The organism is Ferrovibrio sp. (assembly GCF_002796975.1).
In the GTDB taxonomy this organism is placed as follows: domain Bacteria; phylum Pseudomonadota; class Alphaproteobacteria; order Ferrovibrionales; family Ferrovibrionaceae; genus Ferrovibrio.
Genome location: NZ_PEKV01000014.1, coordinates 1 through 55,445, shown reverse-complemented (window position 1 = coordinate 55,445; position 55,445 = coordinate 1). Strand labels below are relative to the sequence as shown.

The window sequence follows — 55,445 nt, the reverse complement described above, 5'->3', positions numbered from 1 at the left end:
GAACTGAAGCTCTTCGACGGCGCCGGCCATGTGCCGCATGACGAACGGCCGGAAGAATTCGTGATGGCACTGCGCAGCTTCCTCGACCGTTCTGCTGTATGACCCCTCCCGTGTCCCCTCCTGTGTCCCCTCCCGCGCACTGGTCCCTGCCCGACGGCGCCAACGGCGATCCGGCCTTTGCGCGCCTGCATCAGTTCTGGCTCGGCAAATGTAAAAACGGCCTGTTACCGGCGCGCAGCGATATCGACGTGCTGGAGATTCCGCGCGACCTGCTGCGCGACATCGCGCTGCTCGAGGTGGAAGCCCAGCCGGACGGAAAGCGGCGCTACCGCATCCGCCTGTTCGGCAGCGCGCTGGCGGCAATGACCGGGGCCGACGAGACCGGCCGCTATTACGACGAAACCGTGCCCACCGCCGGCTATGCCGTGCTGCAGCAGCATCTCGACCGGGCGGTCAGCGAGGCGCGGCCGATGTTTTTCGCCAGCCCTTCGGCGGCTCCCGGCCGCGGTTTCCTGTATTTCGGCCGTTTCGGCCTGCCGCTCGCCGCCGACGGCCGCAGCGTCGACATGATCCTGGCGCTGGTCCGGCCGCTGCCCAATCCGGACCCCCAACCTGATCTGGAGCTAAGACTGGCCGATCTGGGTTGAGGGCCGGCATCCCCCGGATTGCCCGGGTACCGCCCCGGGCTGGCCCTGCTGATGCCATATTCCGGGTACGTCATAGGTCCCATACAAGGGCAAAAGCCCGACACCCTATTGGTTGGACCAGACAGAGCCCTCGCCATGAACAACCTTGCAGCCCTGATCCTGCTGGGCGCGCTCAGCGCCGCCGGCCCCGCGTCCGCCCTCGAACCCGTCCCCATGCAAACAGGACGGGGCGGATCGCCACCCGGCGACCCCGGTCCGCGCGCCGGCGTGGTGCAGACCCAGGCGCCGGCCTCGCAAAGCCCGACGTCGCAGAGCCCGACGTCGCAGAGCAATGTCACCGCCGACCCGGCGCAGCAGATCGAGCCTGAAGGCGGGCCGCCGGTCGGAGCGCTGTCGCTGTCGCAGATCATTACCCAGATCGAGAGCCGGCCCGACTTTGCATTTATCAAGGACATCGACTGGGACGATGGCCGCTACGAGGTGCAGTACCGCACGCGCGACGGCCGCGACCGCACCCTGAAGGTCGATCCGCGCACCGGCCGTCCGGTCGAGGGCGCGCTGCCCACCGTGCACTGGCCCAAGTCGTAACGCCGGCGTCCAGGCGAACCCGATTTAAGCCAGCGCCGTGCTGCCGGCCTGGCCATCCAGCAGCGACGCGGGTGGCCATTCGCTGCGCAGGAGGGCAAACAGGTCGCAGTCGCGCCATTCGCCGCGCACGTTGAAATTCTGCTGCAGCCGGCCCTCGACGCGGAAGCCGAGCTTCTGCAGCACCGCATGGCTGCGGATATTGTCGATATCGGCCAGCGCCGTGATCCGGTGCAGCCCCAGTTCGGCAAACCCGAAGCGCAGCACCGCCTGCATCGCCTCCGAGGCATAGCCCTTGCCGCGCAAGGTGCCGTCGAAGGAAAAGCCGATATTGCCCTGGCGGTGTTCGGGCGAGGCGATGCTGAGCCGCACCATACCGATGGCGCGCATCATCTGTTTTTCTTCCACGCAGAACAGCCAGTCGCGGCCGGACGGATTTTCGCCCTCGATCACCCGTGCGGCGATGAAACGCTTGACCAGGCCTGAATCGAGCGCCGGCCCGGGCAGGAATTTCCAGAAGTCTTCCTTGACCGCGAACTGCTGGAACGCCGCTTCATCATCCGGCACGAAGGCGCGGAGCAGCAGGCGTTCGGATTTCAGGGTCGGAAAGGCGTCGGGCATTTTCTCTCTAATCCGTCATCCCCGGCCTTGTGCCGGGGATCCACGTCTTTGAACGTCGTAGGCAGTAGGAAGGCGTGGATGGCCGGGACAAGCCCGGCCATGACGGTATAGGTGACGGCGTCTATTTGCCAATACAGAAATCCCGGAAGATCACATCGAGCAGGTCTTCCACATCGATCCGGCCGGTGATGCGGCCGAGCGCGCGCGCCGCCAGCCGTATATCCTCGGCGGCCAGTTCGGCGCTGGTGTTATGCCGCTCCGAGCCGCGCAGGAAACGGTCCAAGGCTGCAATGCAGTCGACCAGCGCCTCGCGGTGCCGCGCCCGGGTGAGCGTCGCGCTGCCGGTTAAACCGATCCGCTCGACGACCTCTTTCTCCAGCATATCCAGCAAGGCATTCATGCCGGTATTGGCGCGCACCGAGACCGGCAGCACGGCGCGGCCGTTGATCTCCCAGCCGGCGGAAATGTTCGCCGCATCGGCCTTGTTGGCCACCACGATGGCGTCCTGGTCGATCAGCGCCTCGGTGTCTTTCGGCACGGATTTCTTGGTCGCATCGAGCACGACGATCTTGAGATCGGCGGACTCGGCCCGCTTCAAAGCGCGCGCCACGCCCTCGCTCTCAATGGCATCGGCGCTTTCGCGCAGACCGGCGGTATCGGCCAGCACGACGGGATAGCCGCCGAGATCGAGATGCACCTCGATCACATCGCGCGTGGTGCCGGGAATCTCCGAGACAATCGCCGCCTCGCGTTTCGCCAGCGCATTGAGCAGCGACGACTTGCCGACGTTGGGTGCGCCGACAATCGCCACCATCAAACCGTCGCGTAATCTCTCGCCGCGCTGACGGTCGTTCAGATGCGCGGCGATCTCCTCGCGCAGGCGCGCGATCTGCGGCTTCACTTCCGCCGCCACGCCCGCGGGCAGGTCTTCATCCGGGAAATCGATATCGGCTTCGAGATGCGCCAGCGCGCGCACCAGCTGGTTGCGCCAGCCCTCGTAAAGCTGCCCGAGCGCGCCCTGCATCTGCCGCAAAGCCTGTTTGCGCTGCGCCTCGGTCTCGGCATTGATCAGGTCGCCGAGGCCTTCCGCTGCCGTCAGATCGAGCTTGCCATGCTCGAACGCACGCCGGCTGAACTCGCCCGGTTCGGCCAGACGCAGGCCCGGCAGTTTCGCCAGCGCCGCGAAGATCGCACCCAGCACGGCACGGCCGCCATGCACCTGCAGTTCGGCCACGTCTTCGCCGGTGAAACTGTGCGGTGCCGGAAACCACAGCACCATGCCCTCGTCGAGCAGCGCGCCGGTCTCGTCGCGCAGCCGGCGCAGCGCGGCGACACGCGGCTCGGGCAGTTTGCCGCCGGTCAGCGCCTCCAGCGCATCGGCGGCCTGCGGGCCACTGAGCCGGATCACCGCCACGCCGGCGCGGCCGGGCGCGGAGGACAGCGCGTAGACGGTCTGGGGTGTCATGATACTCTGTCATGCGCGGGCTTGACCCGCGCATCCCATTTTCCGTGCGAACCCAAATGGGGCCCTCGGGTCAAGCCCGAGGGCGACAAAAGCAGGCGTGTCGCAGAGCAGCCGCTCACTTTTTCTTTTCGCTATGATCCGGGCCGTCTTCGGGCCTGAGCAGCAGACGTTCGACACGGCCGCCATTCTTCACATGCGTCTCCAGGATCTCGTCGATATCGGCGAAGCTGTCGGCGCGGTACCAGATACCTTCGGGATAGATCACGATGGTCGGCCCGAGTTCGCAGCGTTCCAGGCAGCCGGCATTGTTGACCCGCACGCCGTCTTCCAGCCCCATGCCGAGTTCCTTGGCGCGCGCCTTCATGTAATTGCGCAGCTTCTCGGCGCCCTTGCGCGCACAACTGCCGCGCGGATGGTTTTCCGGCCGCTCGTTGGTGCAGACGAAAATATGCGCGCGGTAGAAATCGGACGGATCGCCGAGCCGGGCCGGGGAGCGGACCTGATAACGGATCGCCATGGCGCCCTACTTCTTGCCCGGCGTGCCGCCGCCGCCAGCAGCGCCACCGGGGAACTGGCTGAAGAAGAATTTCTGAATCTGCTCCAGGTTGTTCAGCCCCATCGGTCCCCAGGTTTTCAGCAACACCTCGGGGTCCATGGATTTGAGCGACGCCGTCATGCGCTCCTGCATCTGGGCCATCACGGCCTCCTGCAAAGGTTGCACATCCGGCAGGCCGAGGAAGGTGCGGGCCTCCTCCGGCGTGCAATCGACATTGACAGTGACCTTCATCGCTGCACCATACTGCTGAGTGGAATGCCCGAAATTGAGAAGCAGGACAAATACCTAGCATGACCGGTGCCGCGTTGTCAGGGACCAATCAACCCGATCTTGGCCGCAACAATCTCGACCGGGCCGCCTCGCCCTATCTGCAGCAGCACCGCGACAATCCGGTGCACTGGCAGATCTGGTCGCCCGAGGTGCTGGCCGCGGCCCAGGCCGCCAACAAACCGATCCTGCTCAGCATCGGCTATGCCGCCTGTCACTGGTGCCATGTGATGGCGCATGAAAGTTTTGAGAACCCCACGATTGCCGGCGTGATGAACGACCTGTTCGTCAATATCAAGGTCGACCGCGAGGAACGCCCCGATATCGACACCATCTACATGAACGCCCTGCATGTGCTGGGCGAACAGGGCGGCTGGCCGCTTACCATGTTCCTGACGCCGAAGGGCGAGCCCTTCTGGGGCGGCACATATTTTCCGCCCGAAAGCCGTTACGGCCGGCCGGGCTTCCGCGAAGTGCTGGAAAAGATTCACGAGGCTTACACGCAGAAGCCCGATGCTGTGGCGCAGAACAGCAAGATGCTGGTCGGTGCGCTGCGCAACCTGGCCAGGCCGCAGAGCCGCGACCGCCTGCCGCTCAGCAACGATGTGCTCGACCAGGTGGCGGGGCAGATTCTGGGCCATGTCGATCCCGAACATGGCGGCGTCGGCAGCGCACCCAAGTTTCCGCAGACGGGTTTGTTCGACCTGCTGTGGCGTGCGTATTTACGCACTGCCAATCCCGAGTACTCGATCGCGGTGATCAACACGATCACGCGCATGGCGCAGGGCGGCATCTACGATCATCTCGGCGGCGGCTTCGCGCGCTACTCCACCGACGCCGAATGGCTGGCGCCGCATTTCGAGAAGATGCTGTACGACAATGCCCAGCTGCTCAGTCACATGGCGCTGGTGCAGGCCGAGACCGAGGATGCCGTGCTGCGCCAGCGCATCGAGGAAACCGTCGGCTGGCTGCTGCGCGAGATGATTGCCGAGGGCGGCGCTTTCGCGGCGACGCAGGATGCCGATTCCGAAGGCGAGGAAGGCAAATTCTACGTCTGGGACAGGGACGAGATCGCCGCCGTGCTCGGGCCTTACACCGGCGAATTCTGCGCCGCCTATGACGTCACCGAGGACGGCAACTGGGAACACAAGACCATCCTGCGCCGCTCGCTCGAACCCGGCCTGAAGGACGAGGCCGGCGAAAAGCGCCTGCGCATCGCACGCGAAAAACTGTTCGCCGTGCGCGACAAACGCATCAAGCCGGGCTGGGACGACAAGGTGCTGGCCGACTGGAACGGCCTGATGATCGCAACCCTGGCCGATCTCTCGCTGCAGTATGACCGGGCCGACTGGCTGCAGGCTGCCGAGCGTGCTTACGGCTTCATCGTCTCGACCATGCAGTATGGCGATGGGCGGCTCGGCCACAGCTGGCGCAACGACATCCTGGTCAGCCCCGGCCTGCTCGACGATTACGCCAACATGGCGGCGGCGGCGCTGGCGCTGCACGAAGCCACCGGCAGTCCGGATTACCTCGCGCAGGCGATCCGCTGGCTCGACAGCGTGGAACACGATTACGCCGACACGGTGAACGGCGGCTATTTCCTCACCTCAACGGAAGCCGAGGATCTGGTGGCGCGCACGCGGCATGCCGCCGACAACGCCACGCCGGCCGGCAACGGCACGCTGGTCGGCGTATTCGCGCGGCTGTGGTATCTCACCGGCGACGTGGTTTGGCGCGAGCGTGCGCAGAACCTGCTCGATGCCTTCTCGCCCGAGATCGGTCGGAATTTCTTCCCGATGGGCAGCTTCCTCAACGGCGCCGACCTCTTCCTCAATGCCGTGCAGGTGGCGATCATCGGCCGCAGAGGAGAGCCCGCCACCGATGCGCTGGTGAATGCTGCCTACAAGGTGTCGGTGCCCAACCGCGTGGTGATGGTGTCCGCACCCGATGCGGCCTTGCCCGAAACGCATCCGGCGGCCGGCAAGACGCAGATCGACGGCAAGCCGACGGCTTACGTCTGCCTCGGCCCGACCTGCGGCCTGCCGGTGACGACGCCGGCGGAACTGACGGTGTCGATCAAGGCGACAAGAGCGGTTTAGTAAGTTTCTCTTATGTTTCTACGGATTGATCAGTAGGGTGATCGCATACTATATATAGTACCAATATAGAAACTATACCCACCACAGCTATGAGTAGGGGCTTGCAGCCCGGAGGATTCCAGCCTAACGTTCTAGGTAATGCCCCGCCGAATCGGTGGGGCATTACTGAACGGGCGTAGTTTAACTGGATAAAAAATACCCTGGGTTCTAGTGCTTGGTGGCCACCCGGGGAGTTGCAGGTTCAAGTCCTGTCGACCCGACCATCTTAGTCAAGGCGGCTCTTCGAGCCGCCTTTTCTATTAGCGATATCTTGTGCCATTTCTATGGCATTTGTCAAGATATAGTTATCCCGAAAAAAGCGCTTTTTATAACGGATTTTATTGATACGGTGCGCCTGTAATGGGTCGTAAACCTTTAGCTGAAAAATCCATCCGCCTACCGCTTACAGTCAATGGGCGGACGGAAAAGGTTCTCAATCGCCTAGTGAAAACAGGTGGTTATGGGAACAATAGCACCGACGCCGCTCGTATTATCATTATGGGTCACATCCAAAAACTGGATGAAGCACAAAAGATCGATATTTTCTCCGACACCCAAGAAGACACTACTGGGTGATTTTTAGTGTCGAATTCCTTTACGCCGCCGCCAGTGCCGCCTGCTTCCTGCCCCTGATCAGCAGCGACAGTCCGGCGGCGATCACGGCGGTGACGCCGGCGATCACGAAGGCTTCGAAATAGTTGCCCTGCTGCACGCGCATCCAGCCGGCGAAGAAGGCCGCACTGGCCGCGCCGAGCTGATGCCCCGCCGCGATCCAGCCGAACACCACCGGACCGTCGCGCTCGCCGAAGGCCTCCACCGCCAGCTTCACGGTCGGCGGCACGGTGGCGATCCAGTCGAGGCCGTAGAAGACCGCGAAGACCGACAGGCTGGCCAGCGAGAAATCGGTATAGGGCAGGTAGACCAGCGAGAGCCCGCGCAGGCCGTAATACATGAACAGTAATTTACGCGGATCGTAACGGTCGGTGAGCCAGCCCGACGCCGTGGTGCCGAACAGGTCGAAGAAGCCCATCAGCGCCAGCACGCCGGCCGCCGTGGTGACGGCCAGGCCCATATCGCCGCAGAACGACAGCAGATGCGTGCCGACCAGACCGTTGGTGGTGAAGCCGCAGATCCAGAAGGTGGCGAACAGGAACCAGAAGTCGGCCTTCTTCGAGGCGCGGCCGAGTGCGGCCACGGCGAAGACCAGCGGATTCTGCGCCGGCCCGGCCGGCGGCGGCGCTTCGGTCGCGCCATAGGGAATCAGCCCCATGTCGCTCGGCCGTTCCGGCAGCAGCCACCAGACCAGCGGGATCAGCGCCGCAGCGACCAGCGCCACAGTCCAGGTCACCAGCGGCCAGCTGCCGAGTTCGGCCAGCATGGAGAGCAGCGGGATGAAGATCAGCGTGCCGGTCGCGGTGCTGGCGGTCAGCAGGCCCATGACGAGGCCGCGGTTGGTGGCGAACCAGCGGTTGGTGATGGTGGCGCCCATCACCAGCGCGATGGCGCCGGAGCCTAATCCGGTCAGCACGCCCCAGGTGGCGATCAGGTGCCAGGTCTCGGTCATCAGCGTGGAGAGCATGGTGGCGCCCGACATCAGCGCCAGCGCACAGAGCAGGGTGCGGCGGATGCCGAAACTCTGCATCAGGGCGGCCGCGAACGGCCCGACCAGGCCGTAGAGGAAGATGCCGATCGCGGCGGCCAGCGAAGTGGTGTCGCGGCTCCAGCCGAAGCTCTTTTCCCAGGGCACCAGCAGCACGCTCGGGCTGGAGCGCAGCCCGGCCGCCGCCAGCAGGCAGACGAAAATCACGGCAACGACCAGAAACGCATATTTCTGGCCAAGGAAAGTCGGACGTGCTATGCTCATGTGACTGACCGGTACGTTAAATGATGCGCGAATATGCGTACCGATCGGTAACATTGTCAAGTCTCATTTGGGAACCCGCCGTTGATGGCCCGCAAAAGCCAGGACAGATCCGTGCAGACGCCGTTCGGCAGCACCCCGTCGCTGCCCGTCAATCCGCAGACCGGGCAACCCCGCGCCGCCGACAAAATCCGGCGCACGGCGCGTGAGCTGTTCTATGCCGAGGGCATCCGCGCCGTGGGGGTCGATGAGATCGTCACCAGGGCCGGCGTCACCAAGCCGAGCCTGTATCGCAGCTTCCCCTCCAAGGACGAGCTGGCGGCGGCCTATCTGCGCGACTACGACGCCGAATTCTGGCAGCGTTTCGAAGCCCGGCTCGACAAGGCGGGGCGAGACAATCCGCGCGCCGGCCTGATGGATTTCCTGCAGAACCTCAACGACCGCGCCAGTGCGCCCGACTATCGCGGCTGCGGGCTTTCGAACACGGCCGTCGAATATCCCGACGACGCGCATCCGGCGCGCAAGGTGTCGGAAGACCACAAGCGCAAACTGCGGCTCAAGCTGGCCGAGCTGGCCGCCGATATGGGCGCCGACGATCCGAAGCAGCTCGGCGACAGCCTGATGCTGCTGATCGAGGGCGCGTTTGTGTCCGGACAGATCTTCCATGCCGGTGGCGGGCCGGCGCGCGCGCTGGTCGCGGCCGCCAAACGGCTGATCGACGCCCATCTGAAAACCTAGTCCGCCGACGCGCGCCTCCCCACCCAGGCCTCACCCGGGTCTCTCCCGGGCTGTCAGATTCCGGCAGCAGTCGCGCTCCGGTGGCCGATCAGCACTGGATTACCGGCCCGGCGCGCCCAATCTGGCAGTCTGTGAACCGGCGCAAACCGGAACCACAATCCGGCGCTGGCGTTAACTTTTGCCGGTGCCGCGACGCCCTGTTGCGGCCAGGGTTGGTTTGCGTCGCGTGACGGGGAGAGCCACCAAAATGAGCGGAACAGATCTCTTTGAGGAAATCGGCCCCGAAGACCTCAGCCAGCGCAGCGTCGCGGCAACGGAGAGCGATGTCACCGCCATCTACGACGCCGACGGCCAGCCCGAACCTTTGCGCACCGTCACCCTCGCCATGGCACCGCGCATGACGCAGACGGCCGACAGCCGGTCGGCCCGGGAGGCTTTGCTGGAAGGCTACCGCACCGTGCGGCAGGGCACCGAAAAGCTGGTCGAGCCGCTGACGCCGGAAGACCAGAACCTGCAGTCGATGGACGATGCCTCGCCGGCGAAATGGCATCGCGCCCATACCACCTGGTTCTTCGAGACCTTCCTGCTGCAGCCGCACCAGCCGACCTATTGCGTGTTCGACGAACACTTCAATTACCTGTTCAACTCCTATTACGAGGCGGTCGGCGAGCGCCATCCGCGGCCCGAACGCGGCATCCTGAGCCGTCCGACCGCCGACACCGTCACGCAGTATCGCCGCTATGTCGATGCGGCGATGGAAGAGCTGATCGCGCGCGCCGGGGATGCCGAGCTGACACAGCTGGCGCCGCTGCTGGCCCTGGGCCTGGCGCATGAGCAACAGCACCAGGAACTGATCCTCACCGACATCAAGCATGCCTTCTGGCGCAATCCGGTCTCGCTGGCCTACCAGCCGGCGCAGGGTTTCGCCCGCGACATGCCGCCGCCGCTCGATTTCGTCAGCTTCGCCGGCGGCATCGTCGAGATCGGCCACGACGGCCATGGCTTTGCCTTCGACAATGAAAGCCCGCGCCATCGCGTGCTGCTCAATCCCTATCGCATTGCCTCGCGGCCGATCGCCTGCGGCGAATATCTGCTGTTCATGGAAGACGGCGGCTACAGCCAGCCCGACCTCTGGCTCTCGGATGGCTGGGCCACCGTGCAGCGCGAGGGCTGGCAGGCGCCGCTCTACTGGACGCAAGACGCCAGGAAAGACGGCAGCTGGCAGATCTTCACGCTGAATGGCAAGCGCGCCATCGATCCGGCCGAACCGGTCTGCCATGTCAGCTTCTTCGAGGCGGCGGCTTTCGCGGCCTGGGCCGGCAAGCGGCTGCCGACCGAGGCCGAATGGGAGCATGCAGCCCAAAGCGGCCGCTGCGAGGCGCGCGGCGGTTTCCTAGATCGCGCACATCCGCATCCGCGTCCGGCAGCGACACCGCCGGGCCGGCTGCAGATGTTCGGCGAGGTCTGGGAATGGACCCGCTCGGGCTATGAGCCTTATCCGGGCTTCAAGCCGGCCGCCGGCGCAATCGGCGAATACAACGGCAAATTCATGGTCAGCCAGGTCGTGCTGCGCGGCGGCTCCTGCGTCACGCCGCCCGGCCATGTACGCGCCAGCTATCGCAATTTCTTCCCGCCGGCCGCGCGCTGGCAGTTTTCCGGTATCCGTCTCGCGGAGGATGCATGAACACCGTCGTTTCCCTGCGGCGCGAGGAGCGCCCCAGCCATCGTCCCACCGACTTCAGCCGCGATGTGCAGGCCGGCCTGAGCGCCGCCATCAAGACGCTGCCGGCAAAATATTTCTATGACCGGCATGGCTCGGAACTGTTCGAGCAGATCTGCCGCCTGCCGGAATATTACCCGACCCGGACCGAGAAGAAGATCCTGCGCAACCATGCGCGCGAGATCGCCGCCATCATCGGCCCCGATGTGGAAGTGGTGGAATTCGGCGCCGGCGCCGCCGAGAAGGTGCGGCTGCTGCTTGATGCGCTCGACCGCCCGGCCGGTTATCTGCCGATCGACATTTCCGGCCCGCATCTGTCGGCGGCCGTCGCCCCGCTGCGGCGAAGCTACCCCGATATCGCCATCCGCGTGGTGGCCGGCGACTTCACGCAGCAATTACCTTTACCTGCGCCGCTGCCGCAGGCGCGCGCCCGCGTCGGTTTCTTCCCGGGCTCGACCATCGGCAATTTCACCCCGGATGAAGCGCAGGACTTCCTGCGCAATGCGGCTGCCATGCTGCGCAGCGGAGGAGGCGCCGGGGCCGGCCTGCTGATCGGCGTCGACATGGTGAAGGATCCCGCCATCCTGCACGCCGCCTACAACGATGCCGCCGGCGTGACGGCGGCCTTCAACCTCAACCTGCTGCAGCGGATCAATCGCGACCTGAACGGCGATTTCGATCTCGATGCCTTCGATCACTATGCTTTCTACAACCCGGGACAGCAGCGGATCGAAATGCACCTGGTCAGCCGGGTCGCGCAGACCGCGCAGGTCTGCGACCAGCGCTACGACTTTGCCGCCGGTGAATCGATCCACACCGAGAATTCCTGCAAATACACGCCGGCGCGCTTCCGCATGCTGGCGGAAAAGGCCGGTTTCCGGCCAGCGGCGATGTGGACCGACGAGGACAGCCTGTTCAGCCTGCACTGGCTCGCGCTGCCGCAGGCATGAGCGGCAGGCCTGTAAGCAGCACTTCTGATTCTGGTTTCCGATTCAAAACGTAATCGGAAAGTAATGCGCGGGCGGCGGCGGGACCGACTAGGGTCTCGCCGTGCTCATGACCCCGCCATTCCTCACCTTCTCCGACCTGCCCCGCGTTTTCGATGGCGGCTGGCGCGTCGTCCGCGCCGCCGAACGCGGCAACGACTGGCACCCCCAGGTCCGCGAGCTGATGTATTACTGGATGCGCAAGTGCAATGCCGACGGGCATCTGCCGACGCGCCAGGACATCGACCGTATCGAACTCTCCGAGCTGCTGCCGCATATGTGGATGCTGGATGTCACGCGCAATCCCTGGCGCTTCCGCTACCGCATGGCCGGCAGCGAATTCGCGGCGTCGACCGGCCGCACCATCGGCAACGACTGGTATGACGAATTGCGGCCGCTCGCCTGGGCTGCCAATCGCACCCGCCTGATCACCACCGTGCGCGACGGCATGCCGACCTGGCGCCGCGGCGCCATGCCGGTGGAAGACGATGCCTTCGAGTTCAACGGCTGGAGCGAGGTCGAGAACCTGATGCTGCCGCTGGCCAACGACGGCATCAACGTCGACACCATTCTGGGCATCAGCCTGCCCTATCGTCCCATCGATCTGTGGGAAGCCGCGCCGCTTGCCGCTCAATAGGGGCGCGGCGCAGTAACAACGTCAGTTCTCCGGTTGCCGGGGGTGGCAAACCGAGGCCGGCATCGCATCCTGAGGCAGCTCGATGCGATGCCGGCCCGGTACCAGCCCTTCAAGCTGCGCCGGCCGTCCCCGCTGCCGATGAACCTTCCCCGCGATTGCGTGCCTTCAGGCCGCCGATAAAACTGCTGAACGCCGGGCGCAAAGCCTGGAACAGCGGGTCGTCCTTGCGCTTCAGCATCGCTTCGGAAAACAGCTTCAGCCCGATACCGATGGCAGCAGCCTCGTCGTCTGCGTAATGCCCGCTGGCGCGGATGCGCTGCACGATGCTGATGATCTCGTCATGGTTCACCGCCTCGAACACCAGTTCGGGCTGTTTCTCCATGCCGTCGCGCGGCGTGCCGAGATGTTCGACGGTGACGCGATAACGATGGCCGCGCATATGGTGCCCTTTCCAGGCAATGTCGCTGATGGTGGCAGTTCCCATGAGCCCCCCGAACGTAATTACTGCCCGCGGATGTCTTTCGCGGCCTTCACCAGGATATCGATGATGCGGCGCTGTTCCTCGGGCGAGGCGTCGTCCGCGTCGTGCAGCACGGCGCGCAGGTGCCGGCGCGCTGCCTTCATCGAGGAAGACGGATCGGCGTCGTGCCGTGTGACATCGCCTTCGTCCTCGGCCGGGAGTTCGTCGCCGCTGCGGAAGAAGCGCTTCGCTTTGGCGATGCGTGCGCCGATCTTGGCCAGCTGCGCCATCATGGTGTCGGCATGCACGCGGTGTTCGGCCAGATAATCGCGGCCAGCCGCAGTCAGGCTGTAGAGCTTCTTGCTGCCCTCGGCCGAGACGCTGGCATGGCCGATCTCTTCCAGATAGGTCAGCGCCGGATAGATCACGCCGGGGCTCGGCGCGTAGAAGCCCGAGGTATGCTGCTCCAGCGCCTTGATGATCTCGTAGCCATGGCGCGGGCCCTCTTCCAGCAGCAGCAGGATCAGCAGCTGCAGATCGCCCGCCGAGACCACGCGGCTGGCGCGGAAGCCATGCCCACCCAGGCCGTCTTCGCCGGAGCTGAACAGCGCGGCAGCAAGACGGCCGCGGAAATGCCGGCGCCCGCCATTACGACCTATGCAGCGATGATCGCGCAAGGCTTTGAGAATATGGGGAAATTCCAGATGTTCACTCATGTCTGATACTCACGTCATTACGTCAGACCCGTCGTCTGACATATCGTAAGATATACTTTGCGATACCTGAGTCAAGCGGTTTTCCACAGGGCTGGCCAGTGCGCAGGGGCTTGATGGGATACGGGAAGGCTGGTGCCCGCTGCCGGACTCGAACCGGCACGGCCTTGCGGCCTCGGGATTTTAAGTCCCGTGCGTCTACCAATTCCGCCAAGCGGGCAGGCGGGTTCTGTCTACGCGCCGGGCAGGCGAGGCGTCAATTGTCTGGCGGCACTGCACCACTGGCGGCACGGGCGCAGGCCCGACAAGATGACGCGATGTCCTCCCCCGATTCAGTGATCGCCGCCTTCCGCGACCAGGCCGACTACTGCCGCACGCTCGGCTCGCCATTCACCGGTGCGCTGCTCGATCTCGCCGCCGAACGGCTGAAAGCGAATGCCGCATGGTCGGCGCCGCTGCTGGCCTGGCCCGGCAATCCGCGTGCCGATGCGCTGGCGCTGCGGCTGGCCGGCGCGCTGCATCGCGCCGTGTTCGATGGCGATACGCAGCTTGCTGCCTGTTACACGGCCGAAGAGATTACAGCCGCCGATCTCGATGCCGCGCTCGCGCGTCATGCCGCTTTGCTCGCGCAGTATCTGCAAAGCCCGCCGCAGACCAACGATCCGCAGCGCTCCGCCGTGCTGCTCGGCGGCTTCCTGAAACTGGCGCAGCTCTGTCCGGGCGTGGCGCTGCAGACCTGCGAGATCGGCGCCAGCGCCGGGCTCAATCTCAGCTGGGATGCTTACGCCTATGATTTCGGCAACTGGCAGCATGGCGAACCGCAGACCGCGCCGCTGCTGCTGCGCTGCCGCTGGGGCGGCGCGCAACCGCCGACGCTGCATCCGAAAGTCATTGCGCGCGCCGGCTGCGATGTCAGTCCGCTCGATGCGCGCAGCACCACCGACCGTCAGCGGCTGCTGTCCTATATCTGGGCCGGCCAGCCCGAACGGCTGGCGCGCGTGACTCTTGCGCTCGACCATGCCGCCGGCCGCGACATCACGGTGGCGCGCCGCCATGCCGCCGACTTCGTCGCCGCGCAATTACAGCAACGGCAGAAAGATGCCGCCTTCGTGCTGTATCACTCGATCGTCTGGCAGTATGTCGCAGCCGACGAACAGCAGCGCATCACCGCAGCGATGCAGCAGGCCGGTGCGGTGGCGACGGCACAGAGCCCGGTCGCCTGGCTGCGCTTCGAGCCCGGCCGCGCCAAGGACGGCGCCGACCTGACCCTGACCGTGTGGGACGGCAGCAGCGCAGACGGCCGCGAGGCACGGCTCGGCGCCGGTGACTATCACGGCCGCTGGATGCGCTGGGAAACCGACTGAACGTTCGGTTGACAGGTCTGCTGCTGACGGTTTTGGCCGCAGATTCCGTCGCCGCCCCATCGCTTTTTTACAAACCCAGTCCTATCTTGCGCGCATGGATCCCAAGGTTTTCACCAATATTGCCCGCGCCATCGCCGATGCCTCGCTCAACGGGCATTCGGAAGGCGAAATCCTCAGCAACTTCTGCTCGAACCTGAACGAGGCCGGGATTCCGGTGAAGCGCGCCCTGCTCGGCGCCGATACGCTGCATCCGGTCCTCGCCGGCCGCATCTTCTCCTGGCATGCCGACAAGCAGGAGGTCGAACTGTTCGAATTCGGCCGCTCGGTCACCGAGGAAGGCCAGCGCAAATGGCATTCCAGCCCCTTCTACCATCTGGAAACCAGCGGCGACGACAGTTTCCGCTTCCGCATCGCCGGCCATAACGGCGGCGACTATCCCTTCCCGGTGCTGCCCGAACTGGCCGAGCAGGGTTACACGGATTATCTCGTCACCATGACGCGCTTCGGCGAGCGCGCCGTGATCGGCCAGCTCAATTCGATCTATGCTTCCTGGACGACGATGCATGGCGAGGGCTACAGCGACCAACAGCTCGACACGCTGAATGCGCTGATCCCCTTCGCCGCCGCCGCCGTGCGCTCGGCCAGTGTGCGACGCATCGCCGAGACGGTGGCCGAAACCTATCTCGGCCGCAATGCCGCGCAGCGTGTGTTGAGCGGCACCATCGGCCGCGGCCAGGCCGAGCGCATCACGGCTGCTTTATGGTTTTCCGACCTGCGCGGCTTCACCCGGCTGGTCGATACGGTGTCGCCCGAACTGATCATGCCGCTGCTGAACGATTATGCCGGTGCTGCCGTCTCGGCCATCCATGCCCATGGCGGCGAGGTGCTGAAATTCGTCGGCGACGGTGTGCTCGCCATCTTCCGCGACGACGGCAACCTGCAGAATGCCTGCATGCAGTCGATCAAGGCGCTGAAAAGCTGCCTGCGCGAGTTGCGCGAGGTGCGCAACCGCCGCGCCAATGCCGGGTTGCCGGTGACGGATATGTCCGTCGCCTTGCATGTCGGCGAAGTGCTGTACGGCAATTTCGGCGGCGAGGATCGCCTCGATTTCACCGTGGTCGGTCCCGCCGTGAACGAACTCTCCCGCATCTCCGGCCTGGCGCGTTCGGTCGACCAGCGCGCGATCTACTCGGCGGCGTTCAAACAGGCCGCCGGCGGGCTGAACGAGTATGCCATCTCGCTCGGGCGTTACGCGCTGCGCGGCGTCGAGAATCCGTCGGAGCTGTTCACGCTCGATCCGAGCGTGCTGCGGTAGGCGTTTTTTCATCGTCATCCCGGGCTTGACCCGGGATCCCATTTGTTTTTATCGCGGTGAGAAAATGGGACCCCGGCTCAAGGCCGGGTGACAAATAGAGTTGCATAAAAAAGGCCCGGTTCTGACACCGGGCCTTTTCCTGTTTCAGCTTGCGCCGGTTTTACTCGCCGGCAGGGTCCGGCTGGTGCTGGTGCGGCGTCACTTGCTTGTCCACCCGGCCATGCACGAAGGCGCGCAGCACCACGTAGAACACCGGCGTCAGGAACAGGCCGACCAGGGTCACGCCGATCATGCCGGAGAACACCGCCGTACCGAGCGCGCGGCGCATTTCCGCACCGGCGCCCGAGGAGGTCACCAGCGGCAGCACGCCGAGGATGAAGGCAAAGGCCGTCATCAGGATCGGGCGCAGGCGCAGGCGGCAGGCTTCGATCACGGCATCCGCCGGCGACTTGCCTTCGGCTTCGAGCTGGCGGGCGAATTCCACGATCAGGATCGCGTTCTTCGCTGCCAGGCCGATCAGCACGACAAGGCCGATCTGCACCAGCACGTTGTTGTCGATGCCGGCGACCCAGACGCCGAACAGGGCGAACAGCACGCTCATCGGCACGATCAGCATGATCGCCAGCGGCAGCACCCAGCTTTCATACTGCGCCGCCAGCGCCAGGAAGACGAAAACGACAGCGAGGATGAACACGTAAGTTGCCGTGTTGCCGGTCGAACGTTCCTGCAGCGCGATCTCGGTCCATTCGAAGCTCTGACCCGGCTGCAGCACCTGTTTGGCGAGGCCCTCCATGATGTTGAGCGCCTGGCCGGTCGACACGCCAGGCGCCGTGTTGCCCTGCAGCGGCACGGAGACATAGGTGTTGTAGCGCTGCAGCAGGTCCGGGCCGGCGGTTTCCTTGATTTCAACCAAAGTCCCCAGCGGAACGAGGTCGCCGGTGGCGGACCGCACTTTCAGGCGCGAGATATCCTCCTTGTTCAGGCGATACTGCTGATCGGCCTGGGCGCGCACCTGGAAGATGCGGCCGAAGGCGTTGAAGTCGTTCACATAGGCCGAGCCGAGATTGACCTGCAAAGCCTCGAACACATTCGAGATCGGCACGTTCAGCATCTGCGCCTTCACGCGGTCGATATTCAGGAACACCTGCGGCGACGAGGCCGAGAAGGTGGTGAACACGCCGGTCACGCCCGGAGTCTGCATCGCCATGCCCATCATCTGATAGGCGGCCGCGAGCAGCGGACGCACGTCGTCGCCGGTGCGGTTCTGCAGCTGCATCTTGAAGCCGCCGCCCGAGCCGATGCCGGGCACCGCCGGCGGCGGCACCGCGATGACGAAGGCTTCCTCGATGCCCTGCAGCTTGCCGATCATCTGGGCGATGATCTTGTCCGAGGTCAGGCCCTGCGGCAGGCGCTCGTGGAAGTCGGTGAAGGGCGTGAACATCACCGAGGCGTTGGTCGCGTTGGTGAAGGTGGCGCCGTTGAAGCCCGGAATGGCGACGACATGCGCCACGCCCGGCACGCCTTCCACCAGCTTGGTCGCCTTCTGCGTCACCTCGTCGGTACGGCTCAGACTTGCGCCGTCGGGCAGCTGGATGACGACGATGGCGTAACCGCGGTCGAGCGGCGGGATGAAGCCCGGCGGCACGGTGCGGAACAGGAAGAAGGTGCTGGCGACCAGCAGGCCGTAGACGCCCAGCATCAGCACGCGGCGCGTGACGATGCGGCTGACGCCCCTGGCATAGCCGTTACTCATCTTGTCGAAGCTGCCGTTGAACTTGTCGCCGGCGAATTTCAGCCAGCGAAACGGCGGGAATTTCGACTCCTGGCCATGTTCATGCTTGCGCAGCAGCACGGCGCCCAGCGCGGGCGACAATGTGAGCGAGTTGAAGGCCGAGAGGATCGTCGCCACCGAGATGGTGAGCGCGAACTGCTTGTAGAACTGGCCGGTGATGCCGGGGATGAAGGCGGTCGGGATGAACACCGCCGACAGCACCACGGCAATCGCGATCACCGCCGTGCCGACCTCGTCCATCGTCTCATGCGCCGCATCTCTGGGACTCATGCCCAGTGCGATATTGCGCTCGATGTTTTCCACCACCACGATGGCGTCGTCGACCACGATACCGATGGCCAGCACCAGGCCGAACAGGCTGAGCACATTCAGGTTGAAACCGAAGATCAGCATCACACCGAACGTACCGACCATCGAAACCGGAATGGCGAGGATCGGGATCAGCGACGCACGCCAGTTCTGCAGGAAGACCAGCACGACCAGCGCGACCAGGATGATCGCCTCGATCAGCGTCTTGTACACCTCGTTGACCGATTCCTCGATGAATTCGGTCGGGTTGTAGATGATGGTGTATTCCAGACCTTCAGGGAAATCCTGCTTCAGCTCGTCCATTCGCTTGATGACGGCCGTCGAGGTTTCCAGTGCATTGGTGCCCGGACGCTGGAATACACCCATGGCAATCGCGGTCTTGCCGTCGAGATAGCTGCGGCTGGTGTAATCCTTGGCGCCAAGCTCGACGCGGGCGACGTCGTCCAGATGCACCAGGCGGCCGTCCGGGCTGCTCTTGACGATCACCTCGCGGAACTGGCGCGCATCGGAGAAGCGGCCCTGGGTGGTGACGATGGCCTGCAGGGCCGTGTCGTCCGGCGAGGGCTGCTGGCCCAGCGAACCGCCCGAGACCTGCACGTTCTGCGCCCGCAATGCGCTGACCACATCGGCACCCGACAGGCCGTAGGCGGCCATGCGGTTGGGATCGAGCCAGATGCGGATGGCATATTCGCTGCCGCCGAACACGATCACGTTGCCGACGCCTTCCAGCCGCAGCAGCTGGTCGCGGATGCGCAGGTTCATGTAGTTGGCGATGTAAAGCTGGTCGTAGCGCTCGTCGGGCGACAGCAGATGCACGACCATGAGGAAGTCGCCGGCCTGCTTGCGGGTCTGGATGCCCTGGCGGCGCACTTCTTCCGGCAGNNGTGGAATACGACGACATGTAGAGCAGGTTCTCGATGCCGTTGATTTCCTGCTCGATCGGTGTCGCCACCGTGCGGGCCAGCGTCTCGGCATCGGCGCCGGGATAGCTGGCGGTGACGTTGATCTGCGGCGGCGCGATTTCGGGATATTCCGAAACCGGCAGCTGGAAGAAGGCGATCGCACCGAGAATCACCGTGACGATGGAGATCACGGCGGCAAAGATCGGCCGGTCGACAAAGAAATGTCCGAATTTCATGGCGCCCTCGCGGCGTAAGACTGAATGGGGCTTCGGATTACTTGGCGGGCGGCTGCTGGCCGCCACCGGGCGCGGCCGGCTTCGGCAGCGACATCAGGCCGCCCCAGACCTTGGGCAGCTCGACCGGCATCGGCGTCACCTTGCCGCCGCCCAGCCGCACGCGCTGCAGGCCGTTGATCACCACGGTCTCGTCGCCCTTCAGGCCTTCGCGCACGATGCGGTAGTTGTCGGTGCGCGAGCCGGTGCGGACCGGGCGCTGCTGCACCGCGCCGCCGTCGCCCACCACATAGACATAGCGGCGGTCGAGATCGGTCAGGATGGCTTCGTCGGGCACCATCACGGCCTGGTATTCCGGGCTGCCCGGCACCGCGATGCGACCGAACAGGCCCGGCGTCAGGAACTGGTCCTTGTTGTCGAACACGGCGCGCAGCCGCATCGTGCCGGTGGCGCTGTCGACGCGGTTATCGGTGAAGTCGAGCACGCCCTCATGCGTGAAGGTCTTCTCGTCGGTCAGCATGACCGACACCTTCAGGCCGCGGCCGTTGCTGCCGCCGCTGCTGCTGTTGCCGCCCTTCTTGGCGATACGCTGGTAAGCCAGATACGACCGCTCGTCGATGTCGAAATAGAAATGCACCGGATCGAGCTGCACGATGGTGGTCAGCAGCGTCTCGTTCTCGCGCACCAGGTTGCCTTCGGTGACCAGCTTGCGCGAGATGCGGCCCGAGATCGGCGCGCGCACTTCGGTGAAGCTGAGATTGAGCCGCGCGGTCTCGGCGGCGGCGCGGGCGCCGACAATGCCGGACTGTGCCGACAGGAAAGCCTGCCGCCGCTGGTCCAGAGTGGCCGCCGCGGCGGCGCCGGTCTGGGTCAGTTTCTGGTAGCGCTCGAATTCCAGCTTGGCGAGGTCGAATTCGGTCTGGCGGGTGTTCAGCAAGGCCTGCGCCTGGTTATAGGCGGCCTGGTAGGTGCGGCGGTCGATGGTGAACAGCAGGTCGCCGGCATTCACGGTGGCGCCGTCCTGGAAATGCACGGTCTCCAGATAGCCGCTGGCGCGGGGGCGCACTTCCACGAAGGCGGCGGCATCGAAGCGGCCGGTATATTCGTCCATCTCGACGATGGTACGCAGCACCGGTTTGGCCACCGTGACCGGCGGCGGACCCTGCGGGCCGCCCTGGGCCCAGGCAGTAGGAGCCAGCGAGCCGACACTCATCAGGGCGGCGGCAGCCAGCGCGCCGTTACGGAACTGACGGAAAGACATTGGGAGACCCCCACTTATTTTTTGCATGCGCGAAGAATTATGCGGCTATCGTACGAACGACAAGCGCATCCTGTGTGACCAATGGCACGAAACACTGCCGCAACGGTATCTTAGGGATACTTCGGACGTGCGGGCATGGCCCGTTGGTTTGGCCGGTCTCATACCATCGGGTGTATGAGCACGCAAAAGGAACATTGTTACAGGACAATGCTCTCCTGACAGTACCTGTCAGGATAGGAAGGGTTTCAGGACCACCAGCAGGACGATGCCGATCATCAGCACAGTCGGAACTTCATTCGCGTAGCGGTAAAAACGCTGGCTGCGGGTGTTGCGGTCGTTTTCAAAGTCACGCTGCCAGGCCACCAGCTTGCCATGCACCGCCTGCATCACCAGCACCAGGGTGATCTTGGCCCAGAACCAGGGCTGATCCCAGTGATGGCCGAGCCAGACCATCAGGCCGCCGAAGATCCAGGCCGCCATCATCGCCGGGTTGATGATCGCCTTGAGCAGCCGGCGCTCCATCAGTTTGAAGGTCTCGGATTGGCTGGATCCGGTCTCGGCGTCTGCGTGATAGACGAACAGCCGCGGCAGATACAGCATCCCCGCCATCCAGGCGATGATCGAGACGATGTGAAAAGCCTTCAGCCAGTCGTAGAGCATGGCCACTGTTTAAGCCTGTCGTACCAGACCGGCAAGCCCGGCGATGAACGCGGGCTGCACACCGACGGTGGGAATGCGGATATAGGCGGCGGCGCCGTTATGCTGCGCCAGTTCGGCATATTCGATATCGAGTTCGACCAGCGTTTCGGAATGCTCCGACACAAACGCAATCGGTACGACAACAATCGCGCGTTTCTCCAGTGCGGCGCGCGTGATTTCCGCATCCGTCGCCGGCCCGATCCATTCCAGCGGCCCGACACGGCTCTGGTAGCAGATTCCGCTGTCCAGCTCGGGACGGTCCAGCAGTTTCAGCACGGCAGCAACACTGGCCTCGACCTGCTTCTGATAAGGATCCCCGGCATCGACGATCTTTTTCGGCAGGCCATGCGCAGAGAAGAGAATCCGCACACCCGTTCCTGCTTCTGCGCCTTTCGACTCCGCTTCGGCCAGACGTTCGCGCAGCAATTCGGTCTGCGCCGCGATGAAACCCGGATCGGTTTCATACTGCACGATTTCACTGGTCGGCACGTTCAGGCCCGCCGCTGCAGCCGCACGATGCCAGTCTTTGAATGAAGACGCTGTCGTCGTGGTGGAGAATTGCGGATAGAGCGGCAGCAGCACGATACGCTGCGCACCCCAGTCCTTCACGGCTTTTGCAGTCTGATCCGAAAACGGATGCCAGTAGCGCATGGCGATGAAGACGCGGTAGCCGTCACCCAGTACATCCTCCAGCGCACGCGCCTGCGCTTCCGTCTGCGGCAGGATCGGCGAGCGGCCGCCCATCTTCGCATAGATCTCCTGCGCCACCGGGGCGCGGCGTGTAGAGATCAGTTTCGCCAGCAGCCAGCGGAACGGATGGGGCAGCCGGATGATCGCCGGATCGCTGAACAGGTTGAACAGGAATGGCTGCACGGCCGCGAGGCTGTCCGGTCCACCGAGATTGAAAAGGATGACTGCAGTCTTTTTCATGGTTCTAAGACTTAAGGCCGTAACGATGTCCAGGCGAGGTGTGCCTGCCGATGTTTCGCACTTTTTGAGACAAAAATACGCCGTAATCGTTTCAGAGGATCACCGCATCCGGAAAAATTCCGGGAGAAGGAATACTCCATGTCCGCCATCGCCACTCTCCGCATCGCCACTGCTGCCCTGGCGCTTACCATTGCCGCCGGCAGCCTCGCCACTGCCCTCCCGGCCTGGGCCGATCCGCCAGGCGGCCATAAGGAGAAAGGCAACGGACATGGTCAGAAGGGTGGCAAGGGCCGCGGTGGTTCCAGCGGCGGTGGCGACACCAATATCTCGATCAATTTCAGTTTCAACGACAGCGACCGCATGGTGATCCGCGATTATTATGGCGGCCCGATGCCGCGCGGCTGCCCGCCGGGTCTGGCCAAGAAGGGCAATGGCTGCATGCCGCCGGGCCAGGCGAAGAAATGGATGATGGGCCATCCGCTGCCGCGCGACGTCGTCTTCTACGACCTGCCGCCCGAGTTGAGCATCCGCCTGAGCGCGCCGCCGTCAGGCTATAAGTACGTGCGCGTCGCCGGCGATATCCTGATGATTGCGGCCGGCACCGGCATGGTCGCCGCCGCCATCGAGGATCTGGCACGGATGTAGCGGATCAGGCCGGGGATATCAGGCCAGCGCTTCGGAGCCCTTCACCAGCCGCACCAGTTCCTCGACATGGCGGATCGGCGTTTCCGGCACGATGCCATGACCGAGGTTGAAAATGAAATTGCGGCCCTTGAAGGTGGACATCAGGCGATGCACACCTTCCGCCATCGCCGAGCCACCAACCACGAGCAGACGCGGATCGAGATTGCCCTGCACGACGTGCTTGCTCCACAGATGGTCCTTCGACCAGCCGAGCGGCATCGTGTAATCCAGCCCGAGTGCATCGGCACCGGTGGCCGCAGCATAACCCTCGTACATTGTGCCGGCGCCGCGCGGGAAGGCGATCACCGGCAGGGTCGGGTATTTGGCTTTCAGTGTGGCGATGATCCGTCGCACCGGCTCGATGCAGAAGCGACGGAATTCCTGTTCGGGCAGCACGCCGGCCCAGGTATCGAACAGCTGCACCACCTCGGCGCCGGCCTGCACCTGTTTGTCCAGATAGGCCACCGTGGCCTCGATCAGGATTTCCATCAGCGTGTTGAGGCCGATGGGATTGCCGAAGGCCCAGGTCTTGGCGGCGGGATAGTCCTTCGAGCCCTTGCCCTCCAGCATGTAGGTCGCCACCGTCCAGGGCGCGCCGGCAAAGCCGATCATGGTGCAACTGGGGGGCAGCTCTGCCTTGATGCGTCCGACGGCCTCGTAGACCGGTCCCAGCGTCTTGTGGATGCCATTGGGGTTCAGACGGGTCAGTTCGCCGGCCGTGCGGATCGGATCCAGCACCGGGCCTTCGTTTTCACGGAATTCCAGATGCTGGCCCAGCGCCTGGCAGATCAGCAGGATATCGGCGAACAGGATGGCGGCATCAAAGCCGAAACGCCGGATCGGCTGCAGGGTGACTTCCGCGGCACGTTCCGGGTCGTAGCAAAGCTGCAGGAAGCTGCCGGCCTCGAACCGGGTCTGGCGGTATTCAGGCAGGTACCGACCGGCCTGGCGCATCAGCCAGAGCGGCGGACGTGCACTCGGCAGACCGGCCAGGGTTCGCAGTAACGGTTTGGTCGGCTGCTTTGTCAGTTGCCCCATGAGAGGGGCCGGAGGAACAGGGCTCATGGCCTTATTCCTCTTCTATTTTAATTTAAATTAAAAGAGATAGTGGTTGAGGTTGTGCGGTGAGTGGCGGGGATAACTGGCCATTCAGGGCTGGTCCCGGATTCTGTCCCGAACACATCCTGGCCGGCCGGATCGGACCCGGTCGGGGGATAAGCGCGTCAGAACCACGATGGAAAGCCGCCGGTTCCGCAATGGGAATTGTGGGGATAACGGGGATGGGTAAGCATTATGGCGGAAATGCAGTTCCTCCCCGCTTTCCACAGGGGCGTCACAAAATCGATCCCATTGGGACTGGCCGGTTGCATGGAATCGAGCTTCCGGGCATGAAATTGATCGGATTGGGGAAAACCCCCCGCTTATACCCTTTATCCCCATGATTCACTCGCGCTCCCTGGTGCCCCGCTGATGCCGAAAACCGTCCGGCCGCATATCCATCTGGTCTCCGACGCCACCGGCGAAACGCTGAAATCGGTGGCCAAGGCAGCCCTGGTGCAGTTCCAGAAATCGCAGGAAGAGGTCGAGACCCATACCTGGGCGCTGGTGCGCAAGCCGCTGCAAATGGAGCGCGTGGTCGAGGCCATCGCCGCCATGGGCGGCCTGGTGCTGTTCACCATTGTTGACCAGGAGTTGCGCGAGATCCTGGTCAAGGGCTGCGCCAAGGCCAAACTGCCGATTGTGCCCGTGCTCGATCCGGTGATCATGGCGTTTGGCAAATATCTTGGTGAGAAAGCGATCAACCTGCCCGGCCGCCAGCATGAAATGGATGCGGAATATTTCCACCGCATCGATGCCATGCATTTCACCATCGCGCATGACGATGGCCAGCATCTCGAAGACCTCGACAAGGCCGATATCGTGCTGGTCGGCGTGTCGCGCACCTCCAAGACGCCGACCTCGATCTATCTGGCCAACCGCGGGCTCAAGACGGCGAATGTGCCGATCGTGCCGGGCCTGATCATTCCGCCCGAAATCGAGGCGCTGAAAAATCCACTGGTGGTCGGACTGACGGCTTCGCCCGACCGTCTGGTCTCGATCCGGCGCAGCCGCCTGATCTCGATGAACCAGAATACCGAAACCGCTTATGTCGACGATGAACGCGTGAAGGAAGAACTGATGATCGCACGCAAGCTCTGCGCCAAGCATAACTGGCCGATCATCGATGTGACGCGCCGCTCGATCGAGGAAACCGCCGCGGCGATTCTGAATCTGCACAATCGCCGCGAGGAGCAGCGCAGGCAGCAGGATCTCGGCTTCGACGAGTCGCAGGCATGAGTCTGATCCTTGCTTCCGCCAGCGCCTCGCGTGCGGCCATGCTGCGCGGCGCCGGCCTCGACTTCGATGTCAAACCTGCGCGCGTCGATGAAGAGGAAATCAAGCTGTCGCTGAAAAGCGATGGCGCCAGCCTGCGCGATACCGCCATCGCGGTGGCCGAGTTGAAGGCGCATCGCATCAGTTCGGCAGAGCCGACGGATTTTATCGTCGCGGCGGATTCCATGGTCGCCTGCGATGGCCGCTGGTACGACAAGCCGGCAGACATGAACAGCGCGCGCGAGCATCTGCTGTCCCTGCGCGGCAAGACGCATGAGCTGGTCAGTGCGGTGGTGGTGGCGCGTGGCGGCAGCGTGATCTGGCGTCATGCCGAGAGCGCAAAGCTGACCATGCGCAATTTCAGCGACGGCTTCCTCGATGCCTATCTGGCGCAGGCCGGCGAAGCCGTGCTGTCCTGCGTCGGCTGCTACCAGCTCGAAGGCCTCGGCGCGCAGCTGTTCAGCCGCATCCAGGGCGACCACTTCACCATCCTCGGCCTGCCGCTGCTGCCGCTGCTGGATATCCTGCGCGAGAACAAGGTGCTCCGTTCATGATCCCGGGCGCATGACGGCCTTCGATACCGAAGACGACATCCTGCCGCGCGCCGGCGTGATCGGCTGGCCGGTCGATCATTCGCGCTCGCCGAAACTGCACGGCTTCTGGCTGGCGCAATACGGCCTCAGCGGCCGTTACGACAAACTGCCGGTGCCGCCGGAAGATGTCGGCGCCTTCCTGGAGGCGCTGCCGAAGGAACCCGGCTTTCGTGGCGTGAATGTCACCCTGCCCAACAAGGTGGCCGTGCTGCCCTATCTGGCCGAAATCGACCCGGTGGCGAAGCGGATCGGCGCGGTGAACACCATTGTTGTGCGCGAGGATGGCAGCCTGCATGGCAGCAACACCGATGCCTTCGGTTTCCTCGCCTCGCTGCGGGCCGACGCGCCGAAGATCTGGCGGGCGGCGAACGGCCCGGCCGTGGTGGTTGGCGCCGGCGGCGCCTCGCGGGCGATCATCGTGGCCCTGCTGGATGCCGGCACCCCCGAGCTGCGCCTGACCAACCGCAGCCGCGACAAGGCCGAGGCGCTGGCCGCCGAATTCGGCAGCCGCCTGCAGGTCGTCGACTGGGAGGAGCGCGCCGCTTCGCTGGCCGGAACCAACCTGCTGGTCAACACCACCAGTCTCGGCATGGGCGGCCAGCCGCCGCTCGACCTGCCGCTGGACGATCTGCCGGTCACGGCGCTGGTCAACGACATCGTCTACACCCCGCTGGAAACCGGCCTGCTGGCAGCGGCCCGGGCGCGCGGCAATCCGGTGGTGGACGGGCTGGGCATGCTGCTGCACCAGGGCCGGCCGGGCTTCGAGGCCTGGTTCGGCGTCGCCCCGGAGGTGACGATGGAGCTGCGGGCCGCGGTCCTCGCTTGACCGGGTTAGCTAACTTAGCTAAGCTAATCTTCGCAGATTAGCTAAGCTAAGTGCTAAGCCAATGAAAATTCAGGTTAATATTCACGAAGCCAAAACCACCCTCTCCAAGCTGATCGAAGCAGCGGAGCGGGGCGAAAACGTGGTAATTTCGCGCGCAGGGAAGCCAGCGGTGGTGCTGGTTCCGGTGGCACAGGCCGACAAGCCGAAACGTCAATTCGGCTTCCTGAAGGGCCAGATACAATTCGCGCCGGACTATGATCAGGCCGATGCCGAGATCGAGCGCGACTTTGCCAACAGCCGCATATTCCCTGACGGTGATGTGTGAGACTGCTGCTGGACACCAACGCCTTCCTGTGGGCGCTGGACGATACGGGGCGCCTGACCNNGGCATCAAGGTGGCCACAGGCAAGCTGACGTCCAAACTTGACTGGGAAGACTATCTGCCCCGGATGGGCGCAACATTATTGCCGATACAGATGGAGCATGCACGCGAGGTCTCGCGGCTACCGCATCTGCACCGCGATCCATTCGACCGCATGCTCGTCGCGCAGGCGCGGGTCGAAAACCTGATCCTGGTGACCGGCGACAGGCATCTCGCCGAATACGATGTCGCGGTGTTGCCGGCATGACGGGGGGCCGCATGAAAAGGATCGGCCTCACCGGCTCCATCGGCATGGGCAAGACCACGGTGGCGAAGATGTTCGCCGCACGTGGCATTCCCGTCTTCGATGCCGATGCCGGCGTGCACCAGCTCTATGCCAAGGGCGGCGCCGCGGTCGCACCGGTGGGCGCGGCCTTCCCGGGTGTCGTGAAGGACGGCGCGGTGGATCGCGCGGCCTTGTCGGCGGCGGTGGTCGGTAAACCGGCCGAGATCAAAAAACTCGAAAGCATCGTGCATCCGCTGGTGGCGAAACTGCGCGAGGATTTCCTCCATGACAACGAGGCCGCGGGTGCCGACATGGTGGTGCTGGAAATCCAGATGCTGCTGGAAGGCAGCAGCGCGAAGCAGCTCGATGCCATCGTGGTGGTCAGCGCGCCCGAAGCGATGCAGCGCGACCGCGCGCTGGCGCGGCCCGGCATGACCGAAGCGAAACTCGCCGGGATTCTGTCCAACCAGATGCCGGATGCGGAAAAACGCGCACGCGCCGATTACGTTATCGACACCGGCGTGAGCCCGGCCGAAACCGAGGCGCAGGTGGTGACATTGATCGAAACCCTGCGGAAAGCCTGACCATGCGCGAAATCGTGCTCGATACCGAAACCACCGGTTTCAAGGCCAATGAAGGCGACCGCCTGGTCGAGATCGGCTGCATCGAGCTGGTCAACCATATTCCCACCGGCCGGCATTACCACGTCTACATCAATCCCGAACGCGCCATGCCGGAAGACGCCTTCAAGGTGCATGGTCTGTCGGACGAGTTCCTGAAGGACAAACCGCTGTTTGCCGCGGTGGCGCAGGACTTCTGCGACTTCATCGGCGAGGATCCGCTGGTGATCCATAATGCGCAGTTCGATATCGGCTTCCTGAATGCCGAACTGGCGCGGCTGACGGGTTTCCCGCATGTCGCCATGGAACGCGCCATCGACACGGTGCGGCTGGCGCGGCAGAAATTCCCCGGCGCGCAGGTCAGCCTCGACGCGCTGTGCAAACGCTTCAACATCGACAATTCCGCCCGTGTGAAACATGGCGCGCTGCTCGACGCCGAACTGCTGGCCGAGGTCTATCTCGAACTGATCGGCGGCCGGCAGCAGGGCCTCGGCCTTGCCGGCCTTGATGTCGGCGATACCGTCCTGGCGGCGCAGGCGCCGCGCGGCCCGGCCCGGCCGGTGCGACCGCATGCGGCGAGCCCCGAGGAACTTGCCGCCCATGCCGCCTTCGTCGCCAAGCTGAAAGATCCGCTCTGGCTCAAGACGGAATAATGCCCCCGTTGTACGGATAACTTTCCAGTAACCTTACCGCTTGGCAATTTTTCACCGGAAAAGAGCGAAACTAGGCTGCATCGCCATGAACCACGCCGTCTCCCCCTGAGGCCCCGGTCGAACTCGCCATGCGCCGCACCGTCTTCTTCTGCGTCGTCTATATCGGCGCGATCATGCTGCCGCTCATCGGCCTCAATCACTATGTCTACACCGCGCTGCGCCACGCCGCGATCACGGAAGAAACCGGCGATCTTGAGCGCCAGGGCGAAATCCGCACTCAGGAAATCGAAAACTCTCTGCTGAGCGTGCAGTTCGCGCTCGAGAAGATCGAACTGCTCTGGGCGGCAGATGGCAGCAACCCGGCGCAGATGCATCAGCATCTGAAGCGGCTGGAGGAACAGCTGCCCTATGTGCGTGCACTCGGCGTGGTCGACGGCGCGGGCATCGGCATCTTCTCCTCGCGCTCACATCCGATCCGCCCCTACAGCGCGGCCGGGCAGGCGACATTCGTGCAACTGCGCGATTCCAGCGAGCGCTTCCTGTTCAGCGGCCCCAGCAAGAATCTGGTTGATGGCAACTGGCAGCTCACCATGAGCATGGCGGTGCGTTATCCCGATGGCACCCTGAAGGGCGTAATCGGTGCAAGCATCGATCCGCAGAGCTATGCCAGGGCCTTCGAAAGCGCCGTGACAACGGGCGATTACGTCACGCTGCTGAGCAGGGATTTCACTCTGATCGCGCGTTATCCCTGGCGCGAGGAGGAAGTCGGCAACCGCCGCCAGGTCGAGGCCTACGATGCTTTCGTCGCCAGCGGCCATAGTGCCCATAGCGGCGTCTATGCCAATCCCTTCACCGGCGAGCAGCGTATCGTTGCGGTGCGCCGCATGTTCGGCGACCGGCTGGTGCTGTCCACCTCGCGCTCGCTGGAACATGGCATCGCCAACTGGCGCTCGCTTGCCACCATCATCAGCGTGATCTCCCTGCTGGTCATGCTCAGCGGCATCGTCGCGCTCGCCGTCGGCCTGCGGGTGCTGGCCGACCGCGAAGCCCGCGCCCGCATGCTGGCGGCGCTGAATACCGACCTGCAGGACCAGACCGCACGTGCGGAAAAGCTCGCCACGGTGAAAAGTGAATTCCTCGCCACCATGAGCCATGAGATCCGCACGCCGATGAACGGCGTACTTGGCATGGCCCAGGCGCTGGAAAACATGCCGCTGGATGCCACCACGCGCGACTATGTCGGCGTAATCCGCGAATCGGCGGAGAGCCTGCTCGGCATCATCAACGACATTCTCGACTATTCGCGGCTCGAAGCCGGCAAGATGAAGGTGGCGCCGAGCGCGATCCGTCTGAGCACCCTGCTGGATACGATGTCAGCGCTGTTCTCCTCGGCCTGTGCGCAGAAAAAACTGTCCCTGCGTGTCGAAATCGATCCGGCAGCACCCGTAGGTATCGAGACCGATCCGGTGCGCCTGCGCCAGATTCTGGTCAATCTGGTCGGCAATGCGGTCAAGTTCACCACACAGGGCCATATCGTGCTGCGCGCGAAGCCGACGACGCTGGCGGGCAACGTCGCCGGCATCCGCTTCGAGATCGAAGATACCGGTCCGGGCATTTCGCTGGCGGCGCAGAACACCATCTTCGAGCGTTTTTCGCAGGAAGACGCTTCCACTTCGCGGCGCTTTGGCGGCACCGGCCTTGGTCTCGCCATCTGCCGCCGGCTCTGTTATCTGCTTGGCGGCGAGATCGGCTGCGACAGCCGGCAGGGCAAGGGCTCGCTGTTCTGGTTCCAGATTCCGGCCGAACTGGCGGAACAGGAAGAGCCGCAGCTGCAGCTGGTGCCGGCCAATACCGACTATCGCATCAAGCGGCCGCGCGTGCTCTGCGTCGATGACAACCATATCAACCGCCGCATCGTCGAAACCCTGCTGAAGCCGCTCTGCGAAAAACTGGTGCTGGTCGGCAGCGGCGCGGCTGCGGTGCAGGCGGCAGAGCAGCAGGACTTCGATGTCGTGCTGCTCGACATTCATATGCCGGAGATGGACGGTATCGAAACGCATTACCGGCTGCGTAGCCTGCCGCGCGGCGGCCAGCAGCGCATCATCGCGCTGACCGCGGATGTGGTGCCGGAAGCGCTGGCGCGTTACGAGGTGGCTGGCTTCGATGCCATCCTTGCCAAGCCGATCGAGATGGACAAGCTGCTGGCCACCATCGGCCTGGCTGCGCCCCAGAAGGCATAGGCAGGGGCTTGATCAGGGCTCATCCAGGTCGCTGAAGCAGAATACCGTATCGACATTCTCGCCATCGCCCGACAGCGGCATCAGCACGGTGCCGTTGCCGCGCACGCTGCGCTGGTTCAGCGAACTGCCGTCCGGCGCCGGTCCGGGCAGTGGGTTGTACACGTAAACCACTGTCTTCTTCTCGATGACGATACGGTAGTTCAGGATCACGTTGTCGCCCGGCAGTCCCTGATGGGCGCCGAGATAATTGTCGTGTACCGGCTGTCCGGTCGGATCGCGGCCGCGCAGCGCCACCTGCGCCGTGCCGACCAGGCGATAGCGCAGCCATGGCGGTTCGCGCAGCACTTCGGTCAGCACGATCCCGGGCAGCAGGTCGCGCGGAATGCTCAACGGGTCGATGTCGCGCCGTGCCGGCATCGCGCGCGTGCCGCGTTTTTCATCCCAGTATTCGTAGATGCGGCGCACGCGCGGCGAACACCGGTCCAGGAAGCCCGGCCCGAGAACACGCGGATGCGTCGATGCGCGGATCGCATCGTCGAGCGAGGCCAAGGAGGATTGCTGGGTCTGCTCCGGTTCGGTCATGCGCGCGCAGAGTGCCGCCGCAGGACGGCGATCGCAAGGCAGACAGCCAGACTAGGGCGCTTCCAGCTCGGTGTAGCAGAAGACCATGTCGACAGTGGTGCCGTCGCTCGACAGCGGCATCAGCAGCGAGCAGTTCGCCCGCAGGGCCAGCTGCCGCAGCGAACTGCCGTCGGGCATCATGCCGGTCACCGGATTGTAGGTATAGACCGGCACGCGCCGCTCGATGACGATGCGGTAGTTCAGCATCGTCTCGTCGGGCTTGGTGCCCAGATGCACACCCATATAGTTGCCCGCCACCGGCTGTCCGGTCGGATCGCGCCCGCGCAGCGTCACCTGCGCGGTGCCGACCAGGCGGTAGCGCAGCCAGGGCGGCTCGCGCAGCACTTCGGTCAGCAGGATGCCGGGCAGCAGGTCGCGCGGAATGCTCAACGGGTCGATGTCGTGCCGGCCGGGCAGCGGCCGATCGCCGCGGCGGCTGTTCCAGTAGTCCCAGATACGGCGGATCGGCGGCGAACAGCGATCCAGAAACTCCGTTCCCAGCAAGCGCGGATAGGACGACGCCTGAATAAGGTCGTCGAGCGACGTTTCCACCCTGCCTCCGCTTCACCTGCCCCTGTTCCGCGCAGCTTGCCGGTGCGCCCTGGCGAGAGCAAGAAAAAAGCCGGGCGTGAAGCCCGGCTTTGTCAGAGACGCGTCCGAGATGCAGATCAGGCAGTCCCCGCCTGGCCCTCGGCTTCCTTGCTGCGCTGGTACTGCTGCAGGAAATCGATCGGATCCAGCATCAGTGGCGGCATGCCGCCATCGCGGGTCGCATCTGCCACGATGCGGCGGGCAAACGGGAAGAGCAGGCGCGGCGCTTCGACCAGCAGCAGCGGCTCGACATGCTCGGCGGGAATATTGGCGAGCGTGAACAGGCCGGCATAATGCAGGTCGATCACGAAGGCGACCTCCTCGCCATGCTTGGCTTCGCACAAGATGCGCAGTGTCACTTCGAATAGGCTGTCGTTCACGCGCTCGGCCGAGGTGCCGACATTCACCGAAATCTGCGGCGCGCCCTGCATGCTGAAGGTGCGCGGCGCCATCGGATGCTCGAATGAAAGATCCTTGGTGTATTGCGCGTTCAGGCCGAAATGCGGCGCGGCATTCTGGTCGGCATTGGGGTCGAAACCCGGCGGCGGATTGGCAGTGTCGGTCATGGCCGGTTGTATCTTTCCGTCTGATACAGCCTGCCGACGGCAGACTGTGGATCGCGTGAGGGCGGGCTGTCCCTAGCATGCTTTGGCGGAGATCGACAAGGCGGCGGGCCCCGAATGCACTCCACCTTGCATCGCAGTGCGCGCGCGAATACGACGCAGTACCGCTTGTAATGCCATGATTTGCCCTTATTTCCGCAGCATAGCACTGCTTCCGGTGCCGGCATGCTGGACCGCCCCGGTCGCCGGGGGTAAAATTCCGTAAAATCAGGGTATCAGGCGGACATGGGCGACGGTTTCCAATTTCTCGACATCCTTCTGCTCGGCGCCATCGCCGGCTTCATCGCGCTGCGCCTGCGCGCGGTGCTGGGCCAGCGCACCGGGCATGAGCAGAAGCGTCGCCGCCCGGGCCCCGCCGACAAGGATGGCGCTGCCAAGGATGGCGAGAGCGCCGAAGACAATGTCGTCGCCCTGCCGCGTCGCGATGCGTCGGATGCCGCCGGCCTCGCTGCCGATCCGGCCCAGGAGGCGATCCTTGCCCCGCTGCGCGCCGTCGATCCCGATTTCGACGCTGCCGAATTCGTGGGCGGCGCCAAGGCTGCCTATGAAATGGTGGTGACGGCTTTTGCCGCCGGCGACAAGGACACGTTGCGCCCGCTGCTGTCGCGCGAAGTATTCAACGATTTCGCCGGCGCCATCGATGACCGCGCCAAGCGCGGCGAACATATGGAAACCACTTTTGTCGGCCTGCGTGGCGCCGCGATCACCGAGACCCAGGTGAACAACCGCATCGCCGAAGTGACGGTGAAGTTCGAGTCCGAGCTGATCAGCGTCACCAAGGATGCCCAGGGCCATGTGATCGGCGGTCACGCCAACAGCGTCGACCAGGTCACCGATATCTGGACCTTCGCCCGCGACACCCGCTCGCGCGATCCGAACTGGACCCTGATCGCCACCTCCGCGCCGAATTGAGGCGCGACGGTATGGCGCGGCGCAGTCTCGCCCTCGTTTTTCTGATCGTTGTCGCGGCCTGCGCGCCCAAGGCGCCGCCGCCCGCGCCCCCTGCCATTGCTTTTCAGCCCGCCGGTTTCGCCGACCTGCCTGGCTATGCCGCCGATCGCGTCGCCGAGGCTCTGCCGGCGCTGAGCCGCAGCTGCGCGCGCATGACGCCGCGCAACGAGCGCCGGCTCGACAGCCATGACCGTTACGGCACCGGTAACGACTGGAAGCCCTTCTGCACGGCGCTGGCCGCACTGCTGCCGGGCGACGATGCCGCTTTGCGCCGGCTGATCGAAAACGAATTGCAGCCGGTCGCCGTGATCGGCGATGGAAAAACAGAAGGCCTGTTCACCGGCTATTACGAACCGCTGGTGCGCGGCAGCCGCCAGAAACACGGCGTCTACACCACGCCGCTGTATCGCATGCCGCCCGATCTGGTGCAGGTCGATCTCGGCGAATTCCGCGACAGCCTGAAGGGCCAGCGCATTGCCGGCCGCGTGCGCGACGGCCGCCTGCGGCCCTATGAGGATCGCGGCCAGATCGATGCCGGCGCGCTGAACAACAAGAATCTGGAACTGGTCTGGCTCGACGATGCCTCCGATGCCTTCTTCCTGCAGGTGCAGGGCTCCGGGCTGGTGCAGCTCGATACCGGGCAGAAGCTGCGCGTCGGTTTCGCCGCGCAGAACGGCCATCCTTATGTCGCCATCGGCCGGGTGATGATCGAGCGCGGCACGCTGACCCGCGAAGATGTGTCGATGCAGGCAATCCGCGCCTGGCTGCGCGCAAATCCCGATGCCGCACCCGAACTGCTGCGGCAGAATCCGTCTTACGTGTTCTTCCGCGAATTGCCGGCGCCGAAGGACGATCTCGACGGTCCGCCCGGCGCGCAGGGCGTGGCGCTGGTGCCGGGCCGCAGCCTGGCCGTCGACCGCAGCCATTTTGCGCTTGGTCTGCCGCTCTGGCTTGACGCAACGCGGCCTGCGGACAGCGGCAATGCGTCCGTGCCGTTCCAGCGCCTGATGGTGGCGCAGGATACCGGCGGCGCGATCCGTGGCGCCGTGCGTGGCGATGTCTTCTGGGGTGCGGGCGCGCAGGCTGAAAGCATCGCCGGCCGCATGAAGCATCCCGGCCGGGCCTGGCTGCTGCTGCCGAAAGCCGTGGCGGCAAAACTTCTCGCCATCTCCTGACGCGTCAGTCCATTCCGACAAAGGCGCCAGCGCCGAAAATGCAGTCGATACTGCTGCCGTCGCTGGCCAGCGGCGCATGCAGACCTTCGTATTGCAGGAATTCCTTGTTGCGGAGCCAGCTCACCCGGCCATGGTTCATCACCGGCGCGCGGCGCTGCACCACGACGGCATAGAGCCGGTTGAACTCCGCTGCGACAGCCGGCGGGAATACATCGTCGATCACCTTGCCGACCAGGCCGGGGCCGTAGACCTCGACATGCTTTTCGCCCAGCAGCCGCACGCGGAAGCGCCAGCGATCCGGCACACCGCCCGGCAGCACGTCGATCAGATAGACATGCGGCAGCAGGCTGCGCAATTCGAGCGGATCGAGATCGCTGCGGGCAGGCAGGCGGCCCGCCATTCCGTCCTTTGGGGCATGACATTTCGACTGCCAGTAGCGCAGCAGCGCCAGCAGCACAGGGGCATGCGGCTCGGGCCCGTCGGCGGCACCCGTGGCACTGAAACGCAGGCTGGCCGCATCCAGCGGGACGGCGGGATCGATCATGCTGCCAATCTGGAACGGCACCGTCCGACGAACAAGTGAAAATCTGGATATGCCATGGCAATCAATACTTTCTGTCGAACAGAGCCGTCCGGCAGATTTCCCTGCCGCCTTCACCGTGGCATAGTGCGATTAACAGTCCCTGCCGCAAAACCGGATCTGCCCCGAGTCAGCCATGTCGTCATCGCCCGCCACCAGCCCCGTCATTATCCGCGTCTCCGAAGAGCGCGACATCGCCGCCATTGCCGCGATCTATGGCCATCATGTGCGGCATGGCTTCGGCAGTTTCGAGGAAGTGCCGCCCGATACGGACGAGATGGCGCGCCGGCGCGCCGACATTCTGGCGAAGGATTTTCCCTACCTCGTGGCCGAACTGGACGGCCGCGTGGTCGGCTATGCCTATGCCAGCGCCTATCGCCCGCGCATCGCCTATCGGTTTTCGGTCGAGGATTCGATCTATGTCGCGCCGGATGCGCCGCGCAAGGGTATCGGCCGTGCGCTGCTGGAAAGCCTGATGGCGCGCTGCGCCGTGCTGGGCTATCGCCAAATGGTGGCGGTGATCGGCGACACGCAGAATACCGGCTCGATCGCATTGCACGCGACACTGGGTTTCCGCGTCGTCGGCACGCTGCCCTCGATCGGCTTCAAACATGGCCGCTGGGTCGACAGCGTCTTCATGCAGCGCCCGCTCGGCTCGGGCGACAGTACCCTGCCCAACCAGCAGATCAGGCCGGATTAAGTTTTTGGGGGAGCTGCGAGCCGGCGGCCCAGATGAGAGCGGTTCTCATATTGAAATAATTGGATAATCCGGCTAACTTGTCAGGCAGCTGATGAGCACCCTGACAGATATACGTCCTACGTCCCGGGCGGACGCCCTCGCCGAGACCCTGCTGCAGCCGATCCTGGCCGGCGACTGGCGGCCGCATGACCGGCTGCCGTCGGAACATGCGCTGGCCGCGCAATACGAGGTCAGCCGCGCCGTGGTGCGCGAGGCGATCGCCCGGCTGAAAACCGACGGCTATGTCGAAACCCGCCAGGGCAAGGGCGCCTTCGTCGCCGCCGCCCCCGGCGCTACCGCTTTCCGGCTCGACAACGGAGAGGCCGGCGACACGCATTTGCTGGAACTGCGCGCGCTGATCGAGGCCGACTGCGCAGCGCTCGCCGCCGAACGCCATACCATCCTCGACCTTGAGCGCCTGTGCGCGGCATCCGACGCGATGCGCGACGCGGTCGCCAAAGGCGGCCTCGGCCTGGAAGAGGATATCCGCTTCCACGACGTGCTGGCGCAGGCCGCCCATAATCCGGCCTTGCGCCGTTTCGCCGCCTTCATCGGCCGCCATGCACGCGAGGCGATGCAGCTGGCGCGACTGTCGCGGCTGAAGGAACAGAACCGCCTGGCCGAAATCGAAGGCGAGCATCAGGCGATCATCTTCGCCGTGTCGACGCGCGATCCGCAGGCCGCCCGCCTCGCCGTGCAGTATCACATCGCCAGCGGCCTGCGCCGCCATGGCCTGAGTTGAGTTACGGAGCCCAGCATGTCCCAGATTGACTCAAAACCCCGCGTTGCCCTGTTCGTCACCTGCCTGGTCGACCTGTTCCGGCCCAGCGTCGGCTTTGCCGCGATCAAGCTGATGGAAGATGCCGGCTGCGTCGTCGAAGTGCCCGAGGCACAGGTCTGCTGCGGCCAGCCGGCCTATAACTCGGGCGATCGCAACGACACTGCGGCCATCGCGAAACAGGTGATCGAGGTCTTTGAAGACTACGACTATGTTGTCGCGCCCTCAGGCTCCTGCGGTGGCATGATCAAGGACCACTATCCGGCCTTGTTCGCGGCCGAGCCCGACTGGCAGCGCCGCGCCGAGGATCTGTCCGGCCGCATGCATGAACTGACCAGCTTCCTGGTCGATGTTCTCAAGATTCAGAGCGTTCAGACCGCACCGCAGGATGTGAAGATTACCTATCACGATTCCTGTTCCGGCTTGCGCGAACTCGGCGTGAAGGCGCAGCCGCGCGCGTTGCTGGAGAGCGTGCAGGGACTCGAACTGGTCGAAATGCAGACGCCGGAAACCTGCTGCGGCTTCGGCGGCACCTTCTGCGTCAAATACGGCGAGATCTCGACCGATATTGTGAGTCGAAAGACCGCCGATATCAACGCCACCGGCGCCGATCTGCTGCTGGCCGGCGATATGGGCTGCCTGCTCAACATGGCCGGCAAGCTGAAACGCGAAGGCAGTCCCGTGCAGGTGCGCCATGTGGCGGAAGTACTGGCCGGCATGACCGATCTGCCGGCCATAGGTGAATCTTCGCTGGGCGAGAGCAAGTGAGGGCCGCGCCATGAGCATGCAGATCACCGCGCAGAATTTCGAAGCCAATGCCGCCAAGGCGCTGAAAGACCCGAATCTGCGCAAGGCGATGCAGATTATTGGCGGCCCGATGGCGAGCCGCCGCGTCGAAACCGCGCGCGAACTCCCCGAGTTCGAGGCGTTGCGCGACGAAGGCGTCAAGATCAAGAACCACGTGCTGAAGCATATCGATCTCTATTTGGAGAAATTCGAGCAGCAGCTGACCGCGCGCGGCGGCAAGCTGCACTGGTGCCGCACGCCGCGCGAGGCGCGCGAAACCATCCTGGCGCTGTGTCGCTCGCGCAATGCGAAACTGGTCACCAAGGGCAAGTCGATGGTGACCGAAGAAATCGGGCTCAATGCCTTCCTCGAGGAACATGGCATCACCCCGGTCGAAACCGATCTCGGCGAATACATCATCCAGCTGGCCCACGAACCGCCCAGCCACATCATCGGCCCGGCGCTGCACAAGACGCGTGAGCAGGTCGCCGAACTGTTCGAGGATCACCATCCGGATTACGAACTGCCGAACATGCCGGGCGTGAAAGCCGGTCCGCGCTCCACTGAACCGCAGGTGCTGGTGACGGAAGCGCGCCAGGTGCTGCGCGACCGTTATTTCCAGGCCGATGTCGGCATCACCGGCGCCAACTTCCTGATCGCCGAAACCGGCGCCACCGTGATCGTCACCAACGAAGGCAACGGCGATCTCACCCAGTCGCTGCCGAAAATGCATATCGCGGTCAGCAGCATCGAGAAGGTGATTCCCAATCTGGAAGACCTCTCGACCATCCTGCGCATCCTGGCGCGCTCGGCCACCGGCCAGGAGATGAGCTGCTACACGACGCTCTCCTGTGGCCCGAAGCGGCCGGAAGACAAGGACGGGCCGGAAGAGTTTCACGTGGTACTGCTGGATAACGGTCGCAGCGAAATGCTCGGCACGGCACTGGAACCACTTCTGCGTTGCATCCGCTGCGGTGCCTGCATGAACAACTGCCCGGTCTATCACTCGGTCGGCGGCCATGCCTATGGCTGGGTCTATCCGGGCCCGATCGGCGCGGCGCTCGACCCGCATATGATCGGGCTGGAAACCGCGCGGCATCTGCCGAATGCCTCCACCTTCTGCGGCAAATGCGAGGAAGTCTGCCCGATGCGCATTCCGCTGCCCGATGTGATGCGCTGGTGGCGCGAACAGGCGCATGAAAAGCAGATCACGCCACCCTTGCAGCGCTGGGGTATCGAGGCCTGGGCCTTTGCCGCGAAACATCCCTGGCTTTACCGGCTGGGCGCGGGCATCGCGATTGGCCTGCTCAACATGCTCGGCAAGGACAAAGGCAGGCTTGCCTCGCTGCCGCTCGCCGGCGGCTGGACCGACGGCCGCGATTTCCCCGCGCCACAATCTGCCAGCACCTTCATGTCGCAATACAAATCGAAGCAGGGAGCCGCCCGATGAGCAGCTCCCGCGACCGCATCTTCGCCACGCTCCGCAGTGGGCTCAAGCACACCGTCAACGATCCGGCGCGGCCGGAAGCTGTCGCCGAGCGCATCGCGCGTCGCACGCCGAACCTGGTGCCGCAGCGCGCACAGATTCCGCATGCCGAACAGGTGGCGCTGTTCACCGCCAAGGTGGAAGCGCTCACCGTCACGGTCGACAGCGTGCCGGCCGAACAGGATGTGCCGGGCAAGGTGGCGGAATATCTGGCGCAGCATAACCTGCCGTCCCAGTTGCGCGTCGCGCCCGATCCGCTGCTGGAAAACCTGCCGTGGGGCGACCGTCCGATGCTGCAGGTCGATTACGGCCACGGCCGCAGCCAGGATCTGGTCAGCGTGACGCCGGCTTTTGCCGGCATCGCCGAAACCGGCACGCTGATGCTGCACTCGTCCACGACGACGCCGACCACGCTGCATTTCGTGCCCGACCATCATATCGTGGTGATGAAGGAGAGCCAGATCACCGGCTCGCTGGAAGACGCCTTCGCCCGCCTGCGCGACAAGCTCGGCACGGCCGACAAGACCGCGGCGGAAAACTGGCCGCGCACGGTGAATTTCGTCACCGGTCCGTCGCGCACCGCCGATATCGAAGGCGTGCCTGTCCTCGGCGCCCATGGACCGCGGCGCCTGCATATCGTACTCATCGCGGATGGCACCCCGTAAGGCACCCGTCAAACCGACGCCGCTGATCCCGGACCAGGACGTCTGGCAGCAGGTGGTGCAATCGGCGCGTCCGCTGAAAAAAGCGGCCAACGTCGTGCCGCAGCCGCTCGCACCTTTACCCAAGGTCTACAAACCGGAAGGCGCCGGTGCGGCCGCCTATGCCAAAGCCGAGGCGAAGCAGAAGGCCGTGTTGCCGGCGCATGGTCGCCACAGCGAAAAGCCGGCGCCGCAGATGGACAAGCGGCTGCGCCAGCGTTTCGAGCGCGGCGAACTTCCGGTCGAGGCGCGCATCGACCTGCACGGGCTGACTCTGGCCAATGCCGAACGCGCATTATCAAAATTCCTGCGCGATGGTATCGCGCAGCAGAAACGCTGCCTGCTGGTGATCACCGGCAAGGGCAGTGTCCGGGCCGACAACGAAATCGAGATCATGCAGAAAGGCCGCGGCGTGTTGCGCGCCTGGCTGCCGGACTATCTGAAGCGCGGTCCCTGGCGCGACCAGATTCTCGGCGTCGCGCCGGCGCGCAAGGAAATGGGCGGCGCCGGCGCCTTCTATGTGCTGCTGCGCCGGCAACGTGAGGAAGCGCCGGTTAAACGTCCTTGAAAGAGGCGAAGATGGCGGGAAGAGGTGTGGGATGATCGCGCTCATAGTCTTAATTGCAGGAGCTGCATACATCGCTTTGGCTGCATGGCTCAGCCATCTCTTTTCGAGGTGGGCAGTGACGAGCCGATCGAAGTGGAGCGCGAGAGGAGTCATTTTTTCTGCGCTTGCTCTCATCCCGTTTATTGATCTGCCTGTCGTACGGCTTGTCGGCCCAGGAATATGTGCGTCGTCTGCCGACGAGATCAAAACCGCAGCGACACCGGAAGGGTCAGGAATTAATCTTGGACACACACCACATTGCGCTACGCAGTGCCTGACCCTCCTCAAACATCTGAATCGCGAGTCCAATCAAGGATATGTCGAGGCATTTTTTTCGCGGACTGCCGACAACCTCAGTCGGGACGTGGACTATACGAAAGGTATGTCCCCAGTGTTTCCAGTCCCAGATGTTGGTCTAAGCAGATTGGAAATTGTTGCTGAGCGGGCAGAGTGCGACCACTACTTTTCGGTTCTCCAGCGATATAGGGATGCTGGGCGAGATGACATTGCGCGTTCTTTTGACGGAATAGTCGGGCCTCAGCGGTGTATTAAGGTGTCGCCCATAGAGCGAGTTATGAGTCCGATTTCTCTGGAGCAACGATACAAGGTTGAGAATTACCCCGTTATTAAGGTAACCCGCTCAACTGAGGGGTTAGTAGATCGAACTGGAAACTTTGTCCCTCTCAATATGCTTGTTGGGATTCGTGGTGATTGGGTGGTCGGAAAAATCATCCCGCCAATCTCCGAATTCGGAAACCAGTATTTCTGCGAGTTGAAAAGACAAGCTGTGGTTGGGGCCCAGTAAGCGCGGGAACTGGTAGAAGACCTCGCCCATCCGACGATGCCCGGTCAAAATCGCGCGGCGCGGAGCTCAGAAACGCCGAGCCATTACGGACCAATCCCGTCACGCTTGCCAAGTGTGTGACACAGGCGGAAAGTGGCGAAAATTTTGAAAGCCAGCAGGTCCGCCATGTCGATCCACCAGTATTTCTCGCCTGACTACGCCACCGCGCGTCAGAAATTTCTCGATGCCGCGAAACATGCCGGCGCTGAAATCGAAAGCATCCAGCATCCCGACACCGGCATTGCCGGCGAAGACCTGTTCACCGACATCGCCTGGCTCGGGCCGAAGGATGCGCGCAGCGTGCTGGTCACGGTGTCGGGTACGCATGGCATCGAAGGCTATTACGGCTCGGGCTGCCAGGTCGGCTGGCTGACTGAAGGCCATGCCGCGAAGCTGCCGGCCAACACCGCCATGCTGTCGATCCATGCCAGCAACCCCTACGGCTTTTCCTGGGGTCGCCGCGTCAACGAAGACAACATGGACATCAACCGCAACTTTATCGACTTCGATGCGAAGTCGCCGCCGGCCAATCCGGCCTATGCCGAAGTGCATGACTGGCTGGTGCCGCACAGCTGGAGCGACGAGATCGCCGCCGGCATCCAGACCAAGATCGCCGACTATTACGCGCGCGTCGGCGGTAAAGCGGCGACCGCTGCCATCGTTGGCGGCCAGCACAGCCATGCCGACGGCATCTTCTACGGTGGCACGCAGGCCTGCTGGTCGCACAAGACGATCAAGGCTGTTTGTGCAAAGTATCTGAACTCTGCACAGCGAATCTGCGTGCTCGACTACCACACCGGCCTCGGCCCGTTCGGCTATTCGGAAATGATCTGCCGCCATCCGGTCGACTCCGATTCGCTGAAACTGGCGCGCCAGTGGTTCGGCGATGCGGTCACCTCGCCGGCGATGGGGCAATCCGACTCGCCGATCATCGAAGGCAACCTGCGCATGGGCATCGCGCGTTTCTGCGCCCAGGCCACCGTGGTGGCCAGCGCCATCGAGGTCGGCACGCTGTCGTCTGAAGAAGTGCGGCTCTCGGTGATCGCCGACAACTGGCTGCATCTGCGCGGCGACGTGTTCTCGCCGGCCGGCCGCCAGATCAAGGCGCAGATCCGCGCCGCTTTCTATCCCGACAACGACGAGTGGCGCGGTCTGTGCTATCCCCGCGCCGTCGAGATCCAGAAACTGGCGCTGGCCGGACTGGCTGCGGCTTAACGGGCTGCCGCTTAACCGGCAGACTTTACGACGGGGACCGCGCCGCTTTTCGCCCGCGGTGCGGTATCCCAGCGGCGCAGCACTTCGTCATACCTGCCGTTGCGGCGGATCGCAGCCAGCCCGCGATTGAAGCTGATGCAGTCCTCCTGGCGCTGGAAGGCGACGCCATAGAGCGTGGCCAGGAAGATATCGTGTTCGGCGAGCGGCTGCGCGGTGTCCACGCCGGCCTCCGGGCTGCGCATCATGTAACGAAAGATGCGGCGCTCGGCCAGCACCACATCGGTGCGGCCGGAAAACAGTGCGCGCACCTGCAGCATCTGGTTGGCGACCTCGCGATAGCGCCCGGCATTCGGCGCCAGCGCGCCCACCGTCGGCCCCAGCAGCACATGCGCATTCTGGAAAGCCGTCACATCGAAGGCGGTGAGGTCAGCCGGTGTCACGATATCCAGATTTCGGCGTTGCAGGCTGAAGGCCATGTTGCGGTAGGCCAGCACGGTATCGCTGATGCAGCCGGGCAGACGCATCGCCGGATTGGCCGGCACGAAGGCCTGCAGCGAACCGCGCCGGAAATCCTCGGGCAGCCGGGCAAACGGAGCGACCACCGGCCGCACCTTCATGCCGGCGGTGCTGGCAGCCAGTGTCACCAGCTCGTATTCCAGGCCGCTCAGCGTGCCATCGGTGGCTCGTATCACATAGGGGGCACTCGGTCGGAAGCCGATGGCAATATCCGTTTGTGCCGAGGCCGCGGGAGCCAGACCGGCAGCGACGAGAAGGGCGACACAGAGCGTGAAGAGGTGGCGTAACGGCACGCCACGATATTAGGATGCCGGTCATGCGTCGTCCATGCACCTTACCGAGAGCGCTGCGGCTGTGACGCCGTTCGGTGCGCGCATCCGGGCCCTGCGCGAGGCGCGCGGCATCGCGCTGAAGCAGATGGCGGCCGACCTCGGTGTGTCGTCAGCGTATCTCTCCGCGCTCGAACATGGCCATCGCGGCCGGCCGAGCTGGCTGCTGTTGCAACGCATCTGCGGCTATCTCAACATCATCTGGGACGATGCCGAGGAGCTGGCCGAACTTGCCAGAATGTCCCACCCGCGCATCACCATCGACACGGCGGGACTGACGCCGAAGGCCACCCTGCTGGCCAATGAACTGTCGCGCCGCATCGCCGATCTGGACGACACCCGGCTGGAGCAGCTGCTGAAACTGCTGCGGGGCTGAATTCGGCGCCGCAAAAAAATTGCCGCAAAACCGCCGCATTCGGTAATGCGACGGCATTGCCGCGATGGCACCAAAGGTAAATCCGGACGTTAGACCTCCATAAGCCAGGAGGTCAGTCGTGCAGGTTGCGCGGGTCAGTCGCCCGGAGAAGATCACCAAGCCGCGGACGGTGGCCCAGCAGGGGGCAGAGCCTGCCGAGGGGATTCTGCGGCCCGGCAGCAATGTCTGGCGCCGCGCCACCGCCGGCCGCGCCACCATGCTGGTGGATGCCGCGGCCTATTTCGGCGCGCTGCGCCAGGCTTTGCGCAATGCGCGCCATTCCGTGATCATCACCGGCTGGGATATCGACAGCCGCACGCTGCTGGTCGGCCCCGACGGCAAGACCGGCGACGATCTGCCCGAGCAGTTCGGCGCCTTCCTGACCGAGTTGGTGCATCGCCGGCCGCAGCTTTCGATCAAGCTGCTGCTGTGGGATTACTACTCGGCGGTCTATTCGCTGGAACGCGAACTGATGCCGGCGCTGGCGCTGCAGTGGAACACGCCGCGCCAGATCGAACTCTGCCTCGACGACGTACTTCCCATCGGCGCCTCGCATCACCAGAAGATTGTGGTGATCGACGATGCGGTTGCCTTCTCAGGTGGCCTCGACATCACCATCCGCCGCTGGGACAACAGCCAGCACGAGCTGCATAATGAGCGGCGCGTCGATCCGGCTGGCAAAACCTATCCGCCGTTCCATGACGTGCAGATGATGGTGGATGGCGCTGCCGCCGCCGCGCTCGGCCAGCTGGTGCGCGGCCGCTGGTATCGCGTGACGCATGAACTGCTGACGCCGGCGCCGCCGCATTTTCGTACCGGCGACTGCGATCCCTGGCCGGTCGCGGTGCGGCCGGATTTCACCGGCAGCATCAGTGTCGGCATCGCCCGCACCGAGCCCCGTTATGGGCCGGAGCCCGAGGTGCGTGAAGTCGAGGCGCTGTTCCACGACATGATCGATGCGGCCGATCGCATCCTCTATATCGAGAACCAGTTTCTCACCTGCATGGCGCTGGGCCGCCGGCTGGTCGAACGGCTGAAGCAGGCGCGCGATCTCGAAGTGCTGATCGTCGCACCGAAGACGCACCATACCTGGCTGGAGCAGCAGAGCATGCTGGCCGGTCGTATCCGCTTCATGCAGCTGGTCGAGGACGCCGGGCTGCAGGATCGCGTGCGCTTCGTCTATCCCTGTCTGAAGAACGACGGCAGCGTGAAGGACCGCGATGCCGAGGTGATGGTGCATTCCAAGGTGATGGTGGTCGACGACCGGCTGCTGCGCGTCGGCTCGGCCAATCTGTGCAACCGCTCGATTGCCGTCGATACCGAATGCGACCTGGTGATCGAGGCGGGCACGCCCGACCAGCGCGCGTCGGTGGCGCGCGCCCGCAACCGCCTGCTGGCCGAACATTGCGGTGCCACGGTCGAGGAAGTCGAAACCCTGCTGCAGCAGACCGGCTCGCTGTTTGCCACGCTGGAGGCGCTGAAAGACCGCGAGCACCGGCTCTGCCCGATCCATGACGACATGCCGGGCGGTTTTGACCTGATCGGCGCGGTCGCCGATCCGCTGCGCCCGCTCGAAGCCGACCGCTACCTGCCCGATCCGAGTAACGAACCGGTACCGCAGCGTCGCATTTCCTCGCTGATGATCATCGGGCTCTGCGTCGTCGCCGTTATCGCGCTGGTGCTGGTCTGGCGCTACACCCCGCTGGCCGAATGGGCCTCGCCGCAGCGGCTGGCGGCGGCTTTCCGCGCCGTGGCGCAAAGCCCGCTGTCTTTCCCCATCGTCGTCGGAATCTTTATCGCCGCCGGTTTCATCGCTTTCCCGGTCACGCTGCTGATCGCCGCCACGGCGATCACGTTTGGCACTTGGGAGGGCCTGTCGGTGGCGCTGACCGGCTCGATGGCCAGCGCCCTCGCGACCTATGCGGCCGGGCGCTGGCTCGGTGCGGATCTGCTGCGCCGCGTGATGGGGCCGCGCATCAATCGGGTGGCACGCAAGGTGAAGAGCAACGGCATTCTCGCCGTCACCACCATGCGCGTGATGCCAACTGCGCCCTTCATGCTGGTCAACCTGGTGGCCGGCGCGACGAAAATCCGGCTGCTGGATTACACGATCGGGACTTTCCTGGGGCTCGCGCCCGGCATCGTCATCATGTCGGTGCTGGGCGGTCGCCTGCTGGAAATGATGACGCGGCCCTCGCTGCTGGATATCGCGCTGATCGCCGGTTTCCTGCTGCTCTGGGCCGGCCTGTCCTACATCATGCAGCTGATCGTCGCGCGTCTGCGGGATAAGTTCGGTGCGACAGAATCCCCCCAGACTTAATACCGTCCGCATCCTGACCTGGAATGTGCATGCTGGCGTCGGTCCCGACGGCGTCTACGACCTTCCGCGCATCGCAGCATTGGTACGCCGGCACGAACCCGACATCGTGGCGCTGCAGGAAATCGATTCCCGCGGCCGCAGCAGCGATGCCTTTGCCTATATGGCCAAGGCGCTGGGCAGCCACGCCGCCGAGGCGCGCACCATTTCGACGCCAGATGGAGATTACGGCCATGTGCTGATCAGCCGCTGGCCGATGACCGGGATCGCGATCCACGATCTCTCGGTCAGCCGGCGCGAGCCGCGCCGCGCCATCGAAACCGTGGTGCAGACTCCCTATGGCCCGCTGCATCTCGCCTCGGTGCATCTGGGTCTGGGCTTCCGCGAACGGCGGCAGCAGGCTGCGATGCTGTCGGCTATCGCCGGCACGGCGCGGCAGACCACGGTGATGCTGGGCGACTTCAACGACTGGTTCATCTACGGCACGGTGCGTCGTGCGCTCGCCACCGTGATGCCGGGCCGCACCAAGCTGCGCAGCTTTCCGGCCATCTGGCCGGTTTTCATGCTGGACCGCATCTACTGCCGGCCGCGCCATGCGCTGGTGCAGTGCTGGACCGATCCGCTCGGCCGCCGCGTCTCGGATCATCTGCCAGTCTTCGCCGATATCCGCATGGAAGAGGCCGAGCCGGGCCCGCAGTCGCTCAGCCTGGCCGAAGCGCGCGCCCAGGCCGAAATGGAAGAAGACGTTTAAGCCTTCTGTGGCGCGCGGGCCAACTCTAACGCGCCTGTGGCGCGCGGGGTTGCGCCAGCCGCATGCCGCTGTCGACCAGCAGGGTCTCGCCGGTGACATTGACCGCCGCAGTCAGGAAGAAGGCGATGCTCTGCGCGATGTCTTCCGGCTTGTTCGTCGTGCCGAGCGGTGCGAAGGACTGCCAGGTCTGCTGCGCTGTTTTGTAGGCCGCCTCGCCCATGCCCTGCTGCAGCCATTCGCCCTCGACGAAGCCGGGACAGACCGCGTTGATCCGCACCTCCGGCCCGAGCACGCGGGCAAGCGACAGCGTCATGCCGTTCAGCGCCGCTTTCGAGGCGACATAGGCAATCGAAGATCCGGTGCCGTAGACGCCGGCGATGGACGACACGTTCACCACCGCGCCGCGCCGGGCGCGCAGATGCTTTTCGGCCGCGCGCACCATCTGGAACGGCGCAATGCTGTTGACGGCGAAGATGTCGTGGAAATCCTGCGCCGACAGTCCGGCGAGGTCGCGATGGGCGACGAATTTGGTGGTGCCGGCGTTGTTCACGAGATAGTCGAGATGGCCGAAGCCGGCGATAGTCTCGTCCACCACGCGGCGGCAATCGGCGTCGTCGGCCACATTGCCCTGCACCAGCAGCGCCTCGCCGCCCGCCGCCTTGCACTCAGCGGCGACTTTCTCGGCGGCAGCCCGGCTCTTGGAGAAATTGATCGCCACGCTGCAGCCGCGGCCGGCCAGCAGTTTCGCGGTGGCGGCGCCGATGCCGCTCGACCCGCCGGTGATCAGTGCCACCTTGCCCTTGAGATCGCTCATTCTTCGTCCCCTCCATTTTGCGGAGGATGCTAGCAGGCGTCAGCCGGCGGGCTCTACCGTCCGGCCGACGAAATCCAGCGGCCCGCCGTTGCCGAGATCGACAAACACGCGCTCGCTCACGTCGCGATACTGCGAGAAGCCGGTTTCCTTCATATCCCAGCCCGCCTCGCCCTGCGGCACCAGGGTGACATAGAGATAGCGCGGCCGCGCCGGTGCAGCGTCGTCGGCCACCGGCATATTCACGACCTCGCAGGTCACCTCGTGACCGAAGCGGTTGGTGGTGATCAGCCGGGTCAGCATGCCGCAATCATGCGCCATGCAGGCGACATAGGCTGCGCTTGCGGTGGCCTGGCGTTGCTTTGGCACGAAATCGAGATAGGGCCGGCCGGTCGGATTGGTGCCGAGCAGATGGATGTAGGATTCACCGGCGAGGCGATAATGCGGATCGGCCGGGATGTCGCAGTCCATCACCACCATATGCGGCAGGCAAGGTTTGAGCTGCACCAGATCGATCGCAGATTTGACCGGCAGGCCGCCGACCTGTTGTCGCAGCCCGGCGTAGTAATCAACCAGCTGGTGGGAAACCGGGTGGCTCAGCCAGCTGCGTGCGGCAGGCAGGGATGCATAACGAAGCAGTCGTTCCGACATGCTTCGGCCTTAGCATCCACGGGCGCAGCTTTCAACTGCACAATCGGTGAGATTTCCCGACCGGGGCGGGTGCGACATAACCCCGAAGGATGCCGTCTGAGACGATCACGAGCGGTATGGTTTGGAAGGCGTGGATGGCCGGGTGAGCTGCGTCCCTTCGAAGCGGTGCGGCGCTAGAGAATGTATTTGCTGAGGTCGCTGTTCTTGGCCAGATCGCCGACGCGCTGCGTCACATAGGCCGCATCTATCGTGATAGTCTCACCGGAATGGTCAGCTGCCGAGTAGCTGATCTCCTCCAGCACGCGCTCCAGCACGGTGTGCAGCCGGCGGGCACCGATATTCTCCACGCCTTCGTTCACCTCATAGGCGATCTGCGCCAGTGCATCGATGGCGTCGTCGCTGAACTGCAGCGTCACCTGCTCGGTGCCCATCAGCGCGGTATACTGCTTCAGCAGGCTGGCTTCCGGTTCGGTCAGGATGCGCTTGAAGTCGTCGCGCGTCAGGCCCTTCAGCTCGACGCGGATCGGCAGGCGGCCCTGCAGTTCGGGCAGCAGGTCGCTCGGCTTGGCCAGCGAAAACGCGCCCGAGGCAATGAACAGGATATGGTCTGTTTTTACAGCGCCGTGTTTTGTATTGACCGTCGTGCCCTCGATCAGCGGCAGCAGGTCGCGCTGCACGCCTTCGCGGCTGACATCGCCGCCGCCGCGATATTCGCTGCGGGCGCAGATCTTGTCGATCTCGTCGAGGAAGACGATACCGTTCTGCTCGACCGCGTCGATGGCTTCCTTCACCAGGTTGTCCTGATCGACCAGCTTGTCGCTCTCTTCCTGGATCAGCGCCTTCATGGCGTCGCCCACATTGGTCTTGCGCGGCTTGCCGCGCGCGCCGCCGAAAGCCTTGCCCAGCATGTCCTGCAAATTGGCCATGCCCATCTGCGCGCCCGGCATGCCGGGAATCTCGAACATCGGCATGCCGCCGGTACCGGCATCCTTCAGCTCGATCTCCAGTTCTCGCTTGTCGAGCTCGCCCTCGCGCAGCATCTTGCGGAATTTCTGCCGCGTCTCGACGCTGGCCTTGTCGCCGACCAGTGCATCCAGCAGGCGCTCTTCCGCCGCCAGCTCGGCACGCGCCGACACATCCTTGCGCTTGCGCTCGCGGATCATGGTCAATGCACCTTCCAGCAGGTCGCGCACGATCTGTTCGACATCGCGACCGACATAGCCGACCTCGGTGAACTTGGTGGCTTCTACCTTCAGGAAAGGCGCATTGGCCAGCTTGGCCAGGCGGCGCGAAATCTCGGTCTTGCCGACGCCGGTCGGACCGATCATCAGGATATTCTTGGGCAGCACTTCCTCGCGCAGGCTGTCCGGCAGCTGCTGGCGGCGCCAGCGGTTGCGCAGCGCGACAGCCACGGCCTTCTTGGCATCATGCTGGCCGACGATATAGCGGTCGAGTTCAGAAACGATTTCACGCGGCGAGAAAGAGGTCATGACAGCTTTTCGACTATGATGTTGCCATTGGTGTAGACGCAGATATCGGCGGCGATGTTCAGGCTCTTGCGCGCAATCGCCTCGGCATCCATGTCGTTGCGATCGATCAGCGCACGCGCCGCGGCGAGTGCGTAGTTGCCGCCAGAGCCGATGCCGATCAGGCCGTCTTCCGGTTCCAGCACATCGCCGGTGCCAGTCAGCACCAGCGAAACGGATTTGTCGGCCACCGCCATCATCGCCTCCAGGCGGCGCAGATAACGATCGGTGCGCCAGTCCTTGGCCAGTTCGACACAGGCGCGCGCCAGCTGGTTGGGATAACGTTCCAGCTTGGCTTCCAGCCGTTCAAACAGGGTGAAGGCATCGGCGGTTGCTCCGGCGAAACCGGCCACCACGGAACCGTCGCCGAGACGGCGTACCTTGCGCGCATTCGACTTGATCACGGTCTGGCCCAGGCTGACCTGGCCGTCGCCGGCCAGAACGATCTGGTTGTCCTTACGGACAGCAATAATTGTCGTCATGATGGGGGGCCTCGGCTTCGGAACGGACCTTCATGTAGGGATGCAGATGTCTGCCTGCAAGCCGGTCGCATTGCATCGCAGCGGCGGCGTCTGTGATGATTGGCACAACCGGCGGTCTATGCAACCCCGGGATGGCTTTGCCGGGTTGCGGCCCGCCCCCTCGACTCGCGGCAGGCGCTACCGTAAAATTTGCCGGTCGGCGCAGGCAGGCCTGACAGGGGTATTGAATGAATTATCTGATCGACCCGCAAGGGCATTGGTGGCGTTGGCCCTCGGCCACTCTGGCGGAGCGGCTCGGCTATCCCGATCCCGATTTCGATCTGGCCGGCTATGCGGCGCGCAATCTCGGCTATGTCTGGCTGGTGGTCGACAAAGACGTCACGTTGCTGCAATTCCGCGCCGGCATGGTCAGCCAGGCCGCGGTGACGTCGCTCAAGCCGTATCTGCAGAAGGCGATCGCCAGTCGCCCGGTTGGCCTGGTTTACTTCGCCAGTGGCTGGCTCGAAGAAGCCTATATCGAGGCCGAGCCGCTGCTCGCGCGCCTCGACGAACTCGCGCCGCTGCGCGAGGCGCGCATGCGCGACCAGTTCATCCGCGCACCGCAGCTGCCCTATGACTGGTTGTTCACAGCGCCGCAGCAGCTCACCAGCATTTTCGAATTGTGGCGTTTCGAGTCAGGCGAATTCTCCGCCTCGGTGCAGCGCTTCCTGCACAACAGCGGTCTGGCCGAACGCACCGTGTTGCTGCAGCCGGACGATGACGGTCACCTCTATGTCGACAACAGCGGTGCCGGCTTCACCGTCTACGACAATTTCTCTTTCCATCACAAGCAGGACCGCCGTCGCATCGAGGATCAGCCTGATCGCGCCTATGGCCGCTGGGTGGCGGAAGCCTATCGTCATACGCTGATGCATGGTGCGCCGCAGATCGACGACATCGATGCGATCATCGACGAGCCCGGCTACGACGCGCGCCGCCGCCGCTATCAGCGCGTGATCCTGCGCTGGCGCCTGCCTGCCGGCGGAACGCTGCTGACCGGCAGTTCGCTGATCAACCAGAACATCTCCATCCCGCTAGACGTCGGTAGTGCCCAGCCGCAGCATTGACGCTGCAGGCCGGGCACTGTCCGTATTTTCTCAGGCGCATTCTGTTTTTTAGTTGAGTGCAGGCTGTGCAGTCGTCTCCGGCTGCCTGGAGGGCGCGCGGGTTTCACCGGCGCTGTCGAGCAGATCGTCGAAGCGGGCCATGTCGGCCAGCTGTTCCTTGCGATCCATCCAGACCAGCGTGCCATCCAGGCGCAATTCGGTTTCCGAATTCATCCAGCGGATACCGGGCTCGATGTTGCGATAGCCGTAGGCCGTCGCCACGCCTTTGCTGACCAGCGCATGACTCACCATGCTGAAGGTGAACTCGCTGTCCCACAGTGTCAGCGCCAGTGCGCGGCTGATGCGCGGCAGGATCATCGGCATCAGTCGCTTGCGGTACTCCGGATGGATCCAGGTGCCGCCCGAATACACGATGCGGCCGCGGACATGCGATGCGCTCGCGGTGTCGACCAGGCAATGTTCGCCGGGCTGCTTCTGCTCATCGGGACGCGGATAGAACAGCCGCAGGCTGGTCAGGTAATCCTTCAGCGTTTCGCTGCCGGTGTCGAAGACGCGCGCCGCCTGCGTGGTGACGATGTCGCCCATGTCGTCGCGGCCGATCAGCCAGAAGCCGCATTTGCGGTCGATGCCGCCATAGGCGCAATCGAAGCTTGGCGCCAGACCGTGCCAGCTACCCTGGTTGCGGGCATTGGTTTCGCGCAGCAGTTCGAAATCGGTGCTGAGCGTCAGCGTCACGCCGCGGTCGCGCGCAGCCCTGTCGGCGGTCAGGAAAAAACGACCCAGGTCTTCGCGCGGGCCGTGCTGCAGGGTGATCTGGTCCGGCAAGCGCCGGAATGCAGTGGTCTGAATACGGGAATGATAGGTCATGCTTGCCTCCGTGGCTCTAGGTTGACGGAGGCAGACTATACACCTGTGGTTAAAGAAGTGGCGGCATGGATGCGCTTTGGTTGTAGTCCTTACGGATAGGAAAACCGGCGCAATAAAAAACCGGGCCGTTGCNNGCAGCGGCGGCTTCGCCGCCTTCCTCGCCCTCGCCCTTGCCGCTGTAAGACGCGGCGGCGGCCTTGATCAGCTGGAAGATGCGGTCGCGCACCATCGCGTCGGTGATCTTGCCGAAGTTGCGTACCAGTTCCAGCGCCTGGCGGCGCGAGATCGGGCTCTTGTCCTGTTCGATCTCCGAAACGACGGCATGTTCGGGCCGCGCGGTCGGCTGCTGCTCGATACCAGGCATGTCTTCGAAGAAATACGACGGCGGCACATTCAGAATCTGGGCGAACTGCTGCAGGCGGCTGGCGCCGATGCGGTTCAGGCCCTTCTCGTATTTCTGAATCTGCTGGAAGCTAAGCTGAACCGAAGCGCCGAGGCGTTCCTGGCTGAAACCGGCCAGAGTACGGCAGGCGCGCAGCCGGGCCCCGACATGGGCGTCGTATGGGTTCGGTTTACGCATGGACTTCTCCATTACAAGTGAAGCTCCTTCAAGCATCGGATGTAGTGTTTTTACCATTAGTTGCCAGCATCTGCTACCCGGTTGCAGTTTTGTGGCCCGGATTAAAACCGCCGCATTTCCTCGACTTACCGGCATCCGGTGCTGGTCGAATCCGCCTTGAACGAGAATGGTTTACCACTGAAGACAACCATGGCGTCGGGGTATTTCCGGGCGTTGTTCGCGCTGGGCGAGATCATTCTAAAATTTTGGTAACACAGAACCGGTGGCGCCGGCCGCTGCTTCCTCCCGGATGGACCGGCGCCGCCTGGCCCGGCGCTGTCTGCCCGGCATTGTCCGCCGGCCGGGCGCCGTCGGCAGAATGGCGGATCTCGGCGCTGTCAGCCTTGCCGCGCCGTCTCATCGCCCGGCGCATCGGTTCGTCGCCATCATCGTTCGTGGGGATCGTCGCGCTTCCGGTCCGCAGGCGCATGCCGACAGCATTTCCTTCACCGAAAACGTGATCGCAGACTCGGCGGGCATGACAGAAACATCCAATCAACCATGACGTCATGGCATGGCTTCCCATCATCTGAAACAGCGTCGTGCGCACCAGGATTTGCTAGCGTGATTTCACACGACAACGGCTTGACCGCTGCGTCGGCTGTCGTGAGGCTGCTGCCACGGGGAAACGTCAGACAGGGCATCGTCACCTGTTGGGCTGCATCATGCGGCGGAGTAGAGGATTGTTCCCCGATATGCACTGCCATCGACGTATGCCGCCGCCCGGTCTCTTCCATTTTCTTTTCATCTGTTTTTTGACGCCGGCCCTGCCGGCGACGCTGCTTTACGGAGTCCGGTGATGACCATGTCCGATACTGCCCCCGATCTCGCCTTCGATCCCGACACCGCGCCCAGCACCGCGGCTGACAAGACGGGCCGGATGCAGACGCGTCAGGCACCGCTCATGGCCTGGTTCGGCCGGCTCGGCATCCGTGCGCGTATCGCGCTCGGCTTCGGTGTTGCGCTCGGCCTGCTGATAATCGTCTCGGTGGCGTCGATCTATGGCGTGCAGACCGGTCGCAGCGCGTTCGGCACCTACGACTCCATCAGCACCAACAATCAGCGCCTGCAGCAGTTCGAACGCGACATGCTGGATCTGCGCCGCAACCTGTTGCTGTTCATCGAACGCGACGATCCGCGCGGCCTTCTCGCCACGCGCCGGCTCGAACCGCAGATGACCGAAACGCTCGACAGCCTGCTCGCCAACATGCGCGATCCGCAGCGCCGCGCCCTGCTGGCCGAGGCTGCGCCGCAAATGAAGGATGTCTTCGCCAGGCTGGCGCAGGCGATCACCGCACGCAACACGCTGAAGTCCGTCACCGGCAGTCAGCTCGATGTCTACGGGCCGCGGGCGCGCGACAGCCTGGTGCAGCTGGTGAAGGCGGCCAACAAGAAGCAGGACTTCGCCTCCGCCAGCGAGGCCGGCCTGGTGCTCGACGCTTTCTCCGAAATCCGCATCGCCGCCACGCGCTTCATCGGCATGGGCGACATGGCGATGGCCAACGAGGCGCGCGGCAAGGTCGGCACTTTCGTCGACATGATCGAAGATCTGAAGGCCGTGCTGGACGATGCAGCGTTGCAGAAGCTCGCCGCTGAAGCGGAAGGTTTCGCCAAACAGTACGAGGTCGGGATTCTCGCCGCCGCCGCGGCCGCAGGCGATATCAACCGGCTGGTCTATCAGGAAATCGAACAGGAAATCGCACAGATCGTCGAGAAGACCGACCAGGTGAAGACCAGCCAGACCGCAACGCTGGTGCAGGAACGCGACGATGCCATCACTGTTTTCGACACCACCTTCATCACCGTGCTGGCGGTTTCTGTCGCGGCGCTGCTGATCGGCATCGTGTTTGCCTGGCTGATCGGCCGCAACATCGCCAATCCCATCGCGGCCCTGACGCAGGCGATGGCGGTGCTGGCGCGCGGCGATTTCAGCGCAGATGTCCCGGGCCTGCAGCGCGGCGACGAGATCGGCCGCATGGCCGACGCCGTTGCGGTGTTCAAACAGAACGGCGCCGAGAACGAGCAACTGCGTCAGGCTGTTGATGAAGAGCGCCGCGGTGCCGAACGCACGCGTGGCGAACAGGAAGCCCTGCTCGACCGTGCTGTGGGCGAGATTGTCGCAGCGGCAGCGGCGGGCGACCTGCAGCGGCGCATCGACACGGCACCGCTCGATGGCGTGGCGATACGGCTGGGCGATGGCATCAACCGTCTGCTCGATGCGATCAACGCTGCTATCGCCGAGGTCGGCGGCGTGCTGGCCGGTCTGGCCGCCGGCGATCTCACGCGCCGCGTCGATGGCGATTATCATGGCGTGTTCGCCAAGCTGCAGGGCGATGTGAACACGGCCGGCGAAACGCTGGCCGATGCGATGCGTCAGATCGCGCAGAGCGCCAATACCGTCCGCGACGCTTCGGCGGAGATTTCGACGGGCAGCCAGGACCTGGCGCAGCGCACGGAATCTCAGGCGGCGGCGCTGGAGCAGACGGCGGCCTCGATGCACGAGGTGACGGCGACGGTGAAGCA

The 55,445-nt window shown here is 64.2% G+C and carries 58 protein-coding genes, 1 tRNA gene and 1 pseudogene (1 of these 60 running past the window's edge); 35 read left to right on the top strand and 25 right to left on the bottom strand.

Going from position 1 to position 55,445, the window contains the following annotated elements; translation table 11 throughout:
* The 3 genes from CTR53_RS16660 to CTR53_RS16650 all read left to right on the top strand — a co-directional run.
* Window positions 1-102, top strand: the 3' end of a protein-coding gene (locus CTR53_RS16660) for an alpha/beta hydrolase (RefSeq protein ID WP_290815953.1). 699 nt of this gene lie to the left of the window's left edge; 102 of the gene's 801 nt are visible here — the last part of the coding sequence; the start codon falls outside the window, past its left edge; the stop codon is at window positions 100-102.
* Between the two features lie 20 nt (window positions 103-122).
* Window positions 123-647: a PAS domain-containing protein gene (locus CTR53_RS16655; protein WP_290815950.1), complete on the top strand. Its 525-nt coding sequence runs from the start codon at window positions 123-125 to the stop codon at window positions 645-647.
* Between the two features lie 135 nt (window positions 648-782).
* A complete protein-coding gene (locus CTR53_RS16650) occupies window positions 783-1,235 on the top strand; it encodes a hypothetical protein (RefSeq protein WP_290815947.1) in 453 nt (150 codons plus the stop codon).
* A 24-nt stretch (window positions 1,236-1,259) separates the two neighbouring features.
* On the opposite strand, the gene CTR53_RS16645 is transcribed toward CTR53_RS16650, so the two are convergent.
* The 4 genes from CTR53_RS16645 to CTR53_RS16630 all read right to left on the bottom strand — a co-directional run bounded on the left by CTR53_RS16645 (window position 1,260) and on the right by CTR53_RS16630 (window position 4,105).
* Window positions 1,260-1,853: a GNAT family protein gene (locus CTR53_RS16645; RefSeq protein WP_290815944.1), complete on the bottom strand. Its 594-nt coding sequence runs from the start codon at window positions 1,851-1,853 to the stop codon at window positions 1,260-1,262.
* Between the two features lie 121 nt (window positions 1,854-1,974).
* A complete protein-coding gene (mnmE, locus tag CTR53_RS16640) occupies window positions 1,975-3,318 on the bottom strand; it encodes a tRNA uridine-5-carboxymethylaminomethyl(34) synthesis GTPase MnmE (protein WP_290815941.1) in 1,344 nt (447 codons plus the stop codon).
* A 115-nt stretch (window positions 3,319-3,433) separates the two neighbouring features.
* A complete protein-coding gene (locus CTR53_RS16635) occupies window positions 3,434-3,835 on the bottom strand; it encodes a (2Fe-2S) ferredoxin domain-containing protein (protein WP_290815938.1) in 402 nt (133 codons plus the stop codon).
* Window positions 3,836-3,841: 6 nt separating this feature from the next.
* Window positions 3,842-4,105: a DUF6489 family protein gene (locus tag CTR53_RS16630; protein ID WP_290815935.1), complete on the bottom strand. Its 264-nt coding sequence runs from the start codon at window positions 4,103-4,105 to the stop codon at window positions 3,842-3,844.
* A gap of 59 nt (window positions 4,106-4,164) precedes the next feature.
* Here CTR53_RS16630 and CTR53_RS16625 point away from each other — a divergent pair, with 59 nt between their 5' ends.
* Together CTR53_RS16625 and CTR53_RS16620 are read left to right on the top strand one after the other, a co-directional pair.
* The gene (locus CTR53_RS16625) at window positions 4,165-6,240 is read left to right on the top strand and encodes a thioredoxin domain-containing protein (RefSeq protein ID WP_290815928.1); all 2,076 of its coding nucleotides are present in this window, start codon (window positions 4,165-4,167) and stop codon (window positions 6,238-6,240) included.
* A 399-nt stretch (window positions 6,241-6,639) separates the two neighbouring features.
* Window positions 6,640-6,855, top strand: coding sequence for a hypothetical protein (locus CTR53_RS16620; protein ID WP_290815925.1), 216 nt, complete (start codon window positions 6,640-6,642; stop codon window positions 6,853-6,855).
* Window positions 6,856-6,874: 19 nt separating this feature from the next.
* Here the strand turns inward: CTR53_RS16620 and CTR53_RS16615 are convergent, their stop codons facing one another.
* Window positions 6,875-8,143: an MFS transporter gene (locus CTR53_RS16615; protein ID WP_290815919.1), complete on the bottom strand. Its 1,269-nt coding sequence runs from the start codon at window positions 8,141-8,143 to the stop codon at window positions 6,875-6,877.
* Between the two features lie 111 nt (window positions 8,144-8,254).
* Here CTR53_RS16615 and CTR53_RS16610 point away from each other — a divergent pair, with 111 nt between their 5' ends.
* From CTR53_RS16610 to CTR53_RS16595, 4 genes are all read left to right on the top strand, one after another.
* Entirely contained in the window at window positions 8,255-8,878 is a 624-nt protein-coding gene (locus tag CTR53_RS16610; protein ID WP_290815916.1) for a TetR/AcrR family transcriptional regulator, read from the top strand.
* Window positions 8,879-9,125: 247 nt separating this feature from the next.
* Complete coding sequence (gene egtB / locus CTR53_RS16605; RefSeq protein ID WP_290815913.1) at window positions 9,126-10,562, top strand: ergothioneine biosynthesis protein EgtB; 1,437 nt, start codon at window positions 9,126-9,128, stop codon at window positions 10,560-10,562.
* Window positions 10,559-11,548: an L-histidine N(alpha)-methyltransferase gene (gene egtD / locus CTR53_RS16600; protein ID WP_290815910.1), complete on the top strand. Its 990-nt coding sequence runs from the start codon at window positions 10,559-10,561 to the stop codon at window positions 11,546-11,548. Before egtB ends, egtD begins: the two co-directional genes overlap by 4 nt.
* 106 nt (window positions 11,549-11,654) lie before the next feature.
* Entirely contained in the window at window positions 11,655-12,221 is a 567-nt protein-coding gene (locus tag CTR53_RS16595) for a PAS domain-containing protein (protein WP_290815907.1), read from the top strand.
* Between the two features lie 109 nt (window positions 12,222-12,330).
* On the opposite strand, the gene CTR53_RS16590 is transcribed toward CTR53_RS16595, so the two are convergent.
* The 3 genes from CTR53_RS16590 to CTR53_RS16580 form a co-directional block, all read right to left on the bottom strand.
* Window positions 12,331-12,705 carry a DUF3861 domain-containing protein gene (locus CTR53_RS16590; RefSeq protein ID WP_290815904.1) on the bottom strand — a complete coding sequence of 125 codons (375 nt, stop codon included), beginning with the start codon at window positions 12,703-12,705 and terminating at the stop codon, window positions 12,331-12,333.
* Window positions 12,706-12,722: 17 nt separating this feature from the next.
* A complete protein-coding gene (locus CTR53_RS16585; RefSeq protein ID WP_290815901.1) occupies window positions 12,723-13,397 on the bottom strand; it encodes a PadR family transcriptional regulator in 675 nt (224 codons plus the stop codon).
* Between the two features lie 130 nt (window positions 13,398-13,527).
* A tRNA-Leu gene (locus CTR53_RS16580) sits at window positions 13,528-13,614 on the bottom strand.
* A gap of 97 nt (window positions 13,615-13,711) precedes the next feature.
* Here CTR53_RS16580 and CTR53_RS16575 point away from each other — a divergent pair.
* Together CTR53_RS16575 and CTR53_RS16570 are read left to right on the top strand one after the other, a co-directional pair.
* Complete coding sequence (locus CTR53_RS16575) at window positions 13,712-14,758, top strand: DUF2332 family protein (RefSeq protein WP_290815898.1); 1,047 nt, start codon at window positions 13,712-13,714, stop codon at window positions 14,756-14,758.
* Between the two features lie 94 nt (window positions 14,759-14,852).
* The gene (locus CTR53_RS16570) at window positions 14,853-16,073 is read left to right on the top strand and encodes an adenylate/guanylate cyclase domain-containing protein (RefSeq protein ID WP_290815895.1); all 1,221 of its coding nucleotides are present in this window, start codon (window positions 14,853-14,855) and stop codon (window positions 16,071-16,073) included.
* 160 nt (window positions 16,074-16,233) lie between these two features.
* Here CTR53_RS16570 and CTR53_RS16565 read toward each other — a convergent pair.
* The 4 genes and pseudogenes from CTR53_RS16565 to hemH all read right to left on the bottom strand — a co-directional run bounded on the left by CTR53_RS16565 (window position 16,234) and on the right by hemH (window position 22,199).
* Window positions 16,234-19,312 (bottom strand): annotated as a pseudogene (locus CTR53_RS16565) (efflux RND transporter permease subunit).
* 37 nt (window positions 19,313-19,349) lie between these two features.
* Window positions 19,350-20,570, bottom strand: coding sequence for an efflux RND transporter periplasmic adaptor subunit (locus CTR53_RS16560; RefSeq protein ID WP_290815893.1), 1,221 nt, complete (start codon window positions 20,568-20,570; stop codon window positions 19,350-19,352).
* A gap of 228 nt (window positions 20,571-20,798) precedes the next feature.
* Window positions 20,799-21,230: a protoporphyrinogen oxidase HemJ gene (hemJ, locus tag CTR53_RS16555; RefSeq protein ID WP_290816162.1), complete on the bottom strand. Its 432-nt coding sequence runs from the start codon at window positions 21,228-21,230 to the stop codon at window positions 20,799-20,801.
* A gap of 9 nt (window positions 21,231-21,239) precedes the next feature.
* The gene (gene hemH, locus CTR53_RS16550) at window positions 21,240-22,199 is read right to left on the bottom strand and encodes a ferrochelatase (RefSeq protein ID WP_290815890.1); all 960 of its coding nucleotides are present in this window, start codon (window positions 22,197-22,199) and stop codon (window positions 21,240-21,242) included.
* A gap of 138 nt (window positions 22,200-22,337) precedes the next feature.
* Between hemH and CTR53_RS16545 the strand changes: the two genes are divergently transcribed.
* On the top strand, window positions 22,338-22,844 hold the full coding sequence (locus CTR53_RS16545) for an RcnB family protein (RefSeq protein ID WP_290815887.1): 507 nt from the start codon (window positions 22,338-22,340) through the stop codon (window positions 22,842-22,844).
* Between the two features lie 18 nt (window positions 22,845-22,862).
* On the opposite strand, the gene hemE is transcribed toward CTR53_RS16545, so the two are convergent.
* A complete protein-coding gene (hemE, locus tag CTR53_RS16540; RefSeq protein ID WP_290815865.1) occupies window positions 22,863-23,948 on the bottom strand; it encodes a uroporphyrinogen decarboxylase in 1,086 nt (361 codons plus the stop codon).
* A 405-nt stretch (window positions 23,949-24,353) separates the two neighbouring features.
* On the opposite strand from hemE, the gene CTR53_RS16535 reads away from it, so the two are divergent.
* From CTR53_RS16535 to CTR53_RS16500, 8 genes are all read left to right on the top strand, one after another.
* Window positions 24,354-25,220 carry a pyruvate, water dikinase regulatory protein gene (locus tag CTR53_RS16535; RefSeq protein ID WP_290815862.1) on the top strand — a complete coding sequence of 289 codons (867 nt, stop codon included), beginning with the start codon at window positions 24,354-24,356 and terminating at the stop codon, window positions 25,218-25,220.
* Window positions 25,217-25,810 carry a Maf family protein gene (locus CTR53_RS16530; RefSeq protein ID WP_290815859.1) on the top strand — a complete coding sequence of 198 codons (594 nt, stop codon included), beginning with the start codon at window positions 25,217-25,219 and terminating at the stop codon, window positions 25,808-25,810. Before CTR53_RS16535 ends, CTR53_RS16530 begins: the two co-directional genes overlap by 4 nt.
* Window positions 25,811-25,820: 10 nt before the next feature.
* Entirely contained in the window at window positions 25,821-26,675 is an 855-nt protein-coding gene (locus CTR53_RS16525; protein ID WP_290815856.1) for a shikimate dehydrogenase, read from the top strand.
* Window positions 26,676-26,736: 61 nt separating this feature from the next.
* On the top strand, window positions 26,737-27,000 hold the full coding sequence (locus CTR53_RS16520) for a type II toxin-antitoxin system Phd/YefM family antitoxin (RefSeq protein WP_290815853.1): 264 nt from the start codon (window positions 26,737-26,739) through the stop codon (window positions 26,998-27,000).
* Between the two features lie 70 nt (window positions 27,001-27,070).
* Window positions 27,071-27,304, top strand: coding sequence for a type II toxin-antitoxin system VapC family toxin (locus CTR53_RS16515; protein WP_367158992.1), 234 nt, complete (start codon window positions 27,071-27,073; stop codon window positions 27,302-27,304).
* Window positions 27,305-27,315: 11 nt separating this feature from the next.
* Window positions 27,316-27,906, top strand: coding sequence for a dephospho-CoA kinase (gene coaE, locus CTR53_RS16510; RefSeq protein WP_290815845.1), 591 nt, complete (start codon window positions 27,316-27,318; stop codon window positions 27,904-27,906).
* A 2-nt stretch (window positions 27,907-27,908) separates the two neighbouring features.
* On the top strand, window positions 27,909-28,595 hold the full coding sequence (gene dnaQ, locus CTR53_RS16505; RefSeq protein ID WP_290815842.1) for a DNA polymerase III subunit epsilon: 687 nt from the start codon (window positions 27,909-27,911) through the stop codon (window positions 28,593-28,595).
* 128 nt (window positions 28,596-28,723) lie between these two features.
* Window positions 28,724-30,835, top strand: coding sequence for a hybrid sensor histidine kinase/response regulator (locus CTR53_RS16500; RefSeq protein ID WP_290815839.1), 2,112 nt, complete (start codon window positions 28,724-28,726; stop codon window positions 30,833-30,835).
* Window positions 30,836-30,847: 12 nt separating this feature from the next.
* Here the strand turns inward: CTR53_RS16500 and CTR53_RS16495 are convergent, their stop codons facing one another.
* The 3 genes from CTR53_RS16495 to secB all read right to left on the bottom strand — a co-directional run bounded on the left by CTR53_RS16495 (window position 30,848) and on the right by secB (window position 32,613).
* Window positions 30,848-31,417, bottom strand: coding sequence for a PAS domain-containing protein (locus tag CTR53_RS16495; protein WP_290815836.1), 570 nt, complete (start codon window positions 31,415-31,417; stop codon window positions 30,848-30,850).
* Between the two features lie 51 nt (window positions 31,418-31,468).
* Window positions 31,469-32,008 carry a PAS domain-containing protein gene (locus CTR53_RS16490; RefSeq protein ID WP_290815834.1) on the bottom strand — a complete coding sequence of 180 codons (540 nt, stop codon included), beginning with the start codon at window positions 32,006-32,008 and terminating at the stop codon, window positions 31,469-31,471.
* A 116-nt stretch (window positions 32,009-32,124) separates the two neighbouring features.
* Window positions 32,125-32,613: a protein-export chaperone SecB gene (gene secB / locus CTR53_RS16485; RefSeq protein ID WP_290815831.1), complete on the bottom strand. Its 489-nt coding sequence runs from the start codon at window positions 32,611-32,613 to the stop codon at window positions 32,125-32,127.
* 282 nt (window positions 32,614-32,895) lie between these two features.
* Here secB and CTR53_RS16480 point away from each other — a divergent pair, with 282 nt between their 5' ends.
* Window positions 32,896-33,582: a Tim44/TimA family putative adaptor protein gene (locus CTR53_RS16480; RefSeq protein WP_290815828.1), complete on the top strand. Its 687-nt coding sequence runs from the start codon at window positions 32,896-32,898 to the stop codon at window positions 33,580-33,582.
* 11 nt (window positions 33,583-33,593) lie between these two features.
* The gene (locus CTR53_RS16475; protein ID WP_290815826.1) at window positions 33,594-34,796 is read left to right on the top strand and encodes an MltA domain-containing protein; all 1,203 of its coding nucleotides are present in this window, start codon (window positions 33,594-33,596) and stop codon (window positions 34,794-34,796) included.
* Window positions 34,797-34,800: 4 nt separating this feature from the next.
* Here CTR53_RS16475 and CTR53_RS16470 read toward each other — a convergent pair whose 3' ends face one another.
* On the bottom strand, window positions 34,801-35,340 hold the full coding sequence (locus CTR53_RS16470; RefSeq protein ID WP_290815824.1) for a PAS domain-containing protein: 540 nt from the start codon (window positions 35,338-35,340) through the stop codon (window positions 34,801-34,803).
* 172 nt (window positions 35,341-35,512) lie between these two features.
* On the opposite strand from CTR53_RS16470, the gene CTR53_RS16465 reads away from it, so the two are divergent.
* From CTR53_RS16465 to CTR53_RS16430, 8 genes are all read left to right on the top strand, one after another.
* Window positions 35,513-36,076, top strand: a complete 564-nt coding sequence (locus CTR53_RS16465) for a GNAT family N-acetyltransferase (RefSeq protein WP_290815822.1) — start codon at window positions 35,513-35,515, stop codon at window positions 36,074-36,076.
* A 91-nt stretch (window positions 36,077-36,167) separates the two neighbouring features.
* Window positions 36,168-36,857: a FadR/GntR family transcriptional regulator gene (locus CTR53_RS16460; protein WP_290815819.1), complete on the top strand. Its 690-nt coding sequence runs from the start codon at window positions 36,168-36,170 to the stop codon at window positions 36,855-36,857.
* 15 nt (window positions 36,858-36,872) lie between these two features.
* Entirely contained in the window at window positions 36,873-37,661 is a 789-nt protein-coding gene (locus tag CTR53_RS16455) for a (Fe-S)-binding protein (RefSeq protein WP_290815816.1), read from the top strand.
* A gap of 16 nt (window positions 37,662-37,677) precedes the next feature.
* Window positions 37,678-39,129 carry a LutB/LldF family L-lactate oxidation iron-sulfur protein gene (locus tag CTR53_RS16450; protein ID WP_290816159.1) on the top strand — a complete coding sequence of 484 codons (1,452 nt, stop codon included), beginning with the start codon at window positions 37,678-37,680 and terminating at the stop codon, window positions 39,127-39,129.
* Window positions 39,126-39,830, top strand: coding sequence for an LUD domain-containing protein (locus tag CTR53_RS16445; RefSeq protein ID WP_290815813.1), 705 nt, complete (start codon window positions 39,126-39,128; stop codon window positions 39,828-39,830). The genes CTR53_RS16450 and CTR53_RS16445 overlap by 4 nt, the downstream gene beginning before the upstream one ends.
* On the top strand, window positions 39,817-40,434 hold the full coding sequence (locus tag CTR53_RS16440) for a Smr/MutS family protein (protein WP_290815811.1): 618 nt from the start codon (window positions 39,817-39,819) through the stop codon (window positions 40,432-40,434). The genes CTR53_RS16445 and CTR53_RS16440 overlap by 14 nt, the downstream gene beginning before the upstream one ends.
* A gap of 31 nt (window positions 40,435-40,465) precedes the next feature.
* Window positions 40,466-41,278, top strand: coding sequence for a hypothetical protein (locus CTR53_RS16435; protein WP_290815808.1), 813 nt, complete (start codon window positions 40,466-40,468; stop codon window positions 41,276-41,278).
* Window positions 41,279-41,443: 165 nt separating this feature from the next.
* Complete coding sequence (locus tag CTR53_RS16430) at window positions 41,444-42,532, top strand: M14 family metallopeptidase (RefSeq protein ID WP_290815805.1); 1,089 nt, start codon at window positions 41,444-41,446, stop codon at window positions 42,530-42,532.
* 11 nt (window positions 42,533-42,543) lie between these two features.
* Here CTR53_RS16430 and CTR53_RS16425 read toward each other — a convergent pair whose 3' ends face one another.
* The gene (locus tag CTR53_RS16425) at window positions 42,544-43,341 is read right to left on the bottom strand and encodes an ABC transporter substrate-binding protein (protein ID WP_290815802.1); all 798 of its coding nucleotides are present in this window, start codon (window positions 43,339-43,341) and stop codon (window positions 42,544-42,546) included.
* Window positions 43,342-43,402: 61 nt separating this feature from the next.
* On the opposite strand from CTR53_RS16425, the gene CTR53_RS16420 reads away from it, so the two are divergent.
* From CTR53_RS16420 to CTR53_RS16410, 3 genes are all read left to right on the top strand, one after another.
* Complete coding sequence (locus CTR53_RS16420; RefSeq protein ID WP_290816156.1) at window positions 43,403-43,753, top strand: helix-turn-helix domain-containing protein; 351 nt, start codon at window positions 43,403-43,405, stop codon at window positions 43,751-43,753.
* A 118-nt stretch (window positions 43,754-43,871) separates the two neighbouring features.
* Window positions 43,872-46,112, top strand: a complete 2,241-nt coding sequence (locus CTR53_RS16415; RefSeq protein ID WP_290815798.1) for a VTT domain-containing protein — start codon at window positions 43,872-43,874, stop codon at window positions 46,110-46,112.
* Window positions 46,087-46,860, top strand: coding sequence for an endonuclease/exonuclease/phosphatase family protein (locus CTR53_RS16410; RefSeq protein ID WP_290815795.1), 774 nt, complete (start codon window positions 46,087-46,089; stop codon window positions 46,858-46,860). Before CTR53_RS16415 ends, CTR53_RS16410 begins: the two co-directional genes overlap by 26 nt.
* A gap of 25 nt (window positions 46,861-46,885) precedes the next feature.
* Here CTR53_RS16410 and CTR53_RS16405 read toward each other — a convergent pair whose 3' ends face one another.
* The 4 genes from CTR53_RS16405 to hslV form a co-directional block, all read right to left on the bottom strand.
* Complete coding sequence (locus tag CTR53_RS16405) at window positions 46,886-47,674, bottom strand: SDR family NAD(P)-dependent oxidoreductase (protein ID WP_290815792.1); 789 nt, start codon at window positions 47,672-47,674, stop codon at window positions 46,886-46,888.
* 39 nt (window positions 47,675-47,713) lie between these two features.
* Entirely contained in the window at window positions 47,714-48,322 is a 609-nt protein-coding gene (locus CTR53_RS16400; protein WP_290815789.1) for a PAS domain-containing protein, read from the bottom strand.
* A 173-nt stretch (window positions 48,323-48,495) separates the two neighbouring features.
* Window positions 48,496-49,812, bottom strand: a complete 1,317-nt coding sequence (gene hslU / locus CTR53_RS16395; protein ID WP_290815786.1) for an ATP-dependent protease ATPase subunit HslU — start codon at window positions 49,810-49,812, stop codon at window positions 48,496-48,498.
* Entirely contained in the window at window positions 49,809-50,330 is a 522-nt protein-coding gene (hslV, locus tag CTR53_RS16390; RefSeq protein ID WP_290815783.1) for an ATP-dependent protease subunit HslV, read from the bottom strand. The genes hslU and hslV overlap by 4 nt, the downstream gene beginning before the upstream one ends.
* Window positions 50,331-50,557: 227 nt before the next feature.
* On the opposite strand from hslV, the gene CTR53_RS16385 reads away from it, so the two are divergent.
* A complete protein-coding gene (locus CTR53_RS16385) occupies window positions 50,558-51,436 on the top strand; it encodes a hypothetical protein (RefSeq protein WP_290815780.1) in 879 nt (292 codons plus the stop codon).
* A 48-nt stretch (window positions 51,437-51,484) separates the two neighbouring features.
* Here the strand turns inward: CTR53_RS16385 and CTR53_RS16380 are convergent, their stop codons facing one another.
* The 3 genes from CTR53_RS16380 to CTR53_RS16370 form a co-directional block, all read right to left on the bottom strand.
* Entirely contained in the window at window positions 51,485-52,303 is an 819-nt protein-coding gene (locus CTR53_RS16380; RefSeq protein ID WP_290815777.1) for a hypothetical protein, read from the bottom strand.
* Between the two features lie 49 nt (window positions 52,304-52,352).
* Window positions 52,353-52,883 carry a helix-turn-helix domain-containing protein gene (locus CTR53_RS16375; protein ID WP_290815774.1) on the bottom strand — a complete coding sequence of 177 codons (531 nt, stop codon included), beginning with the start codon at window positions 52,881-52,883 and terminating at the stop codon, window positions 52,353-52,355.
* A 232-nt stretch (window positions 52,884-53,115) separates the two neighbouring features.
* Entirely contained in the window at window positions 53,116-53,472 is a 357-nt protein-coding gene (locus tag CTR53_RS16370; RefSeq protein ID WP_290815771.1) for a hypothetical protein, read from the bottom strand.
* 255 nt (window positions 53,473-53,727) lie between these two features.
* Between CTR53_RS16370 and CTR53_RS16365 the strand changes: the two genes are divergently transcribed.
* Window positions 53,728-55,445, top strand: a 1,718-nt coding sequence (locus CTR53_RS16365; protein ID WP_290815768.1) for a methyl-accepting chemotaxis protein, incomplete at its 3' end; no start/stop codon positions are given.

Bases quoted from the DNA above. Each gene is read 5' to 3' on its own strand.
- CTR53_RS16650 (WP_290815947.1), top strand. From the start codon at position 783: ATGAACAACCTTGCAGCCCTGATCCTGCTGGGCGCGCTCAGCGCCGCC.
- CTR53_RS16645 (WP_290815944.1), bottom strand. From the start codon at position 1,853: ATGCCCGACGCCTTTCCGACCCTGAAATCCGAACGCCTGCTGCTCCGC.
- mnmE (WP_290815941.1), bottom strand. From the start codon at position 3,318: ATGACACCCCAGACCGTCTACGCGCTGTCCTCCGCGCCCGGCCGCGCC.
- CTR53_RS16635 (WP_290815938.1), bottom strand. From the start codon at position 3,835: ATGGCGATCCGTTATCAGGTCCGCTCCCCGGCCCGGCTCGGCGATCCG.
- CTR53_RS16630 (WP_290815935.1), bottom strand. From the start codon at position 4,105: ATGAAGGTCACTGTCAATGTCGATTGCACGCCGGAGGAGGCCCGCACC.
- CTR53_RS16625 (WP_290815928.1), top strand. From the start codon at position 4,165: ATGACCGGTGCCGCGTTGTCAGGGACCAATCAACCCGATCTTGGCCGC.
- CTR53_RS16620 (WP_290815925.1), top strand. From the start codon at position 6,640: ATGGGTCGTAAACCTTTAGCTGAAAAATCCATCCGCCTACCGCTTACA.
- CTR53_RS16615 (WP_290815919.1), bottom strand. From the start codon at position 8,143: ATGAGCATAGCACGTCCGACTTTCCTTGGCCAGAAATATGCGTTTCTG.
- egtB (WP_290815913.1), top strand. From the start codon at position 9,126: ATGAGCGGAACAGATCTCTTTGAGGAAATCGGCCCCGAAGACCTCAGC.
- egtD (WP_290815910.1), top strand. From the start codon at position 10,559: ATGAACACCGTCGTTTCCCTGCGGCGCGAGGAGCGCCCCAGCCATCGT.
- CTR53_RS16595 (WP_290815907.1), top strand. From the start codon at position 11,655: ATGACCCCGCCATTCCTCACCTTCTCCGACCTGCCCCGCGTTTTCGAT.
- CTR53_RS16590 (WP_290815904.1), bottom strand. From the start codon at position 12,705: ATGGGAACTGCCACCATCAGCGACATTGCCTGGAAAGGGCACCATATG.
- CTR53_RS16585 (WP_290815901.1), bottom strand. From the start codon at position 13,397: ATGAGTGAACATCTGGAATTTCCCCATATTCTCAAAGCCTTGCGCGAT.
- CTR53_RS16575 (WP_290815898.1), top strand. From the start codon at position 13,712: ATGTCCTCCCCCGATTCAGTGATCGCCGCCTTCCGCGACCAGGCCGAC.
- CTR53_RS16570 (WP_290815895.1), top strand. From the start codon at position 14,853: ATGGATCCCAAGGTTTTCACCAATATTGCCCGCGCCATCGCCGATGCC.
- CTR53_RS16560 (WP_290815893.1), bottom strand. From the start codon at position 20,570: ATGTCTTTCCGTCAGTTCCGTAACGGCGCGCTGGCTGCCGCCGCCCTG.
- hemJ (WP_290816162.1), bottom strand. From the start codon at position 21,230: ATGCTCTACGACTGGCTGAAGGCTTTTCACATCGTCTCGATCATCGCC.
- hemH (WP_290815890.1), bottom strand. From the start codon at position 22,199: ATGAAAAAGACTGCAGTCATCCTTTTCAATCTCGGTGGACCGGACAGC.
- CTR53_RS16545 (WP_290815887.1), top strand. From the start codon at position 22,338: ATGTCCGCCATCGCCACTCTCCGCATCGCCACTGCTGCCCTGGCGCTT.
- hemE (WP_290815865.1), bottom strand. From the start codon at position 23,948: ATGAGCCCTGTTCCTCCGGCCCCTCTCATGGGGCAACTGACAAAGCAG.
- CTR53_RS16535 (WP_290815862.1), top strand. From the start codon at position 24,354: ATGCCGAAAACCGTCCGGCCGCATATCCATCTGGTCTCCGACGCCACC.
- CTR53_RS16530 (WP_290815859.1), top strand. From the start codon at position 25,217: ATGAGTCTGATCCTTGCTTCCGCCAGCGCCTCGCGTGCGGCCATGCTG.
- CTR53_RS16525 (WP_290815856.1), top strand. From the start codon at position 25,821: ATGACGGCCTTCGATACCGAAGACGACATCCTGCCGCGCGCCGGCGTG.
- CTR53_RS16520 (WP_290815853.1), top strand. From the start codon at position 26,737: ATGAAAATTCAGGTTAATATTCACGAAGCCAAAACCACCCTCTCCAAG.
- coaE (WP_290815845.1), top strand. From the start codon at position 27,316: ATGAAAAGGATCGGCCTCACCGGCTCCATCGGCATGGGCAAGACCACG.
- dnaQ (WP_290815842.1), top strand. From the start codon at position 27,909: ATGCGCGAAATCGTGCTCGATACCGAAACCACCGGTTTCAAGGCCAAT.
- CTR53_RS16500 (WP_290815839.1), top strand. From the start codon at position 28,724: ATGCGCCGCACCGTCTTCTTCTGCGTCGTCTATATCGGCGCGATCATG.
- CTR53_RS16495 (WP_290815836.1), bottom strand. From the start codon at position 31,417: ATGACCGAACCGGAGCAGACCCAGCAATCCTCCTTGGCCTCGCTCGAC.
- secB (WP_290815831.1), bottom strand. From the start codon at position 32,613: ATGACCGACACTGCCAATCCGCCGCCGGGTTTCGACCCCAATGCCGAC.
- CTR53_RS16480 (WP_290815828.1), top strand. From the start codon at position 32,896: ATGGGCGACGGTTTCCAATTTCTCGACATCCTTCTGCTCGGCGCCATC.
- CTR53_RS16475 (WP_290815826.1), top strand. From the start codon at position 33,594: ATGGCGCGGCGCAGTCTCGCCCTCGTTTTTCTGATCGTTGTCGCGGCC.
- CTR53_RS16470 (WP_290815824.1), bottom strand. From the start codon at position 35,340: ATGATCGATCCCGCCGTCCCGCTGGATGCGGCCAGCCTGCGTTTCAGT.
- CTR53_RS16465 (WP_290815822.1), top strand. From the start codon at position 35,513: ATGTCGTCATCGCCCGCCACCAGCCCCGTCATTATCCGCGTCTCCGAA.
- CTR53_RS16460 (WP_290815819.1), top strand. From the start codon at position 36,168: ATGAGCACCCTGACAGATATACGTCCTACGTCCCGGGCGGACGCCCTC.
- CTR53_RS16455 (WP_290815816.1), top strand. From the start codon at position 36,873: ATGTCCCAGATTGACTCAAAACCCCGCGTTGCCCTGTTCGTCACCTGC.
- CTR53_RS16450 (WP_290816159.1), top strand. From the start codon at position 37,678: ATGCAGATCACCGCGCAGAATTTCGAAGCCAATGCCGCCAAGGCGCTG.
- CTR53_RS16445 (WP_290815813.1), top strand. From the start codon at position 39,126: ATGAGCAGCTCCCGCGACCGCATCTTCGCCACGCTCCGCAGTGGGCTC.
- CTR53_RS16440 (WP_290815811.1), top strand. From the start codon at position 39,817: ATGGCACCCCGTAAGGCACCCGTCAAACCGACGCCGCTGATCCCGGAC.
- CTR53_RS16435 (WP_290815808.1), top strand. From the start codon at position 40,466: ATGATCGCGCTCATAGTCTTAATTGCAGGAGCTGCATACATCGCTTTG.
- CTR53_RS16430 (WP_290815805.1), top strand. From the start codon at position 41,444: ATGTCGATCCACCAGTATTTCTCGCCTGACTACGCCACCGCGCGTCAG.
- CTR53_RS16405 (WP_290815792.1), bottom strand. From the start codon at position 47,674: ATGAGCGATCTCAAGGGCAAGGTGGCACTGATCACCGGCGGGTCGAGC.
- CTR53_RS16400 (WP_290815789.1), bottom strand. From the start codon at position 48,322: ATGTCGGAACGACTGCTTCGTTATGCATCCCTGCCTGCCGCACGCAGC.
- hslU (WP_290815786.1), bottom strand. From the start codon at position 49,812: ATGACCTCTTTCTCGCCGCGTGAAATCGTTTCTGAACTCGACCGCTAT.
- hslV (WP_290815783.1), bottom strand. From the start codon at position 50,330: ATGACGACAATTATTGCTGTCCGTAAGGACAACCAGATCGTTCTGGCC.
- CTR53_RS16385 (WP_290815780.1), top strand. From the start codon at position 50,558: ATGAATTATCTGATCGACCCGCAAGGGCATTGGTGGCGTTGGCCCTCG.
- CTR53_RS16380 (WP_290815777.1), bottom strand. From the start codon at position 52,303: ATGACCTATCATTCCCGTATTCAGACCACTGCATTCCGGCGCTTGCCG.